Source organism: Pedobacter insulae, from assembly GCF_900113525.1.
Classification (GTDB): Bacteria; Bacteroidota; Bacteroidia; order Sphingobacteriales; family Sphingobacteriaceae; genus Pedobacter; species Pedobacter insulae.
This window is the reverse complement of record NZ_FOPP01000014.1, coordinates 57,672-102,495: the sequence shown is the minus strand read 5'-3', so window position 1 is coordinate 102,495 and position 44,824 is coordinate 57,672. Positions and strand designations below refer to the sequence as shown.

Sequence of the window (44,824 nt, the reverse complement as noted above, 5' to 3'; positions counted from 1 at the left end):
GATAAAAACTAAACCATTAAAGTGGCATCATTTAAACCGTAATCGCTGGCACTAACAGACCGAAATAGCTGGCACTATTCGAACCGTAATATCCAGAAGATCCAGATCAGCACTAAGAGAGGGAATTCGGGCGCAAAGAAAAACCACTTAAAAATCTGATTTTAAGCGGTTTATTAACATTTAATTTGCAGCAGAATCGGGTTATTCTGCGTGCCTATTTCCCGATACAGAAAGTAAATTACAACTGATTGATAGATAGTTATATAATTTAAGGTACAAATTCGGTACAGAATTGATTTTTAATCCAATAAAATTATTAATTAATAGGATTAGCCAATAGAACTTGATAATCTAAAGTCTAAAATACACAATATGTAACATATAAGTTAACATTCAGAATATATCAACAGCTATGCCTACAGAATGTGTGCTTATAACGCTCTACTCCTAAACATCTATTTTATATAAGGCATAGGTATACCCAATTTATAAACTTTATTGTAAGCTTTGATTTCAGATGATTCATTTAAAATAAATTCAAACTTATAATCATCGTTCAACTCCTTATCAGTTGGATAAATTATTAAACAATCTATTATGTCTTTTGATGTTTTAGTTTTTTTCAATGCTTCATAAACCTTATTCAACCTAGCATAACCAGCAACTTGCCTAATGTCTTCATGAATATGACTTGAGCGGTAATGCATTTTATATTTAGTATCCACAACCATCTCACTTCTTTCCTTAGTGATTAAAAAATCTAATGCATTACCGTAAGTAGAAAACTGGAATTTAATCTCACTTTCATTAAATGCACTTAACAGATGATGATAAACATATAATTCAAACAATTTGGGCATATCTATCCAAAAAGGTGGAGTTTTAATCTTTTGGCTTTTTGCGGTATTGCTGATGTTATATGCAAAACGCTTCAAAATATAGTGCCCTATTTTAGTGGCTTCTTTATATTCTTTAAAAAATGGATTGTGTTTGATGTTTTTTAAAGTGGCTATTTCTGTTTCATCACTTACCAATTCAAAAGCAGGTTTGCAATAGTTAATGAGTTGCTCTAAATTCTTCTGGTTGCCCGCAAATAATCCAACGTTTTGGTGCACGTAGTTGCTACAGTAGTAAAGCACTTTTTTTAAGAAACGATTTTCTTGATAATTTATCCCAAATTCTTGATACTCACAAAAGGTTTTGGTTAGCCTGTTTTTTAAAACGTTTTTTTTTATGGTAGCACCGACTAGTATTTTTCCTTTTATCCGATTGTTTAGATTTTCCTGGACTTTGTAATAGGATTTCTTTAAACCTTTTTTAACAATGTGTTTCAACAAGTTCAAAAACTGAACAACTAGAAAAGGCGTTAAAGCATCGTCTTCCTGATTTATGGTTATTTGCTCAGCTTCCCAATCTATTAAAACTAAATTATTCGTTTCATTTACTATAACGGGATGTTGAAAAGCATCCATTAAAAGTTTAAGGTAATTTAACTGTTTTGAACTATCAGTTTCAACGGAAAAATTTAGTTCTACTTCATTTTCAGAATTTAATGGAGGTTCTCCCTCTTTTTTCATCTCCGCATCAAATCTTTCAAGTACCACCTTATTTAACTTTGGTTTGACCTGTATAAAGCGATCTCCTTTTATTAACCAATCTACGCCGATATAATAGTTAGCTTTTAAATAAAGATTATTGGCTTCTATTCTTGCTGAATAACAGTCATGTTCCTTTTTTCTTGAAGGAAACTTACGAGGGATTATTAATGAATAATCCTGATTTTGAGATAAATTGAATTCAATAATACACTCGCAATGTTCTGACAAAACAACTCCCATCTTAATTCTATAAAATTGGGTAAGCGTTTTCTATCTTATCAATTTCACTACTAGCCTTTTCATTTAGAATACCATCCTTCACATATTCCCTAAGGATTGGGACAATCTCATACTTCACCCTCATTTTAAAATCATAGGACATATCATTAATGTTATTCCCACTATCATCTCTTTCGTACTGTTTTATAAAATAGGAATGACCAAGCATCACATCCTTTGGCGCAAATTCTGGAGATAAGTATAATGAAGACTCCCATTGGTTATCCCACTCCTTCACAAATAGCTTTGCTACAGTTGTAAATAAGTCTTTATCGAAATCATTTATTTCTAAAACTTCTGGTAAAACATCGACAAAAGCAAAACGTCTTCTAATAGCATAATCTATATGACCAACACTTCTATCGGCGGTGTTCATAGTGCCAATGATATACAGATTCGGCGGTAATATCAGTTTATTATTGCCATCTATAGCGTACATACTGTCAACGCTTTCACCACGATATTCAAGCGCATATATCAACTCTCCTAAAACCGAAGAAAGATTAGCTCTATTGATTTCGTCAACAATCAATACATAGTTTTTAAGCGCTGTTTTTATTTCTTTGTTGGTTTGGTTTGAAGAATGGTTGCTTTTAAACTCGTAAAACATTTCAACTACTTTAATAAAATAAGTGGCATGTTGCTTGGTTAACTCTTCCACTCCGTCCAGTTGCTTAACTTGAGCTCTTTCGGTAACATTGGAGGCTATTATTTTCTGCAACTCAGAGAACTTCATATTCAAACCCTTGCTGTGGGCAATCCAATTATCGCCTTTATATTTGAAGCGCTTTTCATCAGGTTCAAAAAGGTACACAGCATCTGTTAATGAGAACCTTTGCTCATCGCTATCTGCAATTTTTTCTTTGATATCACTAATGAATAAATCAAATAATTCAATATCAGAAACTGATACAGAAACCTGCTTTCTACTTAATTTGTAATTCTGAAAAGCCTCATTAGCAAAAGCACCCAATGTTTTATTTTCAGCTTCGTAAAGCACACCATCGCCATCTGGGTTTGGCTTAACTGTAATACCTCTTACAAAGTCTTCGTAAGTATATGAAGGATGAAACTGAATAATTTGTTGCCGTACTATTTCTAGGCTATCAACTACATATTTAGCAATACCTACTAAATACGTACCCACTCCTTTTTTATCGTATTTTTTGACCAAGTCGTTTGCATCAAAATCTTTTATACAATCTATAACATCGCTAAAGAAAACTTTATACTCGAGTTTTGCACCTTTTGGATAAATTTTGAAACTATTGCTATCTATTTTAACAATCTCAAAAGAATTATAATTGGTAAATGTATTGATTATTGTTTTTTCCTTAACAATTGCCAATAAGTCAACTTCAGTAAAAGAATTTTTTAAATCTTCAATTAACAATTCCCTTGCTATTTCTTTCGCTAACCTCGTTTTACCAGTACCTGGAGGCCCTTGTAGAATAATTTGCTTTTTATATTTCAACAAGTCAAGAATATTATTATTCATATAATTATTTGAGCGGTATTTAAGTAAAAGTTCATTGAATTTTTTTATGGTAGGAATGCTGTTTACTTTACAGATGCCCTGCTGTAATTCATATAAAAATCTATCATTTTCCTCTAGCTCTATAATATCAGCTTTATAGCAAAACATATTCCCATCAAAAGGCAACTGATATTTTAAAAAATCGTGCTTGAGGTGAGGAAAATTTAAGATTGTTTGTCTTTCTTCCTTTATTTCGGCAAAGGCTAGAACTGTTTCTCCGTTGGTTAACAACACCCAGTTATTTTTACCGTAATCTTTATCTACCCATCCTATAACGATGTTTTCTTTAATTAACAAATCATAAAAAAGAGGTTTTTTTTCTTTCAGGGAACCCCATCTGCAACCTAACTTCCACAATCTATTCTCCATACTTAACATCTCCCTCCGCAACCATACCTAACTCTCTTTCTACCCTTTCAAAGGCATCTTTTACTGTTACCTGCCCATTCATTAACATAGGCAATAACCAATCTCTTAACGAAGCTAACTCTTGATTTTGCTTTTTGTTAATCAATATCTTTTCAAAAATTGGATTAAGTATGTCATCTAGTTTATTAATAACTTCTAAGCCTGGAACAGTTATTTTGCTATCTCTTAAGTGTTCTTGGGTAATATGCCCCATTGTCGTTTTCCTCAATTCAGCCATCATTTTGAAATGCTGTAAATAATTGAGAAGCTCGAAATAATAATATGACTTAGGATATTTTGACGAAGTCACTTTAAAAATATGCTGATTTAGTCCACCAATTCCTCCTGACCAAATTTTCACATCTAAAGATGCTGACCAAGAAAATAAAACATCACCGTCATTAATGATATATTTTGCATGGATATCTCTTTTTACTTTTTCCGTATTCGCAGAAATGCCATCATTCATTTCCCTTATTTTGATAACTGGAAGAAAATCCTCATCAAGTGGGCGATATTTTTGGCAAGCTAAACCGTTTATAAAATTTGCAATATCGAGCAAACTTTTCATCTCCCACCCCTTCGGTATTTCCCTTTTTAAAACCTCATCATAAACCATTTCGCCACCAGATGATTTATAGGGTTTACCTTCTGCACTAGGGAAATCAAACTGTACAAACCAATAATTATAAAGCATCTTGGCCATGGCCTCTAACTCCGCATTTATTTTATTGTTCAGCTCTATCTTATCATCTAATGCGGAAAGAACAGAAGCGATTTTTTGTTGAGTTGGGATTACTGGAACTAAAATCTCTTGTCTTTTGAGTGCTCCCTCATTTACCCGTTTACGCCCAGAAGTGCCTTCCATACAGCTTATCGCCTTTTCTCGGAATAAAGGGCTTCTTGCTAAATAATAGATAAATTTTTTATCCGAATGCTCATTCTCCCTCAAAACAATAAATTCGGAAGAACCAAAAGCAATCTCATTTTCATCTAAAATATCTACAAAAGCGGTTTTACCATTCTCCAAACATGGGGTAATCTTTGCCACAAGAGTGTCTCCGTTTCGAAATTTTGGTCCGGCACTGTATTCCGAATATTCTGAACCATTAATTTTTCTTTGAAAAACGCCTAATTTATCCATTGGAATTTTTCTTGACATTTTACCTTTTAAAATCGTTTCTGGAGGATTGAAATCGATAAATTCTCCTAAGGATGTTTGCTTCCATTTATTCATAAATCAATCCTTTTAATTGTTTTTGAATTTCATATTCCAAGACTTTTCCTTCAGCAAAAAGTCCATTCAACCTTTCCTCAAAGCCATCCATCTTCTCTTTAAACTCTTCAGTAGTAATATCTACATAATCAATCTTTACTTCAAAATACTGTCCGGCAGAAAAAGAATAGTTTTTCTTTTTAACCTCTTCAGCAGAAACTACCACGCTAAAATCATCGTCCGCAACTTTTTTATTCATCGCGTCAATAATGCGTTGTTCTTCTGAGGGCGTTAAAACAGTGCGTTGGTTTTTACCCTCTTTAATGGTATCGCCCAATTTACTAGCATCTACCAAAACAATGTGTTCTGCATCTGCTCGGTTATCTAAAAACAATACACTTACATTAGTCCCGGTACTAGCAAAAATATTACTAGGCATACTTACTACGCCACGCAACAGTTTACGCTCAATCATCGCTTCGCGTATTTTGCGTTCTATGCCACTTTGAGCCGTAATAAAACCAGTAGGCACCACAATAGCACCTTTACCTCTTGCACTTAAACTGTACATAATGTGCTGGATGAACAGTAGATAAATGGCCATACTTTCTTTTTTGGCCTTGGGAATATTTGGTATGCCAGCAAAAAAACGGGTTTTGTTGATGTCTGTGTCTAATGCCACACTAAAATCAGAGAAGTCTAATTTAAAGGGTGGGTTGGAAACGATATAATCAAATTTCTCTTCTCGATAGTAAGGTTCTAATATTGTATTGCCTTTAATAATATGTGGTATGCTATGGCTTAAATTGTTCAATACCAAATTTAAGCGCAACATATTGCTCGATTTTTGAGAAATATCTTCACTGTAAATGCTACAATTGTCTTCGCCAATGGCGTGGGCAATATTCATCAACAATGTTCCCGAACCTGCACTTGGATCGTATACCTTGACGCCTTTAGGTTTGTCGTTAACCATAATGCTCGCCATGATACGGGCTACGGCATGTGGGGTATAATACTCCGCATATTTACCACCACTATCCGTATTGTAATCTTTAATCAGGTATTCGAAAATGGTCGCAAAGAAATCGTATTTCTCTTCAAACATTCCTTCAAAGCTAAATTCAAACAACTTGCTGATTAAGGCCTTACAAAAAGCGTCACGTTGTGAAGCATCACTAATAAAATTGCTCAGTTCATCAAACATTTTATCTTTAGCACCACTTGCCGATTTCACGGAATAGATTTCCGAATTATTGATGCTGATTTCACGTAGCGTATCATCAAACAGTTTGGCAAAATCGTTGCTATTTTGCTTATTATGCAAATAGGTAATGGTTTGATGCGGATAAAGTTGTGGTGTATTGGCATCAATAAACGCCAAAAGAAAATTATATTCTTCTTCATCCAAGGTTTCCAATGCTTCTTGAAAGTTTGGCGCATCACCGAGTTTAGAGTTTTCCAACTTTTTAGCTTCGTAAGCAAACTTATCGTTCATAAACTTATACAGGAAAACCTGCGTAATAATTTTAAACTCGTTGCCATCGTTGCCTAAACCATAGTTAGCACAAACACTTTTTAGGCTGTCTATCAGTTGTTTGGTTTTGGCGATAAATATTAATTCGGTCATTAAATGTAGTTATTATATTGTTGCAGGTACTCGCCAGCAATCATTGTATTAATGGTTTTGGTAGTATTGAAATCTAACTTGATATTTTGTTTTTTTACAAACTCCGTGGCTACCAAGTTGAGTAGGTAACGATTAAAAAAAGCTTCGTTATCCATAATGTTACGGTTATTCAGCAATTGGTCGTCGGTTTGTTGCTTTACATTCATCAAAGCTTGGTGCAACTGAATTTCTTTGGCGTTGATGCCAGAGTTTTCGACCAAACGCTTATGCAAACGGGCATATTTTTCATCTTGTTCATATTTCGCTTTCAGCAAATTATTTTTGCGGTTTAGCTCTGTCACCCTATCATAGATAGATTTAAGGAGCAAAATATTATCACGCATATCTTCTTGGTCTACCTCCCCCAAATTCTTTTTCTTAAATATGCGTTCCAGTTCTTCGCGTAGCGAAATAAAAGCAGGGTCTTTTTGGTCGAAATTGAATAGCAACGCTTCTCTAGTGCGTTTCAATTGTCCACGAAGTTGGTCGGCCAAAATCAGTTCCTCTTCGCTTACTTTGGTAAACAAAAAGATGACATCTTCTAAAGCCGAATTAAGCAAATTGGTGGTATCAGTTTCGTTGTTAATATTGTCAATCAGGTTGAGCTTATCCAATTGTGCTTGCGCTAAATTTAGTAACTGGTTTAGCTTAAAGAAATCCAGCTTATCCAACTGTTCATCCAAACCTTTTAGGCGGATAATGTTTTTCAGCTCTTTTGCATTAGCTAATAAATTAATCAACTCCAATAAATCTTTTTTCTCTTTAATATCGCTGACCTGTTGGCTAAACACCTCTGCATTTACCATATCAAAATGAAAAAGCTTTTCTTTTATCTCCAAAATTTCTGCATCAATCTCTTCTTGCGATTTAAAAAGATTGGTATAATTGGTCATTTCATTACCTAATTCATCTTGCAACTCCTTAAAGTAATTGTCGTTAGTTTCCCTAAAAGCCGAACTGATATCGGCAAAATCAACCACATAACCATATTTGTATTTTTTGTAAGGCCTGTTTACTCGGGTTAAAGTCTGTAACAAATTATGGTCCTTAACAACCCTAGCTAAATATAACTTCTTTAGCCTTTTGGCATCAAAACCGGTGAGCAACATATTATAAACGAATAGAATATCTACTTCGCCAGCCTTAAACTGCTTTACTTGCTCTTTTCTGTCATCCTTAGAATTTACATCGTGCAGAATTAAAGCGCCTCTTAAATCTTTTTTATTTTTGCCATAAGCTTTGCTTGGTTCGGCTACCAACCCTAATGATTGCACTTCTTGTACGCCGTACAATTCTTCGAAATAAGCAAATAAACCTTTGGCTTGTTTACTGGTATCACAAACCACCATTGCCCCCAAGCTGTTGTCGCTCTCGGTTTTTCTAAATTGGATTAAATCATTTACGATATAATCTAACATCGGCTTCACAAATTTCTGGTGGGCAAATACTTCACTTTTATCGATATCACCCTGTAAAAGTTGTATTTGCTCTAATACTTCCTTCATTTGCATTTTGTAGGTAGCATCGATACCCTCCCTTATTAAACGCAAGGTATAGCCGTCGGCAATACTCATATTGTAATAATACTTATGGATATAATCTCCAAACAAAGCCTTACTATCGAAATCTTTAGCCACTTCTCTTAATAAAGGCGTACCAGTTAATGCTATTTTAATTGCGCTTTCGTCAGAACGTAATAAATTGACCAATGCTGAACCCTTGGGATTATAGCCACGGTGCGCCTCGTCTATAAAGTAAATACGTTGGATATTGATATCGTAAGCGAGGTCTTTAACAACCACAGTTTCTTCTGTGAATTTTTGGATATTTACAACGGCAATCTCTCTATCACCCGAGCTATTGTGCACAACGCTTACTTTTTTAATATCGGTCAGAAACTCAGCTCGAGAATTTACTCGGTTAACTACCAAACCACGATTGCCAAATTCTGTACTGGCTTGGTTGGCTAAATCAATCCTATCTACAATAAAATAGAATTTAGGGATGATGTTTCTCTTTTGGTAATAATCTGTTAAAAACTTGACATTGTAATAAGCCAATGCCGTTTTACCACTGCCTTGGGTGTGCCAGATGATGCCTCTTTTTATACCTTCGTTCAGCTTCTGTTCTATTGCTTTTGTAGCAAACATTTGCGGATAACGCATGATATGTTTCTGAGTAACTATTTTGCCTTTAACCTCTTCATCAACATAAGCGATAGCATACTTCAAAATAAATGCTAGCCGATCTTTACTTAGTAAGGAAGTTAATAGTGTGTTCGTAGGGGTATTGTAGTGCTTATTAATAATAAACTCTGGCGAATGTTTGATTGCGATGATATTGTTGTCTTTTAAAACAAGATTCTCAACTTCATCATTTTCTGGTGCCAGTAATGCGGTCAGGTTTAAATTTTCTTCTTCTCTAAAATAATTGAAATGCAAATCTGCATAAGCCAATGTAGCATAATATGCCCCTTGCAAAGGTTCTATCACGCCGTCTTCATAAGGCATGTTGTTAGAGAACAACATCATTTGGGTGATATTGGCAAAACGTTTAAATTTCTTATTTTTATATCGATCGTTAATACGTTTTCGTTCTGCCAATACCCCATCTTTATTGTTTGGCTTTTTAACTTCGATAAAAACCAAGGGCATTCCGTTAACTAAAATTGTAACGTCTGGTCTAAATTCTTCTTCTCCGTTTTTACAGGTTAATTCTGTAGTAACGTGAAAATTATTGTTCTCAAAGTTTTCAAAATCAATCAACTTGATGCCTGAAGTTGCAGTTAAGCTTTTATAAAACTCCCGACCTAAATCATCAAAATCAAGTTTTAAGGTAAGCTCATCTAATAACCTTTTGGAATCATCAATCGAAATACCTCCATTAATTTTAAGAAGGCTCTGGTAAAATATATCTTTGAAAATATTTGTTTCCTCTAATCTATCTTGATGTTTCCTGGGGATGTATGTATAACCTAGGCGTACTAAATGGAGTAAGGCAGGTATTTTAACTCTAGAATCTTCGTTGAATGCCATTAACTATGAGTAATCTGCGTTGAATTAATTAATTCTCTCACATCCACTTTTAAAAGTGAAGCAATTGTCACAAGGTTGTCCATTGATGGTTGAACTTCATTTGTACACCACCGCGATATTGTAGTTTCATTTTTATTGAGTTCTACTGCTAACCATTTGTTAGTTTTACCTTGTTCAGCTAAAACTGCCTTAAGCCTGTTTATTGCCTTATTCTTCATAATAATCTGCATTATATGTGGATAAATCTACATTTTACCTTTGAATAATAAAAGTGCTATTTATTTACAGGATGTAAACCAACCTTTTAAATATGTGATCATAAAAGTTTTACTAGTAAAGTCTAATAATATACCGACCAACAAAAACATTAATAACGGCTTTTATGTAGTTTTTTAAAACTACTTATTTGAAACCCTAATAGTATTTCGACCGATACAGGTATAAGTAACAGCATTTAAAACGAAAACAAACAATTTTGCAAAAAGCATTATAACATACCGACCGTTATATATTTGAAAGCACGGATATAGCGCAGCTATAAATTGTGGGATGAAAAATTTGATAATATAGCAAAACTATATATTCGTGAGGTTTCGAGAATTTAAATTACAGCAAAAGAAAAAAAATCAATTTAAAGCAAATGAGTAGCATTTGGATTTGATTTCCATAACTCGTAATCCCAAGGATAGGCACAATCCAGAGGATCAGTCTCTTCTTCAATTACTGGCCGTGTTTGCCCATCAGCGAGAAGCCACTTTCTGAATAGCTCTTGTTCGTGTTGTGGTAGTTCGCTTATACGAATGTAGGCAACAAAACCATTGTTTTTGATGTTTAGTCTTTCAGGCATATTCAAAAATAAGAAATTATTTTTCGGGAAGGTATTCAATACCTAATTTACTTCGTTACTTAACATTCTTCCTTTTCTTTATTATTTTATCAAGCCTTTCATCTGCCTGTTGTTCAAAAGATTTTTCTTTTGCAGGAGCTTTATTCAGGGTATCCACTTTTACAGAATCAATGTTCTTAAATTTAGATGTCGTATCAGCTACCGATATATTAGCTTGTTTATTTTCCGTTGTGCAGGCGGAAAGCCCGATAATTATAATAAATAATGCCTTTTTCATAGTCTGTTTTTAAATTTCTAGATTTCCTTTATAAGTAAAATTACAAAATTTTACTTATACCTGCATAGGTGTTTAGAAAAGTTGCTTTCCCGTTCTTGCAAAGCAATGAGCAAGGCACTTTTAAAATCAGAAATTGATATCTACGTTATTAACAAGGTGCGTGAATTGAGAACTAATGCTGGCATCTCACAAGCCGATCTGGCTTTAGCTCTCGATTTATCAGTTGGATTTATCGGACATATCGAAAGCCCAAAATACCGAGCAAAGTATAACCTAAGTCATTTAAATAGATTAGCGCAGATTTTAAACTGCTCTATTAAGGATTTCTTTCCTGAATTACCGCTCTAGTACCTTTCGGTTTTGCCATTGTTCTGTACATGTGACGAAATAGTTTATTTATCTCTTTCTCTTCGCTCAAAAATTCCCGCATTAACTTATTAAACTCTTCGGTAATTTTAGAATTTAAGCTTTGGCTCTTGATAACTGTATTACAGTGTTTAGCCATTTGATTTATGTTTACACCAATTCGGCCAATTTCTTGCCCTACGGATGATAATTCTTTTACTACATCATTGGTTATAAAAAAATCCTGTTGATGTAAAATCCTATTTACAAATAGAAGCGAACGGCTAAGTTTGGTTTCGTTCTCCAATCTTAGCAAGATGTAAAATTCCTCTTCAGTTAATCTTATTTCAATCCTTTTATCCCTTTTACCAATTAATATTTTTGGTCTTCCACCAAAGTTTCTGCTCATAACATTTGAATATTTATATAAAAAAACGAGTTGCGAGTTTTTTAAAATCCTAAAACTTGACATTCAAGTTTTAGGCAAGTATGTTTTTGGGAGGTTTTTTACCGTACAAAAACACATCTTGCAATATGAAAAACAACAATGCAAAACACGCCTATTTCCGCCTGTAAGAAATTTCCTTCCGTATATACATCTATACGTATATATCGATATACATATAGCCATATATGCGTATATCTGTAGTGAAACAACAGGCTACAGCATTCTATTTTTCATTTTGTTGTACCTAAGCCTACAACTCACCTTAATTTTTGTTGATTTGTTTATTAATACAAATAAATAGCTATTTATCAACAAGTTAAATAGTAAACAATCAGTAAACATTTGGTCAACATTTGATTATTCACATATATATATTGTCAACCTTTTTTTATTTGTTTACCAATTGTTGATTAAATGTTGACTTCATAATTAATTTAAAATCAATTATTTAACTTACTAAATCAACATATCTACAAAAATTTGCTCCACTTGCTCTTTTGTGATTTTATAATATCTGCCTTTATCTTGGTACTCTAATAAGAAACCCGATGTGTCGTACTGGTATGATGTATAATTTGAAGCATTGGGATATTGGTTTAATTTCCATTTGGTTTCTATTATTTTCCTAACACCAGTTCTACCCACACGGAAATTAGCTCTTTGTAGCAAGGATTGAATATTAGAGTTAGTAAAGCACATTTCGTTCAATTCTTTGTTTTCCATTATGCCTTTTATAATCTCTAGTAGCTCTAATTCAACTTTATCAACGAACTGTGATTTAATTTTTCGCAATGCCGAGGTGTTTATCTGTTCCGCTGTAAACCACATCCTACCTGTATTTGAAGTGCTAAGCTTACGTTCGTTTAGAAAGTTTAAAAACTGTGGGATTTCATCTTGCAGTTCCTTTAGTAGGTTTGGTCTTTTTTGCTTTATAGGAGCTATTTTCCTTACCCAAAAACGAATTTCCAAAGGATCTATAATCATAAAATTTTCCTCGTTATTACTGCAAAAAATAAACTTACCAAAAAATTCAACCTCATATTTATCCTGCCCTTTCGCCTCCGCTTTGAATGATTTGGCAGTACTCAGGTTTTTAATACGCTCAGCATCTTCTTTTCTATCTAAAAGTGTTTCATCAACAGCAGTTATCAATTTGTTTGACCAATCTGTATTAAAATTTGACCGAAAATCACTGTTAGAGTTATAAGTCATGTTGCCCGCAAATATCTTCTTCAAAAAATTCAAAAAAGTTGTTTTACCAGTCTCCCTTTCCTCGGATACCAAGCACAATACTGGTAGTATTTGAGTAGGTTTTTGATATAACAACTGAATATAGTCCAAACCGAACTCATATTGTTCTTGGAAAATATGCTTTATAAATTCCAATATCTTTTGGCAATCCCCTTGTTTCGGCTGATGTGGTAGCTCCTCATAACGGTTTAGATATCCCTTAATTTCTTTCTGATAATTTAAATGGTTGGGTACGATGCACCAGCCATCATATTTTGGGATTTCGGCAACAATGTCTTTGCCGTGATCACGAATAATGGTTTCGATATTCCACGGAATTAAAACTTTCATGGCATCTCCTGTTGAAAGTGGTTTATGAGAAATTTTTAGATACGAAGTACCTACTCGAACGTAATTCGAATGTTCCATATTGATAAATAAAAATATTTGAAATTGAGTTGAAGCTGTGATTACAGCAAAAAGAAAAATATGTATTCCTACCTTGAAGTATATTTATTTTTTAAAACATACTGGGTTGCTTCTTCTTCAATCTCTTCAATTGTTTTTTTACGCCCTTTTTTCAACCAGTCCATTAATTCCTGTTTAGTAAAATATAGCCTTTTACCTTTCTTAATGACTGGTATTTTCCCTGCGGAGGTTAAAGTATAAACCGTTGCTTTAGCAAGATTAAGAAATTTGGATGCCTCTTCGATACTTAAAAAATCTTGTGGCTTTTCTTCTGAATTCGAGGATGGGGTTTCTGAAAGAACTTTTCTTACACTGTTTTCTATCATTGCCGATAGTTCTTCCTTTCTTATGGATGTTAACATTAAATCGTTCATAAGGCTTCATTTATGTGATGAATAATAAGTATTTATTAATATCACAAAGTAAGCCTCAGAACTTACGTGCATCGCCATAACACGTAAGTTTTAATTATTTTTTGAAATGGATATTCAATTCTTTTATTTTTTCTTTTGCTGTCAATTTAACGTTCAACTTATCAAGCGTTGTCCTTTGAGACTGTCCAATGAGGTAATCCCCGTTTTTAAAATACCTGAATTTTCTGTGTAGCCACTTAGATAAATCCTTATTGGTAATTTTGGATAAGATCTGCCTGTCTTGCATAATTTTAAAAAATAGGATCATATCGTCAGGAGTAACATTTTTTAAGTTATAAAATTCTTGATGCGATTCAGTATTATTTGAAAGTTCATTTTCAAGTGCTAAAAAATCCGCTTCCTTTGCACACTTTAGCTTTAGAAATGCCAAAATTCCTTTAATTTCTACATCATTAACACCTGTTGTAAACGCCACTACACCTTTATCTATCAGATTGATCCTAACAAAACTTTTGTGATTCTTGATTTTCAGTTCTTCATCAATCCGCTCAATGTGATTATTTACCAAAAGGACTAACTCGTTACCCATAAAATCAATGTGATGGTTAAGTATATCAAAAATTGGTTTTGTTACCAATTGCTTTATGAGTTCATATTCGGCAATAAAGCCTTTCAGTAATTCGTACCGTTCGTAAACCTCTATGTTCTCATTTAAGTATTTAAGGATATCAAGCAACATTTCTATTTGTGCGCCAAACAGTTCGTAAATGCTTTCTTGATTGATTTCTCTGTTTACGCTAAATAGTATTCCATTAACATCCTGTACTTGAAACACATTTAACTTAGGATGTCCGGCCTCTAATTCCTCCTTAACCGCTTTAATGTTGTTATTAAAAGCCAATGGAAGATATTTAAGGTTCTTATTTTGCTTTAATACGATTTGCCTCATAGCTATAATATGATACGTTTTGATGCATCTATTTTCTTTTTATCTATCACTTTGGCATAAACCTCTGTGGTTTTTAAATGCCTATGGCCTAATAGTTTTGATACTGTGTAAATATCGGTACCCATTGTTAATTGTAAAGTAGCATAGGTGTGCCTGAAACAATGGAAAGTAATTTTTTTGGTTATGCCTGCACTCATAACCCAACGGGATAATTGTACATTCGTGTAAGCCGAATATTTCAAACCTTTAAAAATTCTATCTTCTAAATTGCCTCGTTCTCCTAATTGCTCATAAGCTTGTTCGGCAATTGGCAACGTTTCATTTGAACTGGTTTTTTGTTGGGTAAAACGAATAAAATATCCATCCTGCTCGGAATGTTGTACTTCTTTCCAAGTAAGTTTAATCATGTCCGACCATCTTAAGCCTGTCAAAGCACAAAATATAGATGCTCTTTTCAAAACATTTGGTTCACAATCCGTCTCGAAAAGTGCTTTCAACTCTTCAAAAGTTAAATATTCTCTTTCACTTTCGCCCTGGGGAATTCCCTTAACCCTAAGAATGGGGTTGATAGAAAATAGGCGTTCCTCAAAAGCTTCTTTAACACAAGCCCTGAATTTATTAAAATAGCTATACTGGGAGTTTTGAGCCAAACCTGCCGTTTCAGATTTAAGTGATTTTACATTTTTCAAGAACTCTTTAAAACCCTCGCAAAACCTTTCATCCACATCGCCAAATGTGCATTTACCTCCAGTATATAGTTTCAGATATTTGTATGATCCAAACCAATTATCAGCATTGCCTTTTGACGAATTACGTTTTTTCACCTTTTGCTCGAAATAGGCAAGAAAATCCATTTTTGAAGATAAACGGTCGGTAAAATCAAAGCTTTTATTGATGAACTGCAAACTTCTTTCAGCACGAATGCTTTCCGCCTTTGTTTTACATACATGATTATGCTCTTTTTGAATGGCATTTATTGGTTTCTCGAACAGGTAAATTTTTAAAAACTCTCTTCGTGTTTCTTTTCCAGTCTCAGGAATGTAAACTGGAGGATAAAAATCTAAATAAAGGCTTAATCGACCATCATTCAATTTCTTTTCTCTAAGTTTAACTGTGCGGTTTTGTTTCATAGGTTGACAAATAATTTATCGATTTCTTCTCGTTTAATAATTTTACGGCCACCCAATTTGTAGGCTTTAATAACTTCTTGGTTAAGCAATCTCCAAAGGGTAGTTCTGCTTATATTTAATAATGTACAGGTGTCTTGAATACTCAAATATGCCATTCCATTAAGTTCGTTTTTTGGTTGCTCTTTAACTTTCTTGGTTTCCTGATTACTGTTTTCAATCTTTAACCGTTTTATCTTGTTCTTAAGATTTTTACCATTACAAGACCTGCTACAAAATCGTGTCACTGTAGTCTTAGCGACAAATAATGCATTACACTCCTCGCAAAATCTATTCAATCTGATATTTGAACTCATACAAAATTGTTTCAGGATGTTTCTACCTGTTTCCTGATGTTTCAAAGTGTTTCATCATTTCTCCGATACACTAAAAATACTGTATTTATTTGTACCTTTTTAAAAACATCCTAATAAAGGTACAAATATTAACGAAAGGTACAAAAAAATCAAAAAACATCAACAAACAAAAACCCCTTATAACTATTGATTATAAGGGGTTTAATTTGGTTTACTTATTGTTTTTTCTTGGTAATTATCGTTTGTTACTTTCCGATACAAAACTTCGTAAATATATTTTCCAACAAATCATCCGTCGTAACCTGCCCCGTGATCTCACCTAAATAGTGAAGCGCTTGCTTAATATCCATGGCTAAAAAATCTGAAGTAACCGGGTTATCAATATTGGACATTACCCGCTCCAGTGCGCTTTCAGTTTGTTTCAAAGCCTCTACGTGACGAATATTGGTTAATAAAGTTTCGGAGGTATTAATATGGTGTAGATTTACTTTATCTAACAGAATATCTTTTAACTCCTCAATTCCTTGCTTTTCTCGTGCCGAAATAAAATGAACCTCCAAAGCAGCAAACGCCTCTCTTTGTGCAGCCGTCAAAAGGTCGGCTTTATTCAATAAAATTAAATACGGAATATCTAATTTTTGCAGGCCTATAAGCTGTTCTTCTAGCTCGTTCAAACTTTGTGTAGCATCTGCCATATAAATAATTAACTTGGCCTGTTTCATTTTTTCCAGGGTCCGCTCCACCCCTTTTGCCTCAATAATATCAGCAGTATCACGGATTCCGGCGGTATCAATGAAACGGAAAATAACTCCGTTAATATTCAATTCATCTTCGATCGTATCCCGTGTAGTACCAGCTATATCCGACACAATAGCTCGTTCTTCATTAAGCAGCGCATTTAACAAGGTAGATTTCCCTACGTTCGGCTTACCAGCAATAACCACTGGAACCCCATTTTTAAGCACGTTACCAACTTCAAACGAAGAGATAAGTATCGCAATGTGCGACGTGAGACGTGAAACCAAGTTTCTCAACTGATCGCGATTAGCAAATTCTACATCCTCTTCTGCAAAATCAAGCTCCAACTCTATCATCGAAGCAAAATGAATTAACTGTTCTCGTAAATCTTTTAATTCATTCGAGAAACCACCACGCATTTGTTGTAAAGCTATATCGTGGGAAGCTTTACTATCTGAAGCAATTAAATCTGCCACCGCTTCGGCCTGACTTAAATCAAAAGCACCATTTAAAAAAGCTCTTAAAGTAAATTCTCCAGGTTTGGCCGCCCTTGCCCCCTTGCTAATCAGCAAATTCATTATTTGCTGAATAATGTAGTTAGAACCATGGCAAGAAATCTCTACGACGTTTTCCTTAGTATAGGATGTAGGCGCTACAAACAATCCCATAACCACCTCATCAATAATTACTTCACCATTTTTTATTAAACCAAAATGCAAAGTATGCGAAGCTTGCTCGGCCAAGTTTTTACCGGCAAACACTTCGTTAGCTAAAGTAATGGCATCAGGGCCCGATAAACGGATGACACCGATGGCACCGCTACCGGGCGGAGTTGATAAAGCAATAATGGTGTCAGTCATGGAACAAAAATAGGAATATTACAAACAAGTCACCTTCTTTCCTGTTACTTTATTAATTAAACCATTTAAATAAATCCATATGATTATTCAATTAAACGCCGATAAAAATTTAACAATCCATGCCGAATATGAAAGCCAGCTTACCGAAAAAATAAACAAGGAGCTTTCAAGATTTACAGACAATCTATCTCGTTTAGAAGTCCATTTATCTGACGAAAATGGTAACAAAACAGGACAAGATGATAAAAAATGTGTATTGGAAGCAAGAATAGAAGGCAGACAGCCAGTTGTAGTAAGTACTTTCGGTCAGACTTACGATGTGGCAATGAACAGCGCATTAGACAAACTAAAAAATGCATTAAGCACAATTGATGGGAAAATAAAAGCTCATCATTAAGAGGTTAAACACTACAAAATACCTAAATTAGTGTTTAAAGCTAAAAACCTACCAACATGACTAATCAGTTACCGCTCACCGTAAAAAGATCGATAGAATTATTAGGGATAGTACTCATTGTTACCATTTTGGTAGTGGGAAGGGATATCATCATGCCTATTATTATGGCTTTCTTTCTCAGCATTATGCTGTTACCCATTTACCGGTTTTTAATTAAAAAGAAGTTTCCAGAAGCACTTGCAATCATACTCCCCATCTTATTTATGCTCATTTTCATTGCAGGAATAATATGGTTCTTCTCGGCCCAAATTGGTCTTTTAGTAGATGATTTTCCGCAGATAAAAGAAAATGTGAACAACCATTTGCAGTCGCTACAACAATGGGTAAGTCAGTTAACCGGTATAGAAACTTCTAAACAAACCGCATTCCTAAAAGAAAAAAGCGACGACATACTATCGATGGGCGGCAAAGCGGCAAGTGGCGCAGCGGTAACCTTAAGCGGGGTTTTTGTCTTTGTCGGCCTTTTGCCGATCTACATTTACCTGATCCTCTTTTACAAAGATATTTTATTACGCTTTAGTTTTATGTGGTTCAAAACCGACGATCATCCTAAGGTGAAAGAGGTAGTTTATGAAACAGAATCCATTATTAAAAGTTATTTGGTAGGCTTGCTAATCCAAGTTACTTATATGACAGTCTTACTCGGAGGTATTCTATTGATCATCGGCATTAAACATGCGTTGCTAATTGGGGTAATATTCGCAATTTTAAACCTCATTCCCTACGTAGGTGCATTAATCGGTAACTTAATTGGCGTATTGTTAACGCTTACTTCCTCAACAGAAATGTGGCCGGTAATTACCGTGCTCGGTGTTATTGCCGTAGTTCAATTTATAGATAACAATATCCTGATGCCGCGTATCGTTGGTTCAAAAGTAAAAATAAACGCCTTGTTTTCAATCCTTGGTGTATTAATGGGCGGCGCAATTGCCGGTGTCGCAGGGATGTTTCTCTCCCTCCCAATTATTGCCGTACTTAAAATCATTTTTGATCGCTCAGCTCAATTTAAGCAATGGGGTGTTTTGCTGGGCGACGAGAGACCCGCTAAAAGCCCCTTAACCGTTCCCCGTTTTAGAAAAAAAGATCCCATAAGCACAAAATCGGGAACGATGAAAAAAGTTTAATTACAAAATCCCTTTCAGCTTAAGCCATACATTGTCTGCTAAAATCTTGGCTCCTTCCGCAGTTGGATGGATCCCATCTGGCTGATTTAACTTTGGCACTCCTCCTACGTTCTCCAATAAGAATGGTACAAGCACCATATTGTTATTTTTGGCCAAAGTAGGAAACATGTTTTTAAAATCGCTGGCATACGGATTACCCATATTCGGTGGTACCTGCATTCCTGCTAAAACCATTTTAGCCTCAGGATATTTCGCCCTTACCTTATCAATAATAGATTGCAGATTTTTAGTCGTTTCAGTTACTTTAATACCACGCAAACCGTCGTTAGCGCCAAGCTCTAATACAAAAACAGCAATAGGTTGCTTTAATAGCCAATCTATCCTACCCTTGCCAGCAGCAGATGTTTCGCCACTTAAACCCCCATTAATTACATTATACGGAAGTTTTAAAGAATCAATACGGTTTTGAATCAACGCCGGATAAGCCTCTGATGGATCCAATCCCATTCCTGCAGTTAAACTGGTGCCAAAAAATAAGATATTCTTATTTGAAATAGTATCATTCGTAACTACCGCATTACTATCCGCAGCTTCCTGTCCGTTATTTTTTTCGCTTCCACAAGCTGCAAATAAGGCACTTAAAACAATCAGACAAAACACATGTTTTTGTAACATAGCTAATTTTTTAGTCTCTAAAATGGTAAAATCAATTATCTTTAACAACAAACAGGCATTACTGTTTGCGTTCAAATATAGCTAAAACTTAAACAAGCAACCATTGGAAACCATACTAGAAATTAAGCAGGTTAGTAAAACATACCATAACGCCAACAACACCCTTACCGTTTTAGATCAAATCGATTTGTCCATTACCAAGGGAGAAACATTAGCCATTACAGGACCATCTGGAAGCGGAAAAACCACGCTCTTGGGCTTGTGTGCAGGTTTAGATAGTGCTAGCTCAGGGACGGTTGCCTTAAGTGGAATTACCCTAAATGAACTCAATGAAGATGAACGGGCAGCAGTTCGCAATCAATACGTAGGATTCATTTTCCAAAACTTTCAACTCTTGCCCACCCTAACCGCTTTAGAAAATGTAATGGTGCCGCTAGAATTAAGAGGAGCTAAAAACAGTAAAACAATTGCCTTGGGGCTGTTAGAAAAAGTTGGTTTAGGAAGCCGCTCGCATCATTATCCCATCCAATTATCAGGGGGAGAACAGCAACGAGTATCGCTCGCAAGAGCATTTTCTAACCAACCTGCCATTTTATTTGCCGATGAACCAACAGGCAATCTGGATGCAGAAACAAGCGAAAGGATCATTAAACTTTTGTTTGATTTGAATAAAGACGCAGGGACTACCTTAGTAATTGTTACGCATGACAATGAATTGGCAGCACGCACTAACCGCATCGTTAAAATTAAAGGGGGAAGCATTATCGCAGACGAAAGGTTAATCCATGCCTGAAAAAATCACTTATCAACCCGTTAGCACTGCCTGGCTCTTCAAAATGGCATGGCGAGACAGCCGAAAAAATCAATCGCGCTTATTGCTCTTTATTTCTTCTATTGTCTTAGGTATTGCTGCCTTGGTTGCAGTATATTCTTTTAAGGATAATTTGCAACGCGATATAGACCAGCAAGCTAAAGAATTAACTGGCGCCGACTTGGTCATTCAAAGCAGGCGACCAGTGAGCGCTAACATGGAGAGCAAACTGGCCACTATGGGCGATGAACGTGCGCAAGAGCGGAGTTTTGCATCGATGATTTATTTTATCGATAACGAAGGAAGTCGTCTGGTACAAATCAAAGCACTTAACGGGGCCTATCCATTCTACGGTACAATGGAGAGTTCGCCCACAACTGCCGCCAAAACCTTTCAAAATGGAAGAAATGCGCTAGTTGATAAAACTTTAATGCTTCAGTTTAATGCCAAACCTGGCGATTCAATCAAAATTGGTGACTTAACTTTTGCAATTGCAGGAATTTTAATTAAAGCCCCCGGCCAAACCGGCATATCGGCAACTATTGCCCCTACTGTTTATATTCCCTTAAAATATTTAGAAGAAACCGGCTTAACTAAAATAGGAAGTCGGATTACCTATAGTTTTTATTATCGCTATAAAAATGCTGATTCTTTAAACGCTGTGATCAAAAAGCTGGAGCCCCAACTAGAAAAGGAAGGTTTAGATATAGATACAGTAGAATCAAAAAAGGCAGAAACTGGGAGATCGTTTAGAGACATGAGCCGATTCATGGCACTTTCGGGCTTTATAGCATTACTATTAGGCTGTATAGGCGTAGGGAGTGCCATCCATGTATATATCCAGGAAAAATTAGCAGCCATCGCCACTTTACGGTGTCTGGGGTTAAAAGCTAAAGACGCATTTCTGATTTATCTCATTCAAATTATGGTAATTGGCTCAATTGGGGCGTTGCTCGGTGCAATATTAGGCACATTGGTACAGTTCTTATTGCCAATTGTCTTAAAAGATTTTTTGCCGATCACGGTGACTATGCAAATTTCGTGGATAGCCATTTTACAAGGAATTGCGTTAGGGCTGGTAATCTCTGTATTGTTTGCATTACCATCTTTATTAGGAGTAAGAAAGATTTCACCACTAAATGCCATCAGGGCTTCTTTCGAGAATGTTGCCGCTAAAAGAGACCCCCTTAAATGGCTGGTGTATGCATTGATGGTTATATTTGTGCTGGGCTTTACTTACTTACAGATGAAATCATTGGTTCAAACTATTGCCTTTACCAGTGGCATATTCATCGCATTCTTGCTTTTGGTAGCTTTTTCTAAGTTGCTGATGTTCGTGGTGAGAAAATTAATGCCTGCTTCATTAAGCTATTTATGGCGACAAGGATTTGCCAATCTTTATCGGCCAAATAACCAAACATTAATGCTTACAGTCGCTATTGGCCTTTCAACAACTTTTATTTGCACCTTATTTTTTGTACAAGGCATTTTAATGAACAGGGTTACCCTTTCGGCAAGTGAAAACCAGCCAAACATGTTGTTATTCGACATTCAAACCACCCAAAAAGAAGACCTGGCTAACCTCACTACCTCATATAAATTACCCTTAATGAACCAGGTTCCTATTATAACCATGCGCATTGAAGAAATTAATGGTAAAAAAATAGGAAAGGACAGCACACAAACCCGTGCATTTAGAGGGGAATTAAGAGCCACTTACCAAGATACATTAACCGTTGCCGAAAAGGTTGTAGCTGGCGTTTGGACTGGCAAAGCAAGTGCTAATGCTCCAATTTATGTTTCACTTGATGAGCGTTATGCCAAAAGTATTAATGTTAAACTGAAGGATAAAATTGTTTTTAACGTACAGGGAATGCTTATCCCTACAGTTGTTGGCAGTTTGAGGGAAGTAAACTGGAGTAGGATGCAAACCAATTTTAGGGTTGTTTTCCCGACCGGTGTATTAGAAACTGCTCCCCAGTTTCATGTTTTAATGACTAAAGTACCATCAAACGAAATCTCTGCCAAGTTTCAGGGCGCAGTAGTAAGAGCATTCCCTAATGTATCAGTGATTGATTTAGCATTGATATTGCAACTATTAGATGAAATTCTTCATAAAATTGGCTTTGTAATTCGTTTTATGGCAGGGTTTAGCATGGTTACTGGATGGATTGTATTGTTGTCGGCCGTGTGGACAAGCAAAAATCAACGGATCCGAGAAAGCATTTTACTTCGGACCTTGGGAGCCAGTCGTAAGCAGATCTTAGCAATTAATGCAATTGAGCATTTCTTTTTAGGCGCACTAGCTACCGCTGCCGGATTGATGTTAGCATTAGCAGGAAGTTGGCTATTAGCCCGGTTCAGCTTCGAATCAAACTTTAGCCCTCCTCTTGTCCCCATTCTACTACTTTTTGTTGGCGTGGTGGTATTGGTAGTAATTACAGGGCTTTGGAGTACACGTAAAATATTAAATCATCCGCCCCTTAAGATTTTGAGAACAGAAGGCTAGCTATAAATAATCACATTATGGGATTTAAACACACAGTAAAACAAAAATCAAAAATCGCCATCTTTCTTTTTGGCGTAATGGCCTGCACTATTTTAATTCGGCTTTTAGAAGATAAAAGCATTAAAGAAATGAATAATGCATTTATATCAATGTATAACGATCGCTTGATTCCTGCCACCGACCTCTTCTATTTGGCAGAAAACCTATATGCAAAGCGCTATCTCCTTGAATCAATGATTGAAAAGAAATCGACCGTTTCCCGAGTAGAACTGATCAAAAAACTAGGCGTTCATGACGCCAACATTAATTCATTGGTAGCGAAATATGAAAAAACGTTCCTTACACCACAAGAAAAAAAGTATCTGGAAGATTTAAAAACGCAATTAAAAGCAAATAATAAAATAGAACAGATTTTGCTTAATGATCAAACCATCAACAATAAAGAAGATTTTATCCAGCAAACTAATGCTTCATTTAATGAAATAGCCAAAAAGCTTACCGAATTAACGCAATTGCAACGTAATGTAGGCGAAGAATTGATCAAGGATTCCAATACACTTGTATCTGGAAGTAATCTATACTCCAATATTCAATTTGCCTTAGCCATCGTAATTGGCATTTTAATAGTAGCTATCATTACCACGTCCAATGTGGTAAAGGTTGCTAATGAGAAGTTTAACTTGAATTAAAAAAAAACCTTGTTTATTCATCTCCTATTTAATACATTTGCATCCCGCTATTAAGCAAATGCCCAGCTGGCGGAATTGGTAGACGCGCTGGTCTCAAACACCTGTGGGAAACCGTGCCGGTTCGACTCCGGCGCTGGGTACGATTGAAAGAAAGCCCGATAAAGGCATTATCCAGACTTTGAACCATCAAAGTCTGGATTTTTTGTATTAGGAAATTAGCTATGCTCTTTTAACAACCTAAGGGTGTCGTTTAATTTACCTATCCTTTTGGTCCAGATCCGAACCAACATGTAAAGGGGAAATATCAAAAACATACTCCCAGCTCCAAGCAACATAAGCTTACCTTGGGTGATATTGACGGTGGATATGAAAAAGTAACCAACTCCGGTAATTAACATTATTCTTAGCAGTACACTTATTATTGCAAAACGCTTAAGGGAGCCAATTCGGTTTTTCAGTGATGAACTTATGTCTGGGCCTGCGATAAGTTCCTTCGATAATCGATAACCATAAATATTGAAAATCATTGGGAAAACCACTGCCATTAACAATATAGTATTGGCAAGGATCGGTTTTTGACCAGCATCTAAGCCAGTAAAACAAATAATAAGAAATGCTGACCAACCGATCAATTCTATGGTAAGTTGCTTCCTTATGCCACTAAGCACGGGGTGGCTCTTTTCTATTGTCATATCTTTAATTCGATCAAGCGCTATTTGTGGCGTCTTAATACTTTGCCACTCTTTTCTTAATTCTTCAATTTCCATGATTTACTTTATTAGTTTCTGTAGCTTTAATTTTATCCTGTTAAGTTTTACGCCAACATTATTTTCACTGATGCCCAGTATTCCTGCAATTTGCTGATAACTTAGTTCATCAAGATATAAGGCAATCAGTGCCCGATCTGGTTCACTTAACTGTCTGATACTCGCAAGAAGCTTTTCCTGCCTTTCATTGCCTTCATAATTAATGTCTTCGAATTGTATATCCGGAAGATATTCGGCCGAAATAACATTTGGTTTATTTTTTCTGAATGATGCCATTGCTGTGTTCAGCGCAACACGATAAAGCCAGGTTGAACTTTTAGATCCACCGCGGAATGATGGATATGACCGCCAAAGCTGGAAAACAATCTCCTGAAAAAGATCTTCCCGGTCTTCAGGGCTATCGCGGTAAATCCGGCAAACCTTATGGATAATGCGCTGGTTATCCTGTATCATGGTTAGAAATTCCCTTTCGCTCATTACTAATGTTTGATGTTCTCTATTCTTTCGTGAAATTCTTTTCCATAGCCATGCTTATTTATGTTTGATGATGTCTATTTCTTTTTTCAGGATTAATATACTGTCTCGTAATATTTTTTGCTGCTTCAAAATCACTTCAATTTTTTGACTAATTTCCTCATTCTTTATATTCATTCGCTTCTCTGGAGATGAATTCGGTCCGCATGATGTGGCGCTTATTGATACAGCCATCAAAAATAGTAATGTTCTCATATATGTTTTTTCACTATTAGTTGTTTGCATTTTAAAAAACTTACACAAAGAGAGCAAAATATTATTAGTAGACGAGAATACGAGGATCAGGCACTCTCACAATAACCATCTTAAAAGGACGTAATATTGGTATTATCCACCTAGGCTTGATAAGGCAGTGGTTTGCTTGATTTTTGGATGTGCGTCTTTATTGATGTACTTCATTATTGTTTAGCAGCTTTAAATATATAAAAATTTTCCCACTGTGCTCAGCTTCGTGATAGTTAGCGGCTTGTAGGCCTGCACATGATTTTTCACTTGAAATCCGATGGGTAACTCAAAGGGCTCATAGTTGACAAATAATCTGGATTCCAGATCTGCTTCAAGGTGGTTAACTGTTTCAATCAATAATTGTTTCACCTCATTAACATTGGTAGTTCCTAACCCTCACCCTTTGATCGTTTAAGCATCATTTCAGCAAACCGCTTCCTATTCGCTATTTGGAGTGGACTTGGTGGCTTGCTACTTTTCTGTGGTTTAAGCTTAATAATGTACTTGTCTCCACTTTTGTAAATAACAAAACCAGGTATTTTTTTGGGTAATTTATCAAAAGTATTTTTATCGATAGTTGCCATTTTCGTAGTTTTTAAATGTTAAATAAATAAGGGCTGCTTTTACACAGCCCCTCCGTTAATTAAATAATAGTTGCTTCCTGGATGGTTTTAGCACCACTGAAGTCGGTAACAGTTACCTCGATTTTAGAACCTACCAAACTAGCATTTTCGCTTGCTGCCAAGTAAGTAAAATCTGCACTAAGCAAATCAAAAGTAGCTATGCCAGTTTCGATTATCACTCCGGCCAGATCCTTGATCTGTACCTGTACGGTTTCGATTCCAAAATTATCCGTTGCATTTACCCTAATGGTATCTCCTATTTGGCCTTGGTAAAGGCTGATATCCAACAAATGTATTTTAGGAGGACTCATAAAGTCTGCAAAAGCAGTAGTGTAAGCACTACGACCAGGCTTGGCGATGGCGGCATACCTTTCTTTAAAAAGCGGATCTTCCATTCTAGCTTTTATGTACTGAGTACCTAGCTTAAAGCGCTGCCTAAAAGCCAGCTGGTCTGCCGTTGGCACCTTGGTTCTTTCGTAATCGGGCATGTTTGCCATTACTGTTCCGAAAATTGTACGGCGAAAAGTGATTTTTCCAACTTTTCCCGTTGCACCCTGCATAATAGGGTTGTTAATTGATCTTGCCATGTTTTTAAAAATTTAAATTGTGAATAAAATTGTTTGTTCATAATCGCTTGTTTACCGGTAATGATTATGAAGGCAAACTTATCGGAATTGGACTTTCGGCTGAACTTTTGGGCTAAATTGGGCTAAATTGGGCCGAATCGGGCTAAAATGGCCCGGCTTCACGAACCAACCACTTACCTACTACTTACCTACTACTTAGTTACTACTTTGCTTCTACTTACCTAGCCCTTTGAATATTTCTTTTTACATTTGATTAAATATGTCAAAATTCACCAAATTCAATAAAGCCAATCTGAAAAACAAAAACACCTTTTGGGCTGAATTGGTAGGAAGCCCCGATGTTTTCTCCCTTGAAAGCAGAATATTTCACTCTATTACGTTAGGGTTAATTTTGCTAGTGAGTTTCTATGTTCCTTATAATTTATATGCAAAGCTGTATGTTGGTTCGCTCTCAGCATTAATATTTGGCCTATTTTTTTCTTATCAATACTACCATTCCAGATTCCAGGGAAAACCCCACAACAGCGTATTATTTGGTATCATAGGAATTGTACTTTTTGGGATTAATTATTTCACCAATTCAGGCATTCATGGCTCAACTGATCTAATCTGGCCTATTCAACTTTTGTTGCTATTTGCAATATCTCCTTATAAACACCATACTAAATGGTTAATTGTCTACCTGCTTATATTTTCTGGCCTACACGTATTCGAGTACTACAATCCGCATTGGGTACAACATCCTTTCACCTTCGGAAAAGGGCAATTCATAGATCGGATCACCGCATTCCCCATCCCTGTTATCGTTATTTATTTGGTCATCACTTTCATCAGGCGTAGCCACGATAAAGAGCAACAGGCAGGCAAGGAAAAAACTAGAGCCGTAGAAATTAGCAAAACACAAATTTTATTACAGAATGATCAGTTGGAGCAACGGAATGTCGAAAAAAATAAACTGATGTCTATTATTTCACACGATTTAAGAGCACCATTAATGAATATCCAAAATTACCTTTCGCTGCTTAACGAAAATGAATTAAGCAACGAAGAACGCCCTGTATTGGAAAAAGCACTGCTCAAATCTACCAATAGCGCGATGGACATGCTTTCCAATCTATTAAATTGGTCTAAGTCGCAAATGGAAGGGGCATCTGTTAACCTGGTGGAAGAAAACCTTTTAAATTCTTTACTAAATACCTTGGAGATGGAAAAAGCATTAGCCACTAAGAAAGGTATTCAACTAACTCATCAAATTCCCTCACAAATCACTGTCATTGCAGATATAAATATGCTACAATTAGTGGTGCGGAACCTAATTAGCAATGCGATCAAGTTTACACCACCGCAAGGCACTATTCATGTTGAAGCAGTCGTATTAGAAAGTGAATGCAAATTAACAGTGAGCGACAATGGCATAGGCATTGCCAAAGAAATTCAAGAAGATATTTTCTCTATCAAATCGAAATCGACTTTGGGCACGAACGACGAAAAGGGAATTGGCTTAGGTTTGGCATTATGCAAAGAATTTATAGAACGACAGGGTGGGCGAATTGGTTTTGAAAGCAATCCAGGATCTGGTTCCACCTTCTTTATTTTTATACCAATGCCTAAAACAACAACTATTTAGCTATTACAAAAGCATTTTTATCGTCTCCTACCCATTTGTACTTATAAATGGTACTTTGCTGCTGCCCGTCTTTTGTTTTTTCATTATGGGAAATGTAAAAAAGTCCATCTCCCAAGGGACATAAACCTGTGGCACCCCATTTAAACGACCATCCACCCAGTAATGCAAGCGTGCTAACTTTAACCTGTTGATCATCCGATAGGACATAACCATTGCCCGGCTTCTGATGCCCATCAATTACAAATAAGTCGTAATTCGGAAACTGAGACTTGGATCCTTTGTAAACCGCAGCAAACAAATTTCCGGTTGTAGGATCGTAAGCCAAGTTTTGGATGCCATAGCGGGTATTACCTGTTTTCACGAAATACTTAGCCAATGGCTGTTCTGGCCCAGAATGATGCAACCTACTTTGTGACAAACCCCGTTCATATTTAGCCCAATTACTAATGTCGTATTTTAAAATTACCTGATGATCATTATCGTTCCTCGTTGTATCCCCATATACGCCGTAAGCAACATAAAGGTATTTTTTTTGCTTATTAGAACTGCCTATGGCTGGTGCAAAAGCGATACCATCTATACCAGAACAAGCAAACCGATGCGAAACCTGCCTATTATTTACCTTAACCTTAGCGTTATAATCAATAACTGCTTCCTTAATATAAACCGTACGCAATAGTGCTTCCTTTTCTGCATCCATATTTGGCCTGGTGATTCGAGAGCACTCAAATATGGCGATATAAAAACCATCTTCGTTCACAGTTTCAACACCCAATTGCTTTTTAACACCCTTCCCTATGGCGTCATTTTTGTATTCTAAAGACCCATATATTTTTCCGTCCTCCGTTATATCCAAATCACCTAAGTGACCTACAAAACCGGTTACACTGCCAATCAAATTCCCTTTCAGATCCATCTTCACCAACTTATCGGTAAATGAAAAATAAACATGTCCGTTATTCTGGTCCACCACCACGCCCTGCACATGGAGCGCACCTTGTTTACCCGAATAAATCGAATCTGGCAGCTGGATCGTTTGAGCTGAAACTGCAAAAACAAGCGTGAAAAGCAACGTAATAGCTAAGAATAATTTCTTCATTTATTGATCATTTGAACAAATGTGGAAAAATTTAAAAGAAAATCAAACAAAATCACCCCCCGACTTACGAAGTCGGCCTAAATAGGCCGACTTCGTAAGTCGGAAATTAAGGTCTCAACGATTCTTTTAGACGCCTCCTCACAAAAATCCAGACCGGAATAATCGGGGTTTAATCCATCCATATAAGGAACAGCCATCATGTAAATCCGCTTATTATAGGCTCCATAGCGGTCGAGCACCTGAAAACTATCATTGATGGAAATACCCGAAACTTGCAAATAATAGGTACCATCCTCACCCATTTCCACTTTTTCGTCGCCTTTCTCAAAGGCAATCCTTCCTCGTTCTTCGGATTGAAAGCGGATACGAGCCGGACTAATCGTTTTATCCGCAAGCATGCTTTTGAAGGGAAACTCGCTCAAACTTAAATGAGGCTGTCCGGTACAATCTATATAAGTTTGATAATGCTTGGATTGCCTTTCCCCCGTATCATCTGTAAAATGATAAATTGCCCCACCTTGTTGCGCAGCAGGTTCAACACGGCTATCATCACCAACAGCAATCATATCCAAAACCCCAGCCTGATGTAAGGCCATGAGTTCCTCACAGGAGCTTTGGGGAACATAAGCAATTACGATTGAAATCAAAGGCATTAAGGTGTTTTGAAGACGTAGCATATCTTCGGCAGACAGGTATTTGGCCGGATAGTTTAGCGTAAAACTGAGTATCCCCAACATTTCTTTCCAATAGATACTTTCTTGACGCTTGATAGATTTTGCCGCCTGTTCGTATTCAGCTTTGAGCAATTGAAAAGGATCTAACTCTTCTCGAAGCTCCATCATGGCCGACACAAATTCTTCCAGGCTCATTTCCTTAATTTTCTCATAAAATGAAGGGTCTTTTTCTTTAAATATCTCTTTGAAGTCCTTTTCAAAAATATAATCGAGCGATAAAAAGCCATTATTACGTTTAATGTGGGCCACAATTTCCCCGTTATTGAGCAGCTCGTCATTATGTAAACGAGGATCTTCAAGGTGAAACCGAACTGCTGGCAGCATTCCATTTCTAGAATGCATGCTGATCTTAAAGTTTTGGCAATGCTTGAAAGGCTGATAGCTTAAGCGTTTGCTCTCATTGCTAATGAATTTTCCATTATTTCTCGCTAAGGTTCTAATTGCATCAATCGCTGTAAGCGAAGAGCCTTTAACGGCAACAAGGTGATTGAGCAGAAGATTAAGCTTTGATGGCGGATATGGAGACTCAAAATAACCAGGCAATTTACCTTCATGTTTTTTTGGCCAATGATGTCCGGTGCAGATAATTACCGCATCGAACTTTAACGGTTCCCTCCCAGAAATTATAACCCAAGTCTCCTTTAAATCTGGATGGTCTACAATATCTTCTACATGGCACTCTAGACATAGATGGGTAACAACTCCCTTTTCTTTTGCGCATGTTAACAAAAGTTCAAATTGAGCAGAAAGATACATACCAAAAAAAAGTCGTGGAAGCACTTTATATTCATTGAAATTGGCAGGATCAATTGCATATTGCTTCAAAATGGCTGGCGAGACAGTCTTAACCCATTCTGTAATAGAAGTAACCAATTCTGGTATCTCATTCTCCGAAACATTGGTAATGTGCTCATCATTTGCACCACAACTACTATAAGGCATTCCTGCACCCAGGCGATCCCTTTTCTCAATTATTGTTATTTCTATTTCACGATTACCACAATCTAGTAGCCGTTTAAATAAAAATAATCCACTTGGTCCACCACCTAATATAGCGACCCTCTTAGTTTTTTGTTTTTTCTTTGGCATTAAAGCAATTACATATTATAAAAAAATGTGTCTTTGATGATCTTACCGTCTTTCACTTCATATACACAGATTTCGCTCATGCTCATTCGTCCATGCTCCTTATAAGTCGCATCAATATCCATGATACAAGCAAAATGATCCTTAGCAATTAATGGATCAGAGATAACAGAACTGTGGACTTCTTGAATACTGGCTTCAAACTTTTCTGTTTTAGCCCTTACAGATTCAAACCCCTGGGTGGTTTCATTAGGTTCATTGCTTACTATTTCTTTAGCATAAAGCTCGTCAATTGCTTCATGAAACTTACCTTCACGGCAAAGCGCTATTAATCTATTTGCAACTTCTTCGGTATCCATAATCTTTAATTTAGGTAAACAAATTTTTCTGTATGATTAACAATCATACTAACTTAAAGTTTACTGTACCTAAATTATCGCTTTATTTACCTCTAGTAAACACCAAAGTCAAGGAAATTGGAATTTCATCGGCAATCATTTTGTCCTTTATATTCGAAAAGAACTGATCTGTTACAGAAACTTGTGATGTTTCATGAATACCCCACTTAACTCGATCAATAGTTAGGCTCGCATTAGCTGTAAGCCCAGTAGCACTTGGTTTAATCGTAGCTAAAAAGGTTATAGGATGCTTGGTTTTTTTAATGGTTAAATCTCCTGCAACTTTATATTGAGAGGCTATAGCTGTGGGCATAATACTGTGAACTGTAATGTTAGCCGCAGGATAGGTTGAGGTTTCAAAGAAACTGCTCCCTTTAAGCTCCTTGTTAATTTTTTCATTTTCAGCCGGATTTTTATGCTCCGTAGTGGTAATGGTCTTCATGTTCATGCTAAACACCCCATCATTTAACATGCCTGCAGCATTGGTTCGGATCCAACCTGAATTAAATAACAAAAAGCCAAAATGTTTAGTGCCTACTTTTTTAGTACCCTTCCAAAATAGCTTGCTTTTTTTGGTATCCAGGTGATAAGTTTGTTGGGCACTTGCTGCTAAGCTTGAAACCAGGAGAGCCCACATAGAAGCTCTGCGAATAAAGTTGATCATATGAATTAATTTTCAACAAACCTAAATCACTTCGCAAGGTTACCTGGTATTTCTCCTGTAAAAAGAAATGTAAATTTTGTAAAATCATCTTAAATCTTCCTTAATTACAGCTATTAAAGCTAAATTTAACTCGAATAGCAAAATTGTATCATGTTTAAAAGAAAAAGCTTTTACCCGCTGGCGCTGTCATCTTTATTGATCATTTCCATCTTATGTGCATTTAGCCTGACCAATAAAGACAGTTTTAACTATGCAAAGCAGGAGATCATGCTCCGCAAGATAGGCCACGAATTATTATTACAAGCTGGAGATAGTACCTCACGTGTACTACCGATAAAAATGCTGGGCGAAAATGAATATCAAATCACCTTTGAAAATGAATTTACCTTTAGGCCTGATTCTTTGGTAGGTATTGTAAAACGCTCCTTAGCCAAACATACTTTGAAAGAAAACTACGTAGTAAACGTACTTAACTGCGCCGAAAAGGAAGTTGTATATGGCTTTGTCATACTTAAAGATAAGAAAGATGATATCATCGCCTGCAGTGGCAGAGAGCAGCCTAAAAGCTGTTACTTTATTAACATCAAATTTCAAGAAAGTGGGATCAGTAATACGCAAAAAGGATACCTGTTAGGTGGGTTACCCTTACTGGCTTTTGTTGGGCTCCTTATTTCAGCAAAAGTGAATGTACGCGAACCTAAGCCAACTTCCAATAACATTATTATTGGGAAAATGCTATTCAATCCAATAGCAAGAACAATTACCATTAGTCAAAAAACGACAAATCTTACAATAAAAGAAAACAAATTACTGCTGATTTTCTCTAAATCGCCTAACATGATCATAGAAAGAAGCCGGCTCCAAAAGGAAATTTGGGAAGATGAAGGCGTAATTGTTGGCCGTAGTCTAGATGTTTTCGTGTCTAGATTAAGAAAAAAAATGGAGAATGAACCCAACCTCCAGCTCATCAACATCCATAATAAAGGATATAAACTACAAGTTCATTAAAAACAAAATTTTAGTCCCCTTTTATTTGTTTTTTCTTAATTTCGGGGCATTACAAATAAAACCTACAAATGAAAGAAACAGTAGTGAGCGGGATCCGTTCTACAGGGAAGTTACACATAGGAAATTATTACGGTGCAGTTAAAAGTTTTGTAAAAATGCAGCATGAGTACAATTGCTATTTTTTTATTGCTGATTTACATTCGTTAACCACACACCCCACTCCGCAAGATTTACACGGTAATATTAAACAAGTTTTGGTAGAGTATCTGGCCTGTGGGATCGACCCTGAAGAGACTACAATCTACATCCAATCTGATGTTCCTGAAATTGCGGAACTATATCTTTATCTAAATATGAACGCCTATATGGGCGAATTAGAACGCAGCACCTCTTTTAAAGATAAAGTACGCGGAAATCCTGATAATGTAAATGCTGGTTTGTTGACCTATCCAGTTTTAATGGCAGCAGATATTTTAATTCATAAAGCTACCAAAGTTCCTGTAGGTAAAGATCAAGAGCAACATTTAGAAATGGCCCGTACCTTTGGCAATCGTTTTAATCGTTTATATCATAATGAATATTTTCCAGAGCCATATGCCTTTAGCTATTCGAAAGGTCTTGTTAAAGTGCCCGGCTTAGATGGAAAAGGCAAAATGGGCAAATCTGAAGGAGAAAATAATGCCGTTTACCTTTCTGACAGTCCAGAGATTATCCGTAAAAAAGTATTGAAAGCTGTTACCGATGGCGGACCAACTGCCGAGTTCCAAGAAAAACCAGAAGCAATTCAAAACCTTTTCGAATTGATGAAAATTGTTTCACCAGCAGATACTTTAACGCATTTTGAAGATCAGTATAATAAAATGACAATCAGATACGGAGATTTCAAGAAGCAATTGGCCGAAGACATGATTTTAACCACTGCACCAATGCGGGAAAGAATTAATGAAATAGCGGCCGATACCTCATACCTTCGCCAGGTAGCAAAACATGGCGCCTTAAAAGCTAGAGAAAGCGCCCAAAAAACAATCAGAGAAGTAAGAGAAATTATTGGTTTTAAAAGTTTTTAAATTATCTTGCGGTAAGCGAACGCTCTAAGCCTCACGCTTCACGCTTAACACAAAAAGTATGCACATAGCAATTGTTGGAAATATTGGCGCCGGTAAAACTACATTAACTGGTTTGCTAGCTAAAAATTACGGATGGGAAGCACTGTACGAAGCCGTGGATAATAATCCATACCTGGAGGACTTTTATAGCGATATGAAACGCTGGAGTTTTAACCTACAGATCTATTTTTTAAATAGCCGTTTTCAACAAATTGTTGAAATAGAAAGCAATAAAAGAAATGTAATACAAGACCGAACCATTTATGAAGATGCTTATATTTTTGCCGAAAATTTGCACGAAATGGGTTTGATGACCACACGGGATCATGACAACTATCAGGCAATATTTGAAAATATCACTTCTTTTATCAAACCACCCGACTTATTGGTATACTTACGTGCTTCGGTGCCAACCCTGGTGAATAATATACAACGCAGAGGAAGGGAATACGAAGCAAGCATTCGGATTGATTATTTATCTAAACTGAACGAGAAATATGAAGCTTGGATCAAAAATTATACCTCAGGTAAATTATTAATATTAGATAAGGATAAATTGGATTTCACTAATAATCCTGAAGACCTAGGAACAATTATTCAATCGATTGAAGCAGAAATTAATGGGCTTTTTTAAGCGTTTAAAGCTTTATTTTACTACTCAAAATACAGGAAAAGATTTTGAACATGAAAAACCTGAAAATTGGGTGTTCGGAATATTTTACTTTAATTCAAAAGACTATCGGTTTATTTTACCTAAACGAAACCAGATGATGGGCTGGACATTTAATTTTGCTCATCCAATTTCTTATATTGTGTTAGCTTTAATTCTTTTAGTTGTGATTTTGTCATCATTAAACACTTAATAACAATGAAGTCTCTAGGTGTTATTCCTGCCCGTTTTGCCTCTACACGCTTTCCGGGTAAACCATTAGTTGATATTCGTGGTAAAAGTATGATTCAGCGGGTGTACGAGCAATCTCTCAAATCGAGCTTAAACAAGGTTGTTGTGGCAACAGATGATGACCGAATTGCCGAAGAAGTGAAGCGCTTTGGAGGCGAATTTGTCATGACAGCCAACACTCACCAAAGTGGAACAGACCGTTGTGCAGAAGTAGTAAAAAACCTTCCAGGTTACGACGTTATCATCAATATACAGGGTGATGAACCTTTTATAGATCCGCTACAGATTAATTTGATTAACGATTGTTTTGCAGACGAAAAAGTTCAATTAGCCACCTTGATTAAAGAAATCCATGGTGAAGAAGAACTATTTAATCCAAATATTCCGAAAGTTGTCATTGGGAATCAGCAACAGGCCCTCTACTTTAGTAGACACCCAATCCCCTATCTGCGCGACCCATCAGCTACTCACCAATTTTATAAGCATATCGGCATATATGGTTATAAAACAGCAACGCTATTAGCAATTACACAATTAAAACCATCCTTGCTTGAGTTAGCAGAAAGCCTGGAACAACTTCGATGGCTAGAAAATGGGTACCAAATTCAAACCAGACTAACAACAATTGAAACCATTGCGATAGATTCGCCTAGCGACTTATTAAAAATAAATTTTTAAGGCTATGAGGAACATTTATTACTTCGGATTGCTGTGCTATGTATTCGTTGTTGCCTGCAATTCAACACCAAAAGAAGAACTTAAACCTGCATCCAATCATACAGCCACCCCCTTTAGCGACACGCTAAAACTCGACACTTTCAAGGTTTCTTTAGAGGGAACAGATCCAAAAAACAGTTCATTACAGTTCAGTATCATTTCTTATAAGGGAAAAGAAATCTATAAAGTCAATATCCAGGGAGCAGATCTATTAAAAGCAAACCAAAATTTAAAAACAAATAGCGAAAAGATGAAGTACTTAAACAACCAGGTACAATTCTTTTTTGAAGAAGAACATTTTATATGGCCAGCTGTTATGCCCACAGAAAAAGCCGATGAAAATGTGCCTGATAAAGCGTTTTATGAAGAGCTCAAACAAACTCAGTTAAATGGGTTTAACTACCGCTTAGGTAAGGAAGCTAAAGTTTACATCGCCTGGTCAGAAAAAGACCAAAAAGTCAAAGTATTCTATCAAACTCACGATACTTTCTAAGACTCGTCATTGCGAGGAGTTGCGAGGCGTTGCAAAGCATCATTGCGAGGCGTTGTAAAGCATGAAACAAAGCGTCATTCCACTGCGAGGCTGTCAATATAAAACACCGTCATTGCGAGGAACGAAGCAATCTAATGGAGAGATTGCTTCGTTCCTCGCAATGACGGATTCTGAATCCCCCTTACTTAAACAAAAAATCAAATAAATTTATTTCCGGTTTAAGACCTAATTTTTTTCGTAAACGGTAGCGACTAACCTCAACCGCCCTCGGCGTAATATTTAAAAGCTGAGCTATTTCTTTAGAAGAAAGGTTAAGTTTTAAATAGGCACACAACTTTAAATCGCTTGGACTTAAATTCGGGTATTTATCCTTCAAATTACTCAGAAAATTGGCATGTACATGATCAAAATGAATGGCAAACTGATCCCAATCGTTATCTAATTTCTTAGCCTCGTTTAGCAACCGGATCACTTTCTTTAGATCGTCCGCAGTATCTTTACTGGTTGTTTGCTTAACCATTGGCAATAATTCATCGCCAATTTTAGACAATAATTTGCCCCTTTGCACCAAATGCATCGTTGTAGTAGCAAGCTCTTTATTCTTAAATTCTACTTCTACCTCCAATTGCTTCTTCTGCAACTTGGTAATCTGCTGTTCATTACGCTCTATTTCTAACTGGTGGCTTTCCCTCAATTTAGCCTGTACCTTTTGGTGCTGCCTTTCCTGATATTTGATCAACAGATACAATAGAAACCCGAAAATCACCAAATATACTGCGTAAGCGATGGTACTTTCATACCATGCCGGCTTTATAGTAAAAGGATAGCTGACCGGGGTAGATTCGTTACCCAAATTGTTTCTTGCCTTTACATTAAATACATATCGTCCCGCTCCAAGGTTGGTATAATCTTTTTCACTCTTACTGCTCCAGGCCGACCATTTATCTTCAAATCCTTTGAGCTGGTAACTAAATTCAATATTCTCCTGCTGCTCAAACAAGGTAGACCCAAACTCAAAATGCAAGGAATTGAATTTATAGGGTAGTTTAGCTAAATCGTCCTTTTGCGCTCTTCCTTTAAAATATCCTCCAAATAGAATACTATCCGTTGCCCCCATGATGCTAACTTGCCCTAAAACTACATTGGGTTTGTAAATATTTGCTGCATACTTCTTATAATCTAAATGTAACAGACCTTTATTAGCTCCAATAAAGATATTGTTGTCATCATAAGGATAAATATTTTCAAAACCAGCAACAATCTTTAGTTTTAACTCAGGCAACTCAACAATGGAGAATTGCTTACCAGGCGGCTTTCTTTTAAAGTCTACCACGCCTACCTTTTTATCTGATACGAACCACAGCTTGCCCTCTTTGTCTTGAACAAGACATTGTAAAGGCATTTTCTTGAAAATCGGTCTAAAGTAACGGCTTACGGCAAACTTTCTTTTTTTGGCGTCATATTCATAAATGCCATCTGCTGTCGCGGCAACGACCCTATCCTTAAGTGCAAACACATAATTATATAAGGTCAGCGGCAATCCATCCTTCTCAGTTAATAGCGAAGTTTTGATGATACTTTGTCCATCGGCAGAAAGATCCATCTTAAAAATCCCCCGATAGGGATGAGAAGCCCAGATGCAATTAACCTTCTTATCAACCACAACAAAACGTAATGGCTCATTTAAAGAGGAAAAATTTCTATTATTGATAAACTCTCCATTCTTAAAATCGAGCATTTGTAAGCCTGTATAGGTACCGGTAAGTATGCGATCTCCAATTGGTTTGAATAACCAGGTTCCTAAATCTCTATACAGTGCAAAAGCATTATTACCTTTAATATCGAAAGCACCATCTTCTTTAGCCAGTAACAAATGATTATTAATTTCCGTCAACCCCCAAGTCTGGCCCTTGGTGTCATTCACCTCTTCAAACTTCGCTTTGCTATTACTAATATCCGACTGCTTTAGATTTACCGGAGCGGAAAATAATCCATTCGAAGTACCGATATAGAGTTTATCCTTAAATATACGACTCGCATAACTAGCTATTTGTTTATTTTTATCTGGATAAATATGTTTAATTGCACTATTAAAAGCAATAAAAGCAATCCCATCGTCTAAACCAATCCACAAGTTCTGATGCTGATCTAAAAATATGCTTCGGATATTGTTATTCAACAAACCTTCGGCATAGGAAAACTGCCTTTGCAAAGTTCCATTCTTATTGATAATGAGCAAAGCAGAAGAAGTTGTGCCCAAGGCATACAGATCAGGGTTAATTTGGATTGCTCCATTTATTCGGTCATTATAAAAAATCTTATCTAAGGGAGTTGATTTTTTAATGAGTTTATCTCCTATCAATAAGAAAATCCCATCTTTTAATGTGGTCAACATTAAGGTGTCGCCATTGTAGGGCAAAACTGCAGTGATATTGGAATTGATAATCCTGGGGTCATTGCATTTCACAATCCACTTTCCATCTTCAAGTGTTTTTAAGCCGATATTGATCTCATGGGCAAATACCTCATTTTTAACCGCGCCCATATACACCCACGTTAAGGTGGTGCGATACACATCAATTTTATTGTCTTTTAAACGGAAAATTTTTGTGACCGTTCTAAAATATACTGCATCACCTACCAGCTCAATATTCCAAACGTCTGCAAATTGCTTATCGCCCTTTGGAATTAAGTTCTTAAGCGACCGATAGGTTAATACCCCATTTTTATTTGGATAATAATAACCAATTTCATCTTGGGCCCCAACATACAACCGGCCATTGGTAGCAATTTTGACCGAACGTAAAATGGTTTTGTTAGGAAAGGGGTATAACTTCCAATAAGTCCCATTAAAAGTAAGCAAGCCTTCGTTGTTGGCAATATATAAAATACCATTGCGATCTTGGGAAATCCCCCAATTCTGCGTTCCAGCTCCATAGTCCAATCCCTTGTAACTTGTAACCTGGGGAAGACCAATTGGGTCTTGAGCCTTCAAGCTCACTGGACAAAGACAGCTAAGGAAAATAAATAGATAAATATATTTCATGTCCAAAGAAAAAAATCCTATACAAGATAATGAAGATAGCAAATTTCTCTTTGTTGTGGTCACATATTGCTTATTCTTATCAAAATTGCAGAAAAAAGTTGTTCTTGTATGGGTATTGTAGGGGGAACATTTTCCGGTTTTGCTAAATGCCGCTTTATATTTGTGTATTAACCGTTGCCAAAGATTGGCAAAAAACTAACCAAAATATAAACTTAATTTATTTGTTATGAAAGGAAAATCTACGTTCATTCTTTTACTGTTTTCCCTACTTTTTTCGGCCAGTGCGTGGGCTCAGGAAATAGATGTATCAGGAAGAGTAACTGCCAAAAGTGACGGCTCGCCGTTACCGGGTGTCTCTGTTGTCATCCAAGGTGCTAAAACGGGTGTAGCCACTAATGCTGATGGAAGATTTAGCATCCGGGTACCTAAAACCGGCACCGTGCTCGTTTTTTCTCAAATTGGTTTAGCTAACCAAACGTTCACTGTAAATAATAATCAGCCGATTAATATTCAAATGGTAGATGAAGTGGGCGCTTTATCAGAAATTGTAGTAGTGGGATATGGAACCCAAAAGAAAAGTGTTGTGACGGGCGCAATCTCTCAGGTTAAAGCATCGGATTTAGAAAACATGCCTGTTACCCGAATCGAACAATCATTACAAGGCCGTACCTCAGGTTTAACTATTACTACTGGCTCCGGACAACCTGGAGATGGCGCTACCTTACGAGTAAGGGGTACCACCTCAATAAATAATAGTGAAGTTTTATATATTGTAGATGGTGTGCAAGTTGGTGGAGGTATTGACTATCTTAATCAGGCGGACATTGAATCTATTGAAGTTTTAAAAGATGCTGCCTCTGCTGCTATTTATGGAGCGAGAGCTGCAAATGGGGTAATCATCGTTTCCACTAAAAAAGGAAGTAGAAACGGAAAAATGAATGTTAACTATCATACTTATTTAGGTACACAAGCACCAGTAAGAAAACTGGAACTCTTAAATGCAACCCAATTTGCTACCTTATACAATGAGGCAGAATACGCTAGAACGCCAAACCTAGTTACCCCACGATTCCCTAATCCATCGCAATATGGAGTTGGAACTGATTGGCAGGCAGCGGTATTTAATGACAATGCGAAAGTTCAAAACCACGAATTAAGTATTGCCGGAGGTAATGAAAAATCTACCTACTACAGTTCATTTGGTTATTTCGATCAAGATGGAATTGTGGCAACAAGCAATTCGCAATATAAAAGGTTTACAGCTCGCTTTAATTCAGAGCATCAAATTACAAAAGGGATTAAATTTGGTCAGAATATCGGCTATACCAGAACAAATTCTATTGGCGTTGGTACCAATACCGAATATGGATCGCCATTAGGCCGGGCAATCAATATGGACCCAATTACTCCCTTGATAGAAACAAATCCGGCCAAGTATAATGCACCTCCCTACTCCAATCAACCAGTTGTGAGGAATTCTCAAGGTCTTCCATATGGGATTTCTGAAGGGATTGCACAATCTGAAATCTTAAATCCTATTGCAGCATTAGCTGTAGCACAAGGGAGAGGCTGGTCTGATAAAGTAGTAGGTAATGCCTTTGTAGAAGTAGAACTTATCAAAGGATTAAAAATACGTTCACAAGGCGGTGTGGACTTAGCTTTCTGGGGCGGAGAAGGATTTACACCCATTCATTACTTAAGTCCAACCTTTAGTACCACAGTTAATACCTACAGCAGAAACTCAAATAGAGGCTTATTTTGGTCGTTAGAAAACACAATCAGTTACCAGAAATCTATCCAAAACCATAACTTCACAGCCTTAATTGGCTACTCAGCTCAGAAAAATAAAGGGGAGTTGCACAGTGGATCACTTCAGGGCTTACCAGTAGATAATTTAAAAGATGCATCTCTTGGATTCTCCGTTCCTAAAGAAAATAGAGATTTTGGCGGCGGTGAATATTTAAACACGTTAAATTCAGCATTTGCTCGTTTAACTTACGATTTTAATGAGAAATACCTATTCACGGGTATTATTCGTAGAGACGGTTCATCCCGTTTTGGATCAAATAACAAATATGGTATTTTCCCTTCAGGATCTGCAGGATGGGTGGTTACAAAAGAGGGCTTTTTTCCTCAAAACAACATTGTTAACTTCTTGAAAATTAGAGGATCTTATGGCATTACCGGTAACGATCAAATTGGAGATTTCAGGTATATTTCAACAGTAAGCGGCGGAAGAAACTATACATTGGGTACTTCAGCAGGTTTAAACATTGGTGTTAGTCCAGATGCCCTCTCAAATCCAGACTTACAATGGGAAGAAACATCCTCGGCTGATATAGGTTTAGATGCCACCTTGTTCTCTAATATAAGTTTAACGGCAAACTGGTACAACAAAAAAACAACGGGAATGCTTTTGCAAATCGCTGTACCAGGTTATGTAGGCAATAACGGACCGATAGGTAATATTGCAGATCTAACGAACAAAGGTTTTGAATTAGAATTGGGCTACAATAAAAAGCTTGGAGATTTCTCCTTCCGTGTTGCAGCGAATGGCTCCTTCGTAAAAAACAATATTGTATTCCTAGGTGCTGAAAAAGAATTTCTGGAAGGTCAAAAAATTACACCGCAAGGTTTAGAAGTTACCAGAACAAAATTAGGTTATCCAATTGGTTCATTCTTTGGCTATAGAAATGAAGGTTTATTTCAAAATCAAACCGATATCAATAATTATAAAAATGCTGCCGGCAGCTTACTTCAGCCAAATGCTAAACCTGGAGACATAAGATTCGCAGATATTAATAATGATGGAAAAATTGATGCAGATGATAGAGAGGTGATTGGTAACCCAACCCCAGACTTCACCTACGGAATAACTTTCAATGCAGCTTATAAAGGCTTTGACATGGTTGTTTTAGGTCAAGGGGTAAGTGGAAACCAAATCTTTAACGCTTTGAGAAGATTTGACTTACCAGCATCAAATTATACCACAGACATTTTAAGCAGATGGACAGGCGAAGGAACGAGTAATACGATGCCTCGACTTACATTAGACGATTCTAATAACAATTATAGCAGATCCTCAAGCCTTTTCTTGGAAGACGGGGCCTATTTCAGAATTAAAACTTTACAAGTAGGATATACCTTACCAAATACGTTAACTAAGAAAGCTGGAATCAATAAAATTAGATTCTATTTAATGGCCAACAACTTGGTAACATTTACTAAATATAAAGGTTATGACCCTGAAATTGGCGGCGGAAGCTATGGCATAGACCGTGGATTTTACCCACAAGCAAGAACATTTTATGCTGGTTTAAATGTTGGTTTTTAATAATTATAATGATGAGAAATAAAAACATAAAAAGTACGGTCGCAATAGTTGCGATGTTGCTAATTTTTGTATCCTGCAAAAAAGATTTCCTTGAGTTAACACCAAGAGGAACAACTTTAGAAGATAATTTTTACAAAAATGAAACTGAAATGATGCAGGGAGTAATCTCGGTATATGATGTAATGCAGTGGGGAACCACAGGAGGCTACACCATGAAAATGCCACTATTAAGTGCCGCATCAGATGATTGCTGGGCTGGTGGAAGTAGTGCATCAGATCAGCCTAACTGGGTAGCCTATGACAACTTTAACATGAGCTCCTTTGTGGGTCCGCAAGGCGGATTGTGGAACAAGAATTTTAGCGGAATTAATCGGGCAAATTTAATTTTAAGCAAAATTGAGAAATCAACGGTTTTAAGCGCCGGATTTAAATCACGAGCAGTAGCCGAAGCTAAATTTTTAAGAGCCTACTTCTACTTTGATTTGGTAAGATGGTTTGGCAATGTTCCACTGATCCTTAAAGAACTTACCCCAAGTGAGCTATATACGCAAACACAATCAACCCCTGCCCAAGTATATGCACAGATAGAGAAAGACTTGAGAGATGCACTAACAGGTTTGCCACCAGTTGTGAGTGCTGCAGAAAAAGGAAGAATATCACTGGGTGCTGCAAAAGCGCAATTGGCAAAAGTACTGTTGTTCCAAAATGACAATACCAAATTGGCAGAAGCAGCTACTTTATTTGAAGATATCAATAGAGTGGGAAATCCATATGGCTATTCGTTAGTAACCGACTATGCCGAAATTTTTAATCCGTCAAATAAATTTAATTCAGAATCAATTCTTGAAATCCCGCATTCAAATAATGCTGCATGGGGAGACTGGGGATGGATTAATGGCGGTGAAGGAAATGTTGGTACGCAGTTTATAGGAATGGATTCTTATGTAGGTGACACCTATTCAAGTGGTTGGGGCTTTTGCCCGGTGACATTAGATTTAGTAAACGCGCTAAAAAATGATCCGCGGTTTGCCGCTACAATTATTGATGGTAAAGCTTTAAAAGCTACTGGTGCTACTTATAATGCGCGCTATCAAAACACTGATTACTTCATTAAAAAATATGCACCTCTCAAAGCATATCGTTCAACAATTGGTACACCTGAGCAAAACTGGCCAATCAACGAAATTGAGATCAGGCTGGCTGATACGTATTTAATGCAAGCAGAGGCATTATTGAGAAGCGGCGGTAGCGCCACACGAGCTAAAGAATTATTAGATGCCGTAAGAGCCAGAGTTGGCTTAGCTTCTATACCAGCTACTTTAGATAATATTTACGCTGAGCGAAGGTTAGAGTTGGCAACAGAAGGGCATCGCTTCTTTGACTTAGTGCGTACTGGGAAAGCGGTTGCTGTTTTAGGGCCTCTAGGCTATAAAGCTGGTAAGAGTGAATATTTACCTATTCCTCAAACTGAAATAGATGTTACGAAAGGTGTTATCAAACAAAATCCTGGCTATTAATCCTTAAACAATGAAAACATTTAATCATAAAATTAAAACATCAATCTGGATCTCTCTGGGAATGATGTTAAGTATTTTCGCCTCTTGTAAAAAAGACGAAGTAATGGGAGTATTAGGGACAGCACCTGAAGCTTCTGCGATACAATTCACTGCTACTCCTACTGCTACCAATCCAAATATTATTTCGTTCAAAAGCGAGTATAATGGTATTAATGCAAACTGGGATTTCGGCAATGGCTCATCAAGCAATGGCAAAGAGGTACAAGCTTCTTACCCCTTAGCAGGAACGTACACAGTTAAATTAACAGTATTGGCCGCAGGTGGTAGCGTCT

General features: G+C 36.6%; 42 protein-coding genes and 1 tRNA gene (1 of these 43 running past the window's edge). 17 read left to right on the top strand and 26 right to left on the bottom strand.

The window, feature by feature from the left end; genetic code table 11:
• Nucleotides 1-455: 455 nt before the first annotated feature.
• From BM207_RS18380 to BM207_RS18345, 8 genes are all read right to left on the bottom strand, one after another.
• Nucleotides 456-1,838, bottom strand: coding sequence for a 5-methylcytosine restriction system specificity protein McrC (locus tag BM207_RS18380; protein ID WP_090997983.1), 1,383 nt, complete (start codon nucleotides 1,836-1,838; stop codon nucleotides 456-458).
• A gap of 7 nt (nucleotides 1,839-1,845) precedes the next feature.
• Nucleotides 1,846-3,783, bottom strand: a complete 1,938-nt coding sequence (locus BM207_RS18375) for an AAA family ATPase (protein ID WP_143095998.1) — start codon at nucleotides 3,781-3,783, stop codon at nucleotides 1,846-1,848.
• Nucleotides 3,773-5,059, bottom strand: a complete 1,287-nt coding sequence (locus BM207_RS18370; RefSeq protein ID WP_090997976.1) for a restriction endonuclease subunit S — start codon at nucleotides 5,057-5,059, stop codon at nucleotides 3,773-3,775. The genes BM207_RS18375 and BM207_RS18370 overlap by 11 nt, the downstream gene beginning before the upstream one ends.
• A complete protein-coding gene (locus BM207_RS18365) occupies nucleotides 5,052-6,668 on the bottom strand; it encodes an HsdM family class I SAM-dependent methyltransferase (RefSeq protein WP_090997973.1) in 1,617 nt (538 codons plus the stop codon). The genes BM207_RS18370 and BM207_RS18365 overlap by 8 nt, the downstream gene beginning before the upstream one ends.
• Nucleotides 6,668-9,742 carry a type I restriction endonuclease subunit R gene (locus BM207_RS19335; RefSeq protein WP_090997970.1) on the bottom strand — a complete coding sequence of 1,025 codons (3,075 nt, stop codon included), beginning with the start codon at nucleotides 9,740-9,742 and terminating at the stop codon, nucleotides 6,668-6,670. The genes BM207_RS18365 and BM207_RS19335 overlap by 1 nt, the downstream gene beginning before the upstream one ends.
• Entirely contained in the window at nucleotides 9,742-9,960 is a 219-nt protein-coding gene (locus tag BM207_RS18355) for a helix-turn-helix transcriptional regulator (RefSeq protein WP_090998001.1), read from the bottom strand. The genes BM207_RS19335 and BM207_RS18355 overlap by 1 nt, the downstream gene beginning before the upstream one ends.
• A 413-nt stretch (nucleotides 9,961-10,373) precedes the next feature.
• On the bottom strand, nucleotides 10,374-10,589 hold the full coding sequence (locus BM207_RS18350) for a hypothetical protein (RefSeq protein WP_090997967.1): 216 nt from the start codon (nucleotides 10,587-10,589) through the stop codon (nucleotides 10,374-10,376).
• Between the two features lie 55 nt (nucleotides 10,590-10,644).
• Nucleotides 10,645-10,866: a hypothetical protein gene (locus BM207_RS18345; RefSeq protein WP_090997964.1), complete on the bottom strand. Its 222-nt coding sequence runs from the start codon at nucleotides 10,864-10,866 to the stop codon at nucleotides 10,645-10,647.
• 105 nt (nucleotides 10,867-10,971) lie between these two features.
• Here BM207_RS18345 and BM207_RS18340 point away from each other — a divergent pair, with 105 nt between their 5' ends.
• Nucleotides 10,972-11,214, top strand: coding sequence for a helix-turn-helix transcriptional regulator (locus BM207_RS18340; RefSeq protein ID WP_090997961.1), 243 nt, complete (start codon nucleotides 10,972-10,974; stop codon nucleotides 11,212-11,214).
• Here BM207_RS18340 and mobC read toward each other — a convergent pair.
• The 7 genes from mobC to mnmE all read right to left on the bottom strand — a co-directional run bounded on the left by mobC (nucleotide 11,183) and on the right by mnmE (nucleotide 17,761).
• The gene (gene mobC / locus BM207_RS18335) at nucleotides 11,183-11,620 is read right to left on the bottom strand and encodes a plasmid mobilization relaxosome protein MobC (RefSeq protein ID WP_177217173.1); all 438 of its coding nucleotides are present in this window, start codon (nucleotides 11,618-11,620) and stop codon (nucleotides 11,183-11,185) included. The genes BM207_RS18340 and mobC overlap by 32 nt on opposite strands.
• Nucleotides 11,621-12,115: 495 nt before the next feature.
• Nucleotides 12,116-13,318 carry a primase-helicase family protein gene (locus BM207_RS18330; protein ID WP_090997955.1) on the bottom strand — a complete coding sequence of 401 codons (1,203 nt, stop codon included), beginning with the start codon at nucleotides 13,316-13,318 and terminating at the stop codon, nucleotides 12,116-12,118.
• 68 nt (nucleotides 13,319-13,386) lie between these two features.
• Nucleotides 13,387-13,731 carry a helix-turn-helix domain-containing protein gene (locus tag BM207_RS18325; RefSeq protein WP_216641616.1) on the bottom strand — a complete coding sequence of 115 codons (345 nt, stop codon included), beginning with the start codon at nucleotides 13,729-13,731 and terminating at the stop codon, nucleotides 13,387-13,389.
• Nucleotides 13,732-13,825: 94 nt separating this feature from the next.
• A complete protein-coding gene (locus BM207_RS18320; RefSeq protein ID WP_090997952.1) occupies nucleotides 13,826-14,680 on the bottom strand; it encodes a hypothetical protein in 855 nt (284 codons plus the stop codon).
• 2 nt (nucleotides 14,681-14,682) lie between these two features.
• Nucleotides 14,683-15,810, bottom strand: a complete 1,128-nt coding sequence (locus BM207_RS18315) for a site-specific integrase (protein ID WP_090997949.1) — start codon at nucleotides 15,808-15,810, stop codon at nucleotides 14,683-14,685.
• Complete coding sequence (locus BM207_RS18310; protein ID WP_090997946.1) at nucleotides 15,807-16,163, bottom strand: helix-turn-helix domain-containing protein; 357 nt, start codon at nucleotides 16,161-16,163, stop codon at nucleotides 15,807-15,809. The genes BM207_RS18315 and BM207_RS18310 overlap by 4 nt, the downstream gene beginning before the upstream one ends.
• Nucleotides 16,164-16,408: 245 nt before the next feature.
• Nucleotides 16,409-17,761, bottom strand: a complete 1,353-nt coding sequence (gene mnmE / locus BM207_RS18305; protein WP_090997944.1) for a tRNA uridine-5-carboxymethylaminomethyl(34) synthesis GTPase MnmE — start codon at nucleotides 17,759-17,761, stop codon at nucleotides 16,409-16,411.
• Nucleotides 17,762-17,840: 79 nt separating this feature from the next.
• On the opposite strand from mnmE, the gene BM207_RS18300 reads away from it, so the two are divergent.
• Entirely contained in the window at nucleotides 17,841-18,158 is a 318-nt protein-coding gene (locus BM207_RS18300) for an HPF/RaiA family ribosome-associated protein (protein ID WP_090997941.1), read from the top strand.
• 56 nt (nucleotides 18,159-18,214) lie between these two features.
• Nucleotides 18,215-19,342 carry an AI-2E family transporter gene (locus BM207_RS18295; RefSeq protein WP_090997938.1) on the top strand — a complete coding sequence of 376 codons (1,128 nt, stop codon included), beginning with the start codon at nucleotides 18,215-18,217 and terminating at the stop codon, nucleotides 19,340-19,342.
• Here the strand turns inward: BM207_RS18295 and BM207_RS18290 are convergent, their stop codons facing one another.
• On the bottom strand, nucleotides 19,343-20,017 hold the full coding sequence (locus BM207_RS18290; RefSeq protein WP_090997995.1) for an arylesterase: 675 nt from the start codon (nucleotides 20,015-20,017) through the stop codon (nucleotides 19,343-19,345).
• 103 nt (nucleotides 20,018-20,120) lie between these two features.
• Between BM207_RS18290 and BM207_RS18285 the strand changes: the two genes are divergently transcribed.
• The 4 genes from BM207_RS18285 to BM207_RS18270 all read left to right on the top strand — a co-directional run bounded on the left by BM207_RS18285 (nucleotide 20,121) and on the right by BM207_RS18270 (nucleotide 24,166).
• Nucleotides 20,121-20,810 carry an ABC transporter ATP-binding protein gene (locus BM207_RS18285; RefSeq protein WP_090997936.1) on the top strand — a complete coding sequence of 230 codons (690 nt, stop codon included), beginning with the start codon at nucleotides 20,121-20,123 and terminating at the stop codon, nucleotides 20,808-20,810.
• Complete coding sequence (locus BM207_RS18280) at nucleotides 20,803-23,337, top strand: ABC transporter permease (RefSeq protein WP_218155080.1); 2,535 nt, start codon at nucleotides 20,803-20,805, stop codon at nucleotides 23,335-23,337. Before BM207_RS18285 ends, BM207_RS18280 begins: the two co-directional genes overlap by 8 nt.
• 17 nt (nucleotides 23,338-23,354) lie before the next feature.
• The gene (locus BM207_RS18275; protein WP_090997934.1) at nucleotides 23,355-24,026 is read left to right on the top strand and encodes an MCP four helix bundle domain-containing protein; all 672 of its coding nucleotides are present in this window, start codon (nucleotides 23,355-23,357) and stop codon (nucleotides 24,024-24,026) included.
• A 60-nt stretch (nucleotides 24,027-24,086) separates the two neighbouring features.
• Nucleotides 24,087-24,166, top strand: a tRNA-Leu gene (locus BM207_RS18270).
• A 75-nt stretch (nucleotides 24,167-24,241) separates the two neighbouring features.
• On the opposite strand, the gene BM207_RS18265 is transcribed toward BM207_RS18270, so the two are convergent.
• The 5 genes from BM207_RS18265 to BM207_RS18240 all read right to left on the bottom strand — a co-directional run bounded on the left by BM207_RS18265 (nucleotide 24,242) and on the right by BM207_RS18240 (nucleotide 26,762).
• Nucleotides 24,242-24,793, bottom strand: a complete 552-nt coding sequence (locus tag BM207_RS18265) for a hypothetical protein (RefSeq protein ID WP_090997931.1) — start codon at nucleotides 24,791-24,793, stop codon at nucleotides 24,242-24,244.
• A gap of 3 nt (nucleotides 24,794-24,796) precedes the next feature.
• Nucleotides 24,797-25,270, bottom strand: a complete 474-nt coding sequence (locus tag BM207_RS18260) for an RNA polymerase sigma factor (RefSeq protein ID WP_090997929.1) — start codon at nucleotides 25,268-25,270, stop codon at nucleotides 24,797-24,799.
• 54 nt (nucleotides 25,271-25,324) lie between these two features.
• Nucleotides 25,325-25,522: a hypothetical protein gene (locus BM207_RS18255; protein WP_143095997.1), complete on the bottom strand. Its 198-nt coding sequence runs from the start codon at nucleotides 25,520-25,522 to the stop codon at nucleotides 25,325-25,327.
• A gap of 419 nt (nucleotides 25,523-25,941) precedes the next feature.
• A complete protein-coding gene (locus tag BM207_RS18245) occupies nucleotides 25,942-26,136 on the bottom strand; it encodes a hypothetical protein (RefSeq protein WP_090997923.1) in 195 nt (64 codons plus the stop codon).
• Nucleotides 26,137-26,195: 59 nt separating this feature from the next.
• Nucleotides 26,196-26,762, bottom strand: coding sequence for a hypothetical protein (locus BM207_RS18240; RefSeq protein WP_090997920.1), 567 nt, complete (start codon nucleotides 26,760-26,762; stop codon nucleotides 26,196-26,198).
• Between the two features lie 259 nt (nucleotides 26,763-27,021).
• On the opposite strand from BM207_RS18240, the gene BM207_RS18235 reads away from it, so the two are divergent.
• Nucleotides 27,022-28,389, top strand: a complete 1,368-nt coding sequence (locus BM207_RS18235; protein ID WP_090997917.1) for a sensor histidine kinase — start codon at nucleotides 27,022-27,024, stop codon at nucleotides 28,387-28,389.
• Here the strand turns inward: BM207_RS18235 and BM207_RS18230 are convergent.
• From BM207_RS18230 to BM207_RS18215, 4 genes are all read right to left on the bottom strand, one after another.
• Nucleotides 28,382-29,488: a hypothetical protein gene (locus tag BM207_RS18230; RefSeq protein WP_090997914.1), complete on the bottom strand. Its 1,107-nt coding sequence runs from the start codon at nucleotides 29,486-29,488 to the stop codon at nucleotides 28,382-28,384. The two genes, BM207_RS18235 and BM207_RS18230, sit on opposite strands and share 8 nt — an antisense overlap.
• Nucleotides 29,489-29,565: 77 nt before the next feature.
• Complete coding sequence (locus BM207_RS18225; RefSeq protein ID WP_090997911.1) at nucleotides 29,566-31,311, bottom strand: FAD/NAD(P)-binding protein; 1,746 nt, start codon at nucleotides 31,309-31,311, stop codon at nucleotides 29,566-29,568.
• An 8-nt stretch (nucleotides 31,312-31,319) separates the two neighbouring features.
• A complete protein-coding gene (locus BM207_RS18220) occupies nucleotides 31,320-31,667 on the bottom strand; it encodes a nuclear transport factor 2 family protein (protein ID WP_090997908.1) in 348 nt (115 codons plus the stop codon).
• Between the two features lie 82 nt (nucleotides 31,668-31,749).
• Complete coding sequence (locus tag BM207_RS18215; protein ID WP_090997905.1) at nucleotides 31,750-32,370, bottom strand: YceI family protein; 621 nt, start codon at nucleotides 32,368-32,370, stop codon at nucleotides 31,750-31,752.
• A 150-nt stretch (nucleotides 32,371-32,520) separates the two neighbouring features.
• On the opposite strand from BM207_RS18215, the gene BM207_RS18210 reads away from it, so the two are divergent.
• From BM207_RS18210 to BM207_RS18185, 6 genes are all read left to right on the top strand, one after another.
• Complete coding sequence (locus BM207_RS18210; RefSeq protein WP_218155079.1) at nucleotides 32,521-33,378, top strand: winged helix-turn-helix domain-containing protein; 858 nt, start codon at nucleotides 32,521-32,523, stop codon at nucleotides 33,376-33,378.
• 68 nt (nucleotides 33,379-33,446) lie between these two features.
• Nucleotides 33,447-34,445: a tryptophan--tRNA ligase gene (gene trpS / locus BM207_RS18205; protein ID WP_090997900.1), complete on the top strand. Its 999-nt coding sequence runs from the start codon at nucleotides 33,447-33,449 to the stop codon at nucleotides 34,443-34,445.
• Between the two features lie 58 nt (nucleotides 34,446-34,503).
• Complete coding sequence (locus BM207_RS18200) at nucleotides 34,504-35,118, top strand: deoxynucleoside kinase (protein WP_090997897.1); 615 nt, start codon at nucleotides 34,504-34,506, stop codon at nucleotides 35,116-35,118.
• On the top strand, nucleotides 35,105-35,347 hold the full coding sequence (locus tag BM207_RS18195) for a DUF5808 domain-containing protein (protein WP_090997894.1): 243 nt from the start codon (nucleotides 35,105-35,107) through the stop codon (nucleotides 35,345-35,347). Before BM207_RS18200 ends, BM207_RS18195 begins: the two co-directional genes overlap by 14 nt.
• A 5-nt stretch (nucleotides 35,348-35,352) precedes the next feature.
• On the top strand, nucleotides 35,353-36,063 hold the full coding sequence (gene kdsB / locus BM207_RS18190; protein ID WP_090997892.1) for a 3-deoxy-manno-octulosonate cytidylyltransferase: 711 nt from the start codon (nucleotides 35,353-35,355) through the stop codon (nucleotides 36,061-36,063).
• Between the two features lie 4 nt (nucleotides 36,064-36,067).
• Entirely contained in the window at nucleotides 36,068-36,595 is a 528-nt protein-coding gene (locus tag BM207_RS18185; protein WP_090997889.1) for a hypothetical protein, read from the top strand.
• Between the two features lie 181 nt (nucleotides 36,596-36,776).
• Here BM207_RS18185 and BM207_RS18180 read toward each other — a convergent pair whose 3' ends face one another.
• Entirely contained in the window at nucleotides 36,777-39,596 is a 2,820-nt protein-coding gene (locus BM207_RS18180; protein ID WP_245768167.1) for a triple tyrosine motif-containing protein, read from the bottom strand.
• A 271-nt stretch (nucleotides 39,597-39,867) separates the two neighbouring features.
• Here BM207_RS18180 and BM207_RS18175 point away from each other — a divergent pair, with 271 nt between their 5' ends.
• The 3 genes in view from BM207_RS18175 to BM207_RS18165 are tightly spaced (at most 10 nt apart) and all read left to right on the top strand, a layout consistent with a single transcriptional unit that may run on beyond the window.
• Nucleotides 39,868-42,975: a SusC/RagA family TonB-linked outer membrane protein gene (locus BM207_RS18175; RefSeq protein ID WP_090997885.1), complete on the top strand. Its 3,108-nt coding sequence runs from the start codon at nucleotides 39,868-39,870 to the stop codon at nucleotides 42,973-42,975.
• Nucleotides 42,976-42,983: 8 nt separating this feature from the next.
• Complete coding sequence (locus tag BM207_RS18170) at nucleotides 42,984-44,492, top strand: RagB/SusD family nutrient uptake outer membrane protein (RefSeq protein ID WP_090997882.1); 1,509 nt, start codon at nucleotides 42,984-42,986, stop codon at nucleotides 44,490-44,492.
• A 10-nt stretch (nucleotides 44,493-44,502) separates the two neighbouring features.
• Nucleotides 44,503-44,824 carry the 5' end (the start) of a PKD domain-containing protein gene (locus BM207_RS18165; RefSeq protein ID WP_090997880.1) on the top strand. It continues 1,100 nt past the right edge of the window, so the window shows 322 of its 1,422 coding nt (coding positions 1-322); it begins with the start codon at nucleotides 44,503-44,505; its stop codon lies off the right edge, out of view.

Bases quoted from the DNA above. Each gene is read 5' to 3' on its own strand.
- BM207_RS18345 (WP_090997964.1), bottom strand. From the start codon at position 10,866: ATGAAAAAGGCATTATTTATTATAATTATCGGGCTTTCCGCCTGCACA.
- BM207_RS19335 (WP_090997970.1), bottom strand. From the start codon at position 9,742: ATGGCATTCAACGAAGATTCTAGAGTTAAAATACCTGCCTTACTCCAT.
- BM207_RS18315 (WP_090997949.1), bottom strand. From the start codon at position 15,810: ATGAAACAAAACCGCACAGTTAAACTTAGAGAAAAGAAATTGAATGAT.
- BM207_RS18295 (WP_090997938.1), top strand. From the start codon at position 18,215: ATGACTAATCAGTTACCGCTCACCGTAAAAAGATCGATAGAATTATTA.
- BM207_RS18370 (WP_090997976.1), bottom strand. From the start codon at position 5,059: ATGAATAAATGGAAGCAAACATCCTTAGGAGAATTTATCGATTTCAAT.
- BM207_RS18200 (WP_090997897.1), top strand. From the start codon at position 34,504: ATGCACATAGCAATTGTTGGAAATATTGGCGCCGGTAAAACTACATTA.
- BM207_RS18325 (WP_216641616.1), bottom strand. From the start codon at position 13,731: ATGAACGATTTAATGTTAACATCCATAAGAAAGGAAGAACTATCGGCA.
- BM207_RS18240 (WP_090997920.1), bottom strand. From the start codon at position 26,762: ATGGCAAGATCAATTAACAACCCTATTATGCAGGGTGCAACGGGAAAA.
- BM207_RS18290 (WP_090997995.1), bottom strand. From the start codon at position 20,017: ATGTTACAAAAACATGTGTTTTGTCTGATTGTTTTAAGTGCCTTATTT.
- BM207_RS18280 (WP_218155080.1), top strand. From the start codon at position 20,803: ATGCCTGAAAAAATCACTTATCAACCCGTTAGCACTGCCTGGCTCTTC.
- BM207_RS18175 (WP_090997885.1), top strand. From the start codon at position 39,868: ATGAAAGGAAAATCTACGTTCATTCTTTTACTGTTTTCCCTACTTTTT.
- BM207_RS18260 (WP_090997929.1), bottom strand. From the start codon at position 25,270: ATGAGCGAAAGGGAATTTCTAACCATGATACAGGATAACCAGCGCATT.
- trpS (WP_090997900.1), top strand. From the start codon at position 33,447: ATGAAAGAAACAGTAGTGAGCGGGATCCGTTCTACAGGGAAGTTACAC.
- BM207_RS18195 (WP_090997894.1), top strand. From the start codon at position 35,105: ATGGGCTTTTTTAAGCGTTTAAAGCTTTATTTTACTACTCAAAATACA.
- BM207_RS18275 (WP_090997934.1), top strand. From the start codon at position 23,355: ATGGGATTTAAACACACAGTAAAACAAAAATCAAAAATCGCCATCTTT.
- BM207_RS18365 (WP_090997973.1), bottom strand. From the start codon at position 6,668: ATGACCGAATTAATATTTATCGCCAAAACCAAACAACTGATAGACAGC.
- BM207_RS18310 (WP_090997946.1), bottom strand. From the start codon at position 16,163: ATGAGTTCAAATATCAGATTGAATAGATTTTGCGAGGAGTGTAATGCA.
- BM207_RS18380 (WP_090997983.1), bottom strand. From the start codon at position 1,838: ATGGGAGTTGTTTTGTCAGAACATTGCGAGTGTATTATTGAATTCAAT.
- BM207_RS18320 (WP_090997952.1), bottom strand. From the start codon at position 14,680: ATGAGGCAAATCGTATTAAAGCAAAATAAGAACCTTAAATATCTTCCA.
- BM207_RS18330 (WP_090997955.1), bottom strand. From the start codon at position 13,318: ATGGAACATTCGAATTACGTTCGAGTAGGTACTTCGTATCTAAAAATT.
- mobC (WP_177217173.1), bottom strand. From the start codon at position 11,620: ATGAGCAGAAACTTTGGTGGAAGACCAAAAATATTAATTGGTAAAAGG.
- kdsB (WP_090997892.1), top strand. From the start codon at position 35,353: ATGAAGTCTCTAGGTGTTATTCCTGCCCGTTTTGCCTCTACACGCTTT.
- BM207_RS18225 (WP_090997911.1), bottom strand. From the start codon at position 31,311: ATGCCAAAGAAAAAACAAAAAACTAAGAGGGTCGCTATATTAGGTGGT.
- BM207_RS18255 (WP_143095997.1), bottom strand. From the start codon at position 25,522: ATGAGAACATTACTATTTTTGATGGCTGTATCAATAAGCGCCACATCA.
- BM207_RS18185 (WP_090997889.1), top strand. From the start codon at position 36,068: ATGAGGAACATTTATTACTTCGGATTGCTGTGCTATGTATTCGTTGTT.
- BM207_RS18350 (WP_090997967.1), bottom strand. From the start codon at position 10,589: ATGCCTGAAAGACTAAACATCAAAAACAATGGTTTTGTTGCCTACATT.
- BM207_RS18235 (WP_090997917.1), top strand. From the start codon at position 27,022: ATGTCAAAATTCACCAAATTCAATAAAGCCAATCTGAAAAACAAAAAC.
- BM207_RS18300 (WP_090997941.1), top strand. From the start codon at position 17,841: ATGATTATTCAATTAAACGCCGATAAAAATTTAACAATCCATGCCGAA.
- BM207_RS18265 (WP_090997931.1), bottom strand. From the start codon at position 24,793: ATGGAAATTGAAGAATTAAGAAAAGAGTGGCAAAGTATTAAGACGCCA.
- BM207_RS18230 (WP_090997914.1), bottom strand. From the start codon at position 29,488: ATGAAGAAATTATTCTTAGCTATTACGTTGCTTTTCACGCTTGTTTTT.
- BM207_RS18340 (WP_090997961.1), top strand. From the start codon at position 10,972: ATGAGCAAGGCACTTTTAAAATCAGAAATTGATATCTACGTTATTAAC.
- BM207_RS18220 (WP_090997908.1), bottom strand. From the start codon at position 31,667: ATGGATACCGAAGAAGTTGCAAATAGATTAATAGCGCTTTGCCGTGAA.
- mnmE (WP_090997944.1), bottom strand. From the start codon at position 17,761: ATGACTGACACCATTATTGCTTTATCAACTCCGCCCGGTAGCGGTGCC.
- BM207_RS18355 (WP_090998001.1), bottom strand. From the start codon at position 9,960: ATGAAGAATAAGGCAATAAACAGGCTTAAGGCAGTTTTAGCTGAACAA.
- BM207_RS18215 (WP_090997905.1), bottom strand. From the start codon at position 32,370: ATGATCAACTTTATTCGCAGAGCTTCTATGTGGGCTCTCCTGGTTTCA.
- BM207_RS18170 (WP_090997882.1), top strand. From the start codon at position 42,984: ATGATGAGAAATAAAAACATAAAAAGTACGGTCGCAATAGTTGCGATG.
- BM207_RS18245 (WP_090997923.1), bottom strand. From the start codon at position 26,136: ATGGCAACTATCGATAAAAATACTTTTGATAAATTACCCAAAAAAATA.
- BM207_RS18375 (WP_143095998.1), bottom strand. From the start codon at position 3,783: ATGGAGAATAGATTGTGGAAGTTAGGTTGCAGATGGGGTTCCCTGAAA.
- BM207_RS18210 (WP_218155079.1), top strand. From the start codon at position 32,521: ATGTTTAAAAGAAAAAGCTTTTACCCGCTGGCGCTGTCATCTTTATTG.